Here is a 54473-nt window from a genome sequence, read left to right as displayed (position 1 = left end):
CCGCGGCGCGCGATGAGCGCGGTGCGGGCGAGCTCGATGGGACCCATGTCGCCGGACCTGATCCGGTGCTGGTAGAACGCCCCGGCCGAGTACCCGGAGATGAGCGTCCCGTCGTAATCGAAGGCGGCCGCGACGTGCGGGCCGCGCTCGGCGGCGTGGATGCGCGCGAGGAGCGCATCGAGAGACTCAGAGGGCGGCATGGAGGACCTCGTTCGGGGCGCGGTCGCCGGCGACGGGCGGCGGCGGTTCGTGACCGGCGGGCGGGCGGGCTGAGGGGACGGTGGCGGTGGCCATGGGCGTGACGGGACGGACGGCTGGTGCCCTACATGAGCAGGTTCGCACCGGTGTTGTCCACGGGCCAGGCCCGAACGGGGGGCGCCGCTCCCCTGGCGGAGGGGTAAATCGGGTTCAGGCCGCCTGTTCAGGGCACGAATCCGGCCGCGCGGCCGCGCTCCAGGACCCCGGGCGGCGGGGCCGTCCGCTCGACCGGGCCGTTCTGCAGGCCGGGCGGGTTCCCGATCGCGAGGCCCTTCGCGAAGGGCTCGTTGCCGGCCTCGCACTCGGCGTCGTTCTCGTGCGGGACCGGGTTCACGTGGAGCCGCTCGGCGACGTGCGCGCTCGGGTGGTCCTGCCCGGCCTCCCCGACGATGATCGTCCCGTTCAGCTCCGTCGCGTCCGGCCCTCCGCCGATGAGCGCCGACGTCGTGTTGCCGAAGCTCACCCCCATGAGGTTGCAGTGGCGCTGGGCGGGCAGCCACGCCGAGAGGATCCCGCCGACCGCGCGCACGGTCGCGGTGAGCAGCCGCAGCGACCCGGCGGCGGCCGGGTCACGGGCCGCGGCGCGGAGGGCGTCGAGCGCGCGGCCGAAGCCGTCCGCGAGCGACGGCACCCGCCGCAGGACCGGGGTGCCCGCGACGAGCGCGTCGCGGCCCCGGGCGAGCACGGGGCGCAGCAGCGGCGTCGCGGTGCGCAGGCCGCGGGCGATCGCCGCCGCGTCGGCGAGGACGGGCCGGGCGCGGGTGAGCGCCACGCGGAGGGCGTCCTCCGTCGGCGCGAGCGCGTCGAGCGTCTGCGCCGTCGCCGGGGCGGCGGCGTCCACGGCGCCGAGGGTGCGCCCGCCCGCGGCGAGCAGGCCGGGCAGGAGCGGCGCCGCCGGGGCGAGCGCCGCCGTCGCGGACGCGACGCCCCCGACCAGCCGGCGCAGCGGCGCGGCGGGGACGACCGCGGCGCGGGCGACGCGCTCCAGCGGCGCCGTGGCCCGGCGGGCCGCCGCGAGCGTCGCGTTGACGTCCGCCCCGCGCCCCGCGAGGCCGTCCCCGAGGTCGGTGACGACGCTCCGCACGCGGCGGCTCGTCGCGTCGTCGAACACGTCGAACGCCTCGTCGAGCTCGACGACCGGTCGCGCGTCCGACAGCGGCAGCAGCCCGCCAGGGGGAACGCCGGACCGCGCGTGGCCGCGGCGCAGGTCGACGTACTTCGCGCCGAGGATCGAGCGCGGCCGGACCGTCACCCGGGTGTCGACCGGGAGCCGCTCCTCGCGGGTCTCGAGCGCCATCGTCACGATCGCGTACGCCGGGGTACGGCCGCGCGGCGGCATCGCCTCCACGCCGGTGACGACGCCGACGCGGGCCCCGCCGACCCGCACCTCGCTCCCGTTCACCGTGAGCTCGGCGGCGTCGGGGACGGCGGCCCGGACCTCGTACGACGGGACGAACGGCAGCCCCTGGTTCGCCCGGTAGGAGATGACGATCCCGACGAGCGCGAGCACGAGGATCATCGTCCCGACGATCATCGGGTCCTGGAGCGCGGCGGGCGAACCCCGCCGTCCCGTCGTCGGCTCTCTCCCTCCCACGTGGCCGGCCCTTCGTCGGGGCGGGCGGCTCCTGTGACCGCCCGCAAGCCCCGCCGGAGCGGGGCCATGCGAACGTAACACCGGCGTACGGTGGGTCGCAAACGGCGGGCGTCAGCGGCTGACGGGTTGTACGCTGAGCGGGTGGACGCCAGGACCGATGATCGCGAGGCGGCCGCCGCGGCGCTGGACCTCGCCCGCGAGGCCGGGATCCACTGCCTCCCGATCCAGACGCCGTTCGGGATCGGCGACGTCAACTGCTACCTCATCGAGGACGACCCGCTGACGCTCGTCGACTGCGGGCCGAACACGGCGACGTCCCTGCTCGACCTCGACCGGCAGCTCACCGCCATCGGCCACGGCGTCCAGGACATCGAGCTCCTCGTCGTCACCCATCAGCACGCCGACCACATGGGCCTCGCGCACGTCTTCGCGCAGCGCACGAACGCCGAGATCTCCTGCCTCGACATCTACGCGCCGAAGCTCGCCGACTGGGAGACGCACTCCGCCGAGAACGACGACGACGCGTTGCTGCTCATGCAGCGCCACGGCGTCGAGGACCACGTCGCGGATGCGCTGCGCGCCGTTGGCGACATCCTCCACGGCTACGGCGCCTCCTCGCGGGTGGACCGCCCGCTCGCGCCCGGGGCGACGATCGCGCTCGCCGGCCGTGAGCTCGTCGTGCACCACCGCCCGGGCCACTCGCCCTCGGACATCGTCCTCCACGACGCCGAGCGCCGGATCCTCGTCGCGGGGGACCACCTGCTCGCCGGCATCTCGTCGAACGCGGTCATCTCGCGGCCGCTGACGCCCGGCTGGGACGGCAGCCGGCCGCACACGCTCATCGAGTACCGGGCGTCGCTGCGGGCGACGGCGGAGATGGACGTCGACCTCGTCCTCGGCGGGCACCGCGACCCGGTGACCGACCACCGCGCGCTCGTCGCCACCCGTCTCGCGGAGCACGACCGCCGCGCCGAGCGCTTCTACGACCACCTGTCGGCCGGCCCGATGACGGCCCACGAGATCGCGACGGCGACATGGGGACCGGTCGCCATCACGCAGGTCTTCCTCACGCTCAGCGAGGTGCTCGGCCACCTCGACCTGCTCGTCGCCGACGGCCGCGTGCGCGAGGACCGCAGCGAGCACGTCATCCGCTTCGAGCGGGCCTGAGCGAGACGCCCGCCCCGGCGAGTGACAGCTGACCGCCGCATTGCGCGGGTGAGCTGCCACTCACTGCGGTCGTCCGCCGTTTGATTGTGGTGGTATAACGGTTATATGGCTGTCACCACCGCACCGCCGCAGCCTCCCGGCGCGCACGCCCGGCCGCGGCTCGTGCTCGCCATCTGCTGCCTGAGCCTCCTCATCGTCGGGATGGACACGACGATCGTGAACGTCGCCCTCCCCGCGATCCAAGGCGACCTGCACGCGTCGGTCCCCGCGCTGCAGTGGGCCATCGCCGCCTACACCGTCGTCCTCGCGAGCCTCCTCATGCTCAGCGGCTCGACCGCCGACCGGCTCGGCCGCCGCCGCATCTTCCGCGTCGGCCTCGTGCTGTTCACCGTCGCCTCGCTCGCCTGCAGCCTCGCCCCCGGCATCGGCTGGCTCATCGCCTTCCGCGCGCTGCAGGGCGTCGGCGCCTCGATGCTCAACCCGGTCGCGATGTCGATCATCCGGAACACCTTCGAGGACCCGCGCGAGCGGGCGCAGGCGATCGGCGTCTGGGGCGCCGTCTTCGGGGTGAGCCTCGCGCTCGGGCCGGTGCTCGGCGGCGTGCTCGTCCCGCTCAGCTGGCGGGCGGTGTTCCTCGTGAACCTCCCGATCGGGCTCGCCGCCATCGTGCTCACGACCCGCTTCGTCCCCGAGTCCCGCGCGCCGCGGGCCCGCCGGCCCGACCCGGTCGGCCAGGGCCTCGCCATCGTGCTGCTCGCGAGCCTCACCTCCGCGATCATCGAGGGCCCGGAGCTCGGCTGGGGCTCCGCCGGCATCGTCGGGCTCGGCGCGCTGGCCGCGCTCGCGCTCGCCGCCTTCGTCTCCTACGAGCTGCGCCGCACGGAGCCGCTCGTCGAGCTGCGCTTCTTCGCGAGCCGCCCGTTCGCCGCCGCCACGGTCATCGCCGTCGCGGGCTTCGCCGCCTTCGCCGGGTTCCTCTTCGTCAACACCCTCTACCTCCAGGAGGTCCGCGGCCTCTCGCCCGCCTCCGCCGGGCTCTGCACGCTGCCGATGGCGGCGATGACGATCCTCGTCAGCCCGCTCTCGGGGCGCGTCGTCGGGACGCGGGGCGTGCGCCTGCCGCTCGTCGCCGGCGGCCTCGGCCTCGCCGTCGGCAGCCTCATGCTCACGTCGCTCACCGCGGACACGTCGCTCGTCCGGCTGCTCGCCGCCTACTGCGTCTTCGGCGCCGGCTTCGGGGCGATCAACCCGCCGATCACCGTCACCGCGGTGTCCGGCATGCCGCCCGCGCAGGCAGGGGTGGCGGCCGCGGTGGCGACGACGAGCCGCATGGTCGGCCAGACGCTCGGCGTCGCCATCGTCGGCGCCGTCGCGACCGCGGGGGTGACCCGCTCCCTCCACGCCGACCTCGCCACGTCGAGCCACCCCGCCTGGTGGCTCGGGGCCGGGCTCGCGCTGGCGATCGTCGCGCTCGGCGTCGCCGCGAGCACCGCGGCGGCGCGCGCGAGCGCCGTGCGGACCGCCACCCGCCTCGGCGGCGGCCCGGAGGCGCTGCGATGAGCACGACCGACGCCGAGCGCGCCTGGCGCGCGATGTCCGACCTCGTCCTGAGCCAGGACCGCAAGACCGCGGTCTCCGAGGCGCTCGGCCTAAGCTTCGCGCGGGTGCAGGCCCTGCGCCGGCTCGCCGCCGGGCCGCTGACCCTCCGCGCCCTCGCCGCGAAGCTCCTCGCCGACCCGCCCTACGTGACGCTCATCGTCGACGACCTCGAGCAGCGCGGGCTCGTCCTCCGCGAGCCCCACCCCGAGGACCGCCGCGCGAAGCTCGTGCGCCTGACCCGCGAGGGCGAGGCCGCCGCCGCCCGCGCCGACGCGATCCTCGGCGAGCCGCCGGCGGGCCTGCGCGACCTGCCGCCGGAGGACGCCGCGACGCTCCTGCGCCTGCTGGAGCGGGTCGGCGGGGGCGCCTGACCGCGGCGGCGCCTAGCTAGAGCCCGAAGACGAAGTCCGCGCCGATGTCCGGCGCCTGCCGAACCTGGCCGACCTTCGCGAGCCACGCGGCCCACGCCTCGAGGATCGGGCGGTGGAGCGTCAGCTGCGGGTCGACGATCGGGCGCAGCGCGGCGAACTGCGCGCGGGTGAGCGCGAGGCCGGCGCCGCCCGACTCCTTCGCGATCTCGCGGATCGCCGGGCCCGGGTGCGCGCGGACGTCCTTCGCGCCGTCGCGGATCGCCCCGAGCGCCGCCTCCACCCGGTCGCGGTGGGCCTGCAGGTAGGCGGTCTTCGTCACGAGGACGACCTCGGGGAAGCGGGGCGCGCCGTAGTCGTCGATCCGGAACTCACGGAAGGTCCGGCCGCGCTGCTTGAGGACGATGCCCTCGACGTTCCAGAACGCCGGCACCGCGGCGACCTTCTTCCCGAGCAGCGCGCTCACGGCCGCGAACCCGATCGTCACCTGGTGGATCGAGCCGAAGTCGCCGCCGTCGTGCTGCACGATCGCCTTGACGAACGGCCCGTCGGACGGCAGGCCGGAGACGCCGACGCGCTGCCCGTCGAGGTCACGCGGGCGCCGGACGGACGGCTGCGCGATGAGCGCCCCGAGCGGGCGTTCGACGAGCGCGCCGATCCCCGCGACGGGCACGCCCTTGCCGCGCGCGATCGCGAGGTCCTGGATGTCGAGGACGGCGATGTCGGCGCGGCCGCTGAGCAGCGCCTTGAGCGAGTCGGGCTGGCTTCCGGGACGGACGACCTGCAGCCGGATGTCGTGGCGGGCGTCGGCGCCGTCACGGGCGGCGGCGAAGATCGGCGCATGGACCGCGTTCGGCGTGAAGTCGAGCGCGACGCGGACGGCGGGACGGGCCTTCGCGGACGGGCTCGAGTCACCGCCGCAGCCGCCCAGGAGCGGCGCGGCGAGGGCCGCCGCGGCGAGCAGGACGACGGAGCGGGCAGACCGGGGGCGCCACATGGGCGGGGACGTTATGCGACCGCGAAGCTGCGAGGCTGTGCGGGTGAGCGCGACGGCGGAGGTGCGGGAGGCGTGCCGCCGGCTCGCGGCCGGGGCCCGGCAGGTGCGGATCGTCCCGGAGGCCCTCGACCGGGTGTCCGGCGGGCCCGTCCCGGTGCTCGACCCCACCGACCACTTCGTCGAGGGCAGCCCGGCCGAGGTCGCCGCCTACGTCCTCGCCCTCGACGCCGTCAACTTCGGCTCGGGGTGGTTCGCCGAGCTCCCCGGCCTGGGCTACGAGGCGGTCGCCCGCGCGCTCGCCGAGCGGTGGCGGGCCGGTGAGGCCTGGGACGCCGCCGCCCTGCGCACGGTCGACGCGCCCACCGTCGGGGCGCTCCTGGGCCAGCCGCCGGAGCACGAGCTCATCGGCCTGTTCGCCGCCGCGCTGCGCGAGCTCGGCACCTGGCTCGGGGACCGCACGGCGCTCGACGTCGTCCGCGCCGCCGAGCCGTCGGCCGACCGCCTCGTCGCCGCGCTCGCGGCCCTGCCGATGTGGGCGGACCGCGGCTTCCTCAAGCGCGCGCAGATCGCGGCGAGCGACCTCGTCCTCGCCGGCGTCGCCCGCTTCGACGACGCCCACGCGCTCACCGCGTTCGCCGACAACGTCCTCCCCCAGGTCCTCCGCGCCGCCGGCGTCCTCGAGGTCGTCGACCCGGCGCTCGCCGCCCGCATCGACGCCGGCGAGCTGCTGCCGCACGGCGGGGCCGAGGCCGAGCTGCGGGCCTGCGCCGTCCAGGCCGTCGAGCTCATCGCGCCGCGCGTCGGCCTCACCCCGCGGGAGCTCGACAACATCCTCTGGACGCGGGGGCAGGGGCTCGCGGTGCCGCCGCCGCACCGCACGCGGACGACGTACTACTGACCGGCCTCGCCGGCCGGGACCTCAGCGCGCGTCGGCGAGCGCGGCGGCGTCCTCGGCGGGAGCGGCCTCACCGGTGGCGACGGCACGCCGGGCACGCTTCCAGGAGCCGTGGGTGTCGAGGATCGACGCGAGGCCCGGCATCGTGTCATCGCCATTGGCGACGCGCTGGTAGTCGATCATCCGCAGCCGTCCGACCGGCACCTCGAGCGTCTCCGCGGCGTGGCGGACGGCGACCTCGATGGCCTCCGGCGACGTCACCTCGCCGTCGGTGCGGCGGGCGGCGTTGACGAGCAGGCCGGCGGCCGAGCCGGAGCTGCCCGTGTGGTCGCCGACGTCGAAGCGGGCGCGCCCGGGCGCCACGGTGAGGCGGCAGTGCGGGCAGCGCATGAGGACGGGCGGGAAGCGGTCCCCGCCCTCGTCGGCGATGACGAGCAGGCAGTGTGGGCAGTGGGCGCTGGGCATGGCGGCATCTTTGGATACCCGGAGCAGCGCCCCGCAAACCCGGATCTCAGCGGCCCGGCGGATGCGCGGCCACGACGACCCGCAGCAGGTCGCGGCCGTTGCGGGTGCGACGGATGTCCACGCTCGTCGCGAAGCCCCGGATCGGGCCGCCGCCCGGGAGCGTCGCGTCGCTGCCGAGCAGCCGGGCGCCGCTGCCCGGCTCGAGCGGGCCGACCCGGAGCTCGAGGAGGTCCTCCCGGACGGCGACGGTGAGGTCGAGCTCGCCGTCGGGCGTCAGCTCGACGCAGCGGTCGGCGACGGCGGCGGCGAGCATCCCCGCCTCGTCGACGCGGTCGACGCTCAGCGACGTCTCGGCGCCGAGGGCGGCGACGAAGCGTGAGGCGAGGGAGCGGGCGAGCGGCCCGCACCGCACGGTGAGGCGCGCGCGCTCGAGCGAGTCGGCGGCCGCGGGCCCGTCCCGCGCACCGCCGAGCGTGCTCACCGCCGCACCTTGGGGAACGTGAGCCGCACCTCGTGCGCGCCGTCGTCGGCGTGGCCGGTCTCCATCCGCTCGGTGAGCGCCGCCATGAGCGGCAGTCCCATGCCGAGGCCGCTCGACTGCGGCCGGGGGACGATGCCCGGGCCCGTGTCGCGGATGACGACGACGACGTGACCGTCCTCGGTCCCGCCGCGGACGTCGAGCACACCGGCCGGCGCGTCGGCGTAGGCGTGCAGGACGACGTTCGCGCACGCCTCGCCGACGGCGATGAGGATGTCGTCCTGCAGCTCGGCGTCCACCGGCCACGCGTCTCCCACCCCGCCGAGCACATGCCGCACGACACCGACCGACTCGGAGCGAGCGGGGAGCGAGAGGGTGAAATCGGGTGCGCTGACCATGGACGTAGGAGACCTGTGTCCTCCGGGTTCCCCGAACGAAGGACCCTAAACGCTCGCAGCCTGCGGACCGCGGCGCTTGGCACCGCGGGGCCCGCCCGCCGGGGCGCCGAGCGGGCGCGGTGACGGTGGTCTGACACCGCGGAGTTTGCCCCGCGCGCCCGTGGGGCAGGACCAAAGCATCACCGTCAGCACCGCAAAGGATCGATCCCGATGAGCACGCCGCCTACCCGGAACCCGGTCTCCGAGGAAGAACTCCTCCAGCGTTACCACCGCGACGGCGACTTCGCCGCGCGCGCGGAGTTCGTGGAACGCACCATGCCCATCGTCCACCACGTGGCACGACGCTACGCGCAGCGCGGGCAGAGCTACGACGACCTCGTCCAGGCCGGCTCCATCGGCCTGCTCAAGGCGGTCGATCGCTTCGACCTCGACCAAGGCGTGAAGTTCGCGACCTTCGCGATCCCGAACATCACCGGCGAGATCCGCCGCCACTTCCGCGACCACGGCTGGGGCATGCGCGTCCCGCGCGACGTGCAGGAGCGCGACGCCCTCCTCTCGAAGGTCAAGGAGCGCCTCGTCCGCAAGCTCCAGCGCATGCCGAGCATCGGCGAGCTCGCCGCCGAGTCGGGCCTCACGAAGGAGCAGGTCCTCGACACGATGGAGGCCGCCCGCAACTACACGACGGTCTCCCTCGACGCCCCGATCGACGAGGAGCGGTCCGAGCTCGACCTCCTCGGCGGCCGCGACGCCGGGTACGCCCAGGTCGAGCACCACCTGCAGCTCGTCGCGGGCATGAAGACGCTCCGCGACCGCGAGCGGCGGATCCTCGCGATGCGCTTCGCCGAGGGGCTCACGCAGTCCGAGATCGCCGGGCAGCTCGGGATCTCCCAGATGCACGTCTCGCGGTTGCTGCGCCAGGCCCTCGCCCAGATGGCCGACACGCTCCGCGACGAGGAGGCGTCCGACCGCCCCGCGCTCGCCGACGCCACCGGCTGACCGGCCGAGGATGCTCCGATCGGCCCTGGGGCGGGTATCGTCGGTCCTGGTGCCGGATCAGCCTGTTCGCAGAGACACCAGCTCGGACCCGTCGGCGCCGCCGGAGCGGGACCCGGGCGCCTGGGCCATCGCGCCCGGCTGCGTCCTCCTCTCCTGCGCCGGGGAGCTCGACGCCGCGACGGCCCCCGCCCTCGCCGCGCGCCTGCGCGAGCGCGCGGAGCCCGCGGTCATCGTCGACCTCACCGCCGTCTCCTTCATGGACTCGACCGGGCTCTCGATCCTGCTCAACGCCCGGCTGCGCTACACGCGGGCCGAGCGGAGCCTCGTCGTCCTCTGCCCGGACGGCCCCGCCCGGCGGGTCCTGCGGCTCAGCGGCCTTGAGGAGACGCTCTCGGTCGCCGACTCGCTCGGCGCCGCGCAGGAGACCCTCGCCCGGATGGGCTTCGACGCCGGCTGATCCCGCGCGGCGCCGCGTGGGCGCCGCCCCGGCTCAGGCCGCGGCGCCGCGCCGGCGCCAGAGCGCGACGCCGGTGCCGACGATCGCGACGACGACGAGCGCCTCGACGAGGTGCGTGACCTTGTCGACGTCCTTGTAGCTCGAGCCGAGTGCCCAGCCCGCGCCGGCGAAGCCGAAGCACCAGATGGCCGACGCGAGCACCGTCAGCAGGACGTAGCGGACGAGCGGCTCGCCGAAGAGGCCCGCCGGGATCGAGATGAACGAGCGCACGAGCGGGGTGAGGCGGCCGAAGAGGACGGCGGCGGCGCCGTGCCGGTCGAACCAGCGCTCCGCCTTGTGCATCTGGCCCGGCCCGAGATGGATGTAGCGGCCCCAGCGGTCGATCGCCTCGCGGCCGGCCGACTGCCCGATCCGCCAGCCGGCGAGGGCCCCGACGAGGGACCCGAGCGTTCCGCTGACCGCCAGGACGAGGTAGGTCGCGAGGCCGCGCGACAGCTCGTGCCCGAAGAGCGCCGGATGCCCGGCGAGGGCACCGGCGGCGATCGCGCCGGCGACGACCATGATGAGCTCCCCGCCGATCGGCAGCAGCGCGTCGATCGCCATGAGGACGAAGACGGCCCACACGCCGTGGTTCGCGACGGCGTCGGTGAGCGACTGGGTGACCGACGCGAGGACGGGGACGGGGACGGGGACGGGCATCCGACCGAGGGTGCCGAGGAGCGGGTGACGCGTTCCTGAACGCGACCTGACGAGGACCTGGCCGCGACCGATGAGTTCCGCCGCTCCCGGCCGTCCCTGCCCCGAGGCGTTCGCCGTCGCGTACGGGCGCGCGGTCGCCTCTTGTTCACCAGACCGCCGGAGGCTGCCTCTACCATGCCCGCAGTGACCGTCGTCCCCGATCCCGACGCCTCGCTCGAGCACGAGTTCGAGACCCACCGCCGCGCGCTGACCGGGTACTGCTACCGGATGCTCGGCTCCGGCTCGGAGGCCGAGGACGCGGTGCAGGAGACGATGGTCCGCGCCTGGCGCGCGTCGGACCGCCTCCAGGCCCGCGCCGCGCTGAAGTCCTGGCTCTACCGGATCGCCGCGAACGTCTGCTTCGACATGCTCCAGGGCGCGCAGCGCCGGGCCGTTCCGATGGATCTCGGGCCATCGTCCGCGGCCGACGACGACCTCGGCCACCGGCTCCCCGAGCACGCCTGGGTGCAGCCGATGGCGGACACCCGCCTGCTGCCGCTGGAGGCCGACCCGGCGGACGTCGCCGACTCGCGCGAGACGCTGCGCCTCGCCTTCGTCGCCGCCCTCCAGCACCTGCCTCCGCGCCAGCGCGCCGTCCTCATCCTCCGCGAGGTCCTGCGCTGGCAGGCGACCGAGGTCGGCGAGCTGCTCGACATGAGCGTCGCGTCGGTGAACAGCGCGCTGCAGCGCGCGCGGGCGACGCTCGCGAAGCTCGACCTCGACCGCGACGCGCCGGTGGGCGCCGGCGTCCCCGCCGAGCAGCAGGCGCTCCTCGAGCGCTACGTCGACGCCTTCGAGCGCTACGACATCGCCTCGCTCGTGGCCCTCCTGCACGAAGACGCCGACTTCTCGATGCCGCCGTACCCGCTCTGGGTCCGCGGTCCCGAGCAGGTCGCCGCGTTCATGCGCGGCGCCGGCGCCAAGTGCGAGGGCTCTCGCGTGGTGCCGACGCAGGCGAACGGCGGGCCGGCCGCGGCGATCTACAACGCCGATCCCGACGGCGGCTGGACGCCGTGGGCGATCGTCGTCGTCGAGGCCTCAGACGGGCGGATCACGGGGCTCCACCACTTCCTGTACCCCGAGCTCTTCACGCAGTTCGGGCTCCCCGCCCGCCTCGACGCCTAGGACGCCCGCCAGCCCGACGAGCTGGAGCAGCTCGCGCAGCTGCGGACTGACGTCACGCAGCCGGAGGGTCCATCCCCGGCGCTGCGCGCGGAGCTGCAGCCGGGCAAGCGTGTCGACGAGCGCGAAGCCGGCTCCGGGCGCGTGCACGGGCCCGAGCACCACCTCACGTCCGTCGTCGGCGACCATGACCACGGTCGCCGGGCTGTCGTCTCCTGCGGGCACGCGCTCCTCGTCGTCTCGCCTCTCGGTACGGCAAGGACGGCGCGAGCGGGTGGAACTCATCGGGCGCCGGTGCGCCCGGTACGAGCGGTGGGTCAGCGCGCCTTCATGAGCCGCGGTGCGACCTGCTTCTTGCGGCTCATGACGCCGGGCAGCGGGATGACGCCGCCGTTCGCCGACGCGCCGAACGCGCGCTCGGCGAGCGCGACGTCGCCGGCCACGACGAGATGGGTCGAGCCGATCGCGACGTCGGTGACCATGAGCGCGACGAGGCGGTGGCCGTCGAGGGACAACCGGGCCTCCGTGGCCTCGCGCAGCTCGCCGACGCGCTCGAGCAGCGAGTCGCCGACGGTCTCGACCTGGCCGATGCAGATGGTCTGGCCGCTCGCGAGCTCGTAGGCCTTGAGGTCACGCCCGACGATCGCCTCGGCGCTGAGGCCGGACACGTCGCTCGTGGACTCGAACATCTCGCGGCCGTACTCCTCCGGGACGACGCCGAGCAGCTCGCCGAGATGGCGCACCGCCTTCGCGTCCCGCGCGGTCGTCGTCGGCGAGGTGAGGATGACGGTGTCCGACAGGATCGCCGACAGCAGCATCCCCGCGGCCTCGCGCGACGGCGTGAGGCTCGCCGCGCGGAACTGCTCGGTGACGAGCGTGCTCGTCGAGCCGACCGGGTCGAAGATCGCGCGGACGGGCAGCGTCGTCTCGATCGAGCCGATGTGGTGGTGGTCGAGGATCTCGACGATCTCGGCCTCCTCCACGCCGGGGATCGACTGGGCGCTCTCCGCGTGGTCGACGAGGATGACCTTGCGGGCCGGGGGATCGACGAGGTCGGCGCGGGTGACGAGCCCGATCGGGTGTCCCTCGCGGTTGACGACGACGGCGGCGCGGTAGCTCGCGTCCTTGATGTCCTCGTCGATGTCGTTGAGCAGGTCGCGGGCCCGGACCGTCAGCGGGTCGCAGTCGGCGAGGGCCTGGCAGGGACACGAGAGCGTGATCATCCGGCCGGCGACGTACGAGTCGAGCGGCGTGGAGATGACGGGGGTGCCGCGCTCGCGGGCGAGGGCGAGCGTCGCGTCCGGAACGGCGGTGCCGCTGCTGATGACGAGCACGCCGATGCCGAGCTCCAGGACGCGTAGCTGCGCGTCGTGGCGGTCGCCGACGACGGCGACGTCGGCCGGGCTCGACGGACCGAAGGTCGCGACGTCCCGGGCGAGGACACGGACCCGGCCGTCGACGCGACGGTCGCCCGGCCCGGCGAGGATGTCGCCCTCCAGGACGGTCGCCATCGCCGCGACGGACGTCGGGCCGAGGAGCTGCGGCACCTCGTGCGAGTCGCGGACGTACCGGCGCGCGAGGGAGCGCTCGGTGAGCACGCCGGTGAGGACGCCCTCGGCGTCGACGACCGGCAGCAGGTCGAGGCTCGCGGCGGCCATCTGCTGGCCGGCGGTGCGCAGCGGCGTGTCCATGCTCGCGACCGGGAAGTCCTCCTGCATGACGTCGCCGGCCCGGACGCTGATGTGGACGAGCAGGTGCGGGGACTCGGCGCCCCACCGCTCGAGCGCCCACGTGGTCTGCGCGTTGAGCTCCCCGAGGCGGGCGGGCCGGTACTCGCGCTCGGGGTCGAGCAGGGCCTTCAGCTCGGCGTAGCCGATCGCGGCACCGATCGAATCGGTGTCGGGATTCCGGTGGCCGGAGACGTAGACCCGCTCGGGGCGGTTGTGGCGGGAACGGGGGTCCGAGACGGTCACGTGCGACCGAATCCTATGGATCGTGACCGGATCGGGTACCGCGACCCGGCGTCGAGGGACGGGTCGCGGTATCTTCACGCGCGCGCTACGCGTGGGCGGTCGCCGCGAAGCGCTCGGCCGTCGCGTCGTCGCACGTCGCGAAGAAGCCCCCGACGGTATCGACGAGATGGTCCATCGACGCGGCCGCAAAGAGCACCGGCTGGTAGTGCGTGATGTCGTAGTCGATCGTCGCCATCGCGGCGAGGTCGAGCGGCCGCACGTCGGCCGCGCGGAACTCCTCGATCTCGCCGTAGGACGAGAGCAGCCCGGCCCCGTAGGCCCGCAGCTCACCGTCCTCGAAGAGCACGCCGAACTCGATCGTGAACCAGAAGATGTCGGCGACCATCTGCAGCCCCTCGGGGGTGCGGACACGGCGGGCGGCCTCGCCGGCGAGCCGGTTGACCTCGGCCAGGCGCGGATCGGCGAGCAGGTGGCCGTGCCCGATGACCTCGTGGACGAGATCGGGCTCGGGCGTGTAGAGCGGCGCGGCGTGGTGACGGACGTACTGCGTGGAGTGGAAGCGCCGGTCGGCCAGCGCGCCGTAGAAGTCGCCGAGCGGGACGATCCCCGCGGCCGGGACGTAGCGGAAGCCGCTCAGCGCCTGCAGCCGGGCGGTCACCTCGGCGAGCTGCGGGATGTGGTCCCGCGGCAGGTCGAGCGCGACGAGGGCGTCGCGGAACGCGCGGCACGCGTAGCGCTCGTGCTTGGGCGCGAGCTCGCGGCAGACGGTGCGCCAGACCTCCTGCTCGTCCTCGGTGTAGTCGATGTGCGGGACGGGCGCAGTGGGTGGGCCGGCCTCCCAGGCGAGCGCCGCCGCCGCGATCGCGGCCCGCCGCGCCCGGTAGACCGGGTCCGCGACGCCGGGGTGGTCGTCCGCGAGGTGGACGGTGACCGCGCCGTCCGAGTCCTGCGTCACCGGCGAGTAGAGCTGGGCCTCCTCGAACACCGCTCAGCCCACCGTCTCCGGGTCGCGCGACCACGAGAGCGCGTAGCCGGGCTGGTCGTGCTCGCGCGAGAGCGTCGTCAGCCGCAGCGGCCGGAAGGTGTCCCACATGACCGCGAGCTCCTCCGTGCGGCGGACGCCGAGGGACGCCTCGACGAGCCCGGGCTGCGGGCCGTGCGGCAGGCCGCTCGGGTGCAGCGTGATCATCCCGACGTCGACGCCCCGGCGGGAGCCGAACTGCCCGTCGACGTAGTAGATCGCCTCCTCGGACTGGACGTTCGAGTGGTGGTAGGGCAGCGCGATCGCCTGCGGGTCGTAATCGAGCTCGCGCGGGCAGAACGAGCAGATGACGAAGTTCTGCCCCTGGAAGGTCTGGTGCACGGGCGGCGGCTGGTGGATGCGGCCGGTGATCGGCTCGAAGTCGTCGGTGTTGAAGGTGTACGGGTAGACGTAGCCGTCCCAGCCGACGACGTCGAACGGGTGGTGGTCCAGGACATAGCGCTGGTACCCGTCGCGGACGCGGACGACGAGCTCGTGCTCGCGGCCGTCCTCGGCGGCGTGATCGTGCAGCTCGCGCGGCGCGTGGAAGTCGCGCTGGCAGTACGGGGCGCCCTCCAGCAGCTGGCCGTAGCGGTTGCGGTAGCGCTTGGGGGTCTCGATCTCGCCGGGGGTGGTGAAGCAGAGCCACACCTGGCCGGAGCCGGGGTCCGGCTCGACGCGGTAGGTCGTCCCGCGCGGGATGACGACGTAGTCGTGCGGGCGGTAGGGGACGTCCCCGAAGATCGTCTCGACGACGCCCGTGCCGTGGTGGACGAAGAGGATCTCGTCGCCCTCGCCGTTGCGGTAGAAGCCGTCGCGGCGCTCGGTCGGCTTGCACACGGAGACCTCGATGTCCCCGTTGAACTGCAGCAGGCGGCGGCCGTCGAGCCAGTCCCCGCCCGGCGGGATCGGGGCCGTGTCGGTGAGGCGATGCACGTGGGTGTCCGGCACCCACTCCTCGCGGACGACCGGGGTGAACGTGCCGACCTCCTTGATCCGGCACGGCGAGTGGCGGTGGTAGAGGATCGACTCGTTGCCGCTGAAGCCCTCGAAGCCGAGGACCTCCTCGACGAGCAGCCGGCCGTCGCGGCGGACCTGGACGTGGCGCTTGGCCGGGACCTCGCCGCGAGTCTCGTAGCGCATCAGAGGTTTCCCCGCGCGTCCTGCTCGCGCTCGATCGCCTCGAAGAGCGCCTTGAAGTTGCCCTCGCCGAACCCGCGCGCGCCGTGGCGCTCGATGATCTCGAAGAAGACGGTCGGCCGGTCCCCCACGGGCCTCGTGAAGATCTGCAGGAGGTACCCCTCGTCGTCGTGATCGACGAGGATCCCCTGCGCGCGCAGGTCGGCGAGCTGACCGGCGACGGCGGGGACCCGCTCGGCGACGTCGTCGTAGTACGCGTCCGGGATGGTGAGGAAGCCGACGCCGCGGGCCCGGAGCGCCTCGACGGTGTGGACGATGTCGCGCGTCGCGACGGCGATGTGCTGCGCACCCGCCCCCTCGTAGAAGTCGAGGTACTCGTCGATCTGGGACTTGCGGCGTCCCTCGGCGGGCTCGTTGATCGGGAACTTGATGCGCCCGTTCCCGCTGGCCACGACCTTCGACATGAGCGCCGAGTACTCGGTCGAGATCGCCTCGTCGGAGAAGTGGATCATCTCGACCATCCCGAAGACCCGCTCGTAGTAGCCGACCCACTCCTCCATGTGGCCGAGCTCGACGTTGCCGACGATGTGGTCGATCGTGAGGAGGAGGTCGTCGCCGTCCGGGCCCGGCGCCGCAGTGCCGGGTCCGGCGGTGGTGGCGACGTAGCCCGGGGCGAAGGCGCCGTGGTAGTCGTGGCGGTCGACGAAGGCGTGCAGCGTGTCGCCGTACGCGCAGATGCTCGCGTAGCGCAGACGGCCGCCGGCGTCGGTGCGGTCGACCGGGGCCTGGACGCCGCGGGCCCCGCGGGCGACGGCCTCCGCGTAGGCGTGGTCGACGTCCGGCACGCTCAGGGCGATGACCTTCACCCCGTCGCCGTGGAGGGCGTGGTGGCGCGCGATGTCCGTCTGCGAGGAGAGCGTCCCGGTGAGGACGAGGCGGATGCGCCCCTGCTCGAGGACGTGCGAGGTGCGGTCCCGCACCCCGGTCTCGAGGCCCGCGTAGGCGACGCGCCGGAACCCGAAGGCGTGCTCGTAGAAGTACGCGGCCTGGGCGGCGTTGCCGACGTACAGCTCGACGTGGTCGATGCCGTTCAGCGGCATGAAGTCGTCGGCGGCCGCGGGGGCGGCCGCGGGCGTCGGCAGGGTCTGGGGCGTCATGGGACTCCTCGTGGGTGGACGTGGTTAATGGTTCTCTGATCTGATGGGCCTGACAACCGCGATCCGTTGCGTGGGAGGAGTGTTCGAGGTGGAGATGGACGAGATCGACCAGCAGATCGTTGCGTTGCTCCGGGAGAACGCGCGGCGCTCGTTCCAGGACATCGGCACGCGGGTGTCCCTGAGCCCGCCGGCGGTGAAGCGCCGGGTCGACCGCCTCGAGGCGGCGGGCGTCATCCGCGCCTACACGGCGGTCCTCGACCACGTGGCGCTCGGGTGGACGACGCACGCCGTCGTCTCCCTCTTCTGCGAGGGGAACATGTCCGGCAGCGAGATCCTCGCGACCGCGGGCCGCCACCCCGAGGTGTCGGCGGCCTACACCGTCGCCGGCGAGGCGAGCGCGATCCTCCACCTCCACGCGCGCGACACCGAGCACCTCGAGCAGGCGCTCGAGCGCCTCCGCGACGCACCGGGCATCCGCCGCACCCAGACCCAGATCGTCCTCTCGACGCTGCTGGAGCGCCCGGTGCGGTGAGGTGTGACCGCCCAGGCGGGCTCAGCCGGTCTGAGCGGTCACACCTCGTCGGCAGCCTGGGGTCAGACGATCGGGGTCGAGAGCTCGCCGAGGCCGTCGGCGGCGAGCGTGACCGTGTCCCCGGGCTCGAGCCAGCGACCGCCGGGCAGCGGCCCGAGCTCGAGCAGGCAGCCGCGCTCGAGCGTGCCGGAGCCGAGGACGTCCCCCGGGCGCAGGCGCGTGTCGCGCGCGGCCTGCGCGACGAGCGCGTCCCACGGGAAGTACATGTCGGCCGCCGTCGTCCGCGTCGCCTCGTAGCCGTCGACCGTCACCGTCGCCGCGAGGTCCAGGCGCCCGTCGCGCAGCGGCAACTCGTCCGGTGTGACGAGCCACGGCCCGAGCGCGGTCGCGAAGTCCTTCCCCTTCGCCGGGCCGAGCCCGACGGTCATCTCCGCGCGCTGCACGTCGCGCGCGCTGAGGTCGTTCATGAGCGTGAAGCCCGCGATCTCGCCGCCGGCCCCGATGACCGCGGCGACCTCGAGCTCGAAGTCGAGCTCGCGCGTGGCCGCCGGGCGGGCGACGGGCTCGCCCGGGCCGACGATCGACGCCGGGTTCGAGAAGTAGAAGACCGGCGCGTCGTACCAGGCCGGCGGGATGTCGCCGCCGCGCCGCCGCCAGCCGGTCGCCACGTGCCCCTCGAACGCGTAGAAGTCGCGGACGCTCGGCGGGTCGGGGACGGGCGCGAGCAGCCGGGCGTCCGCCAGCGGGACCGGGGCCTCGCCGGCGTCGGCGCGCCCGTCGCCGCGCAGCCAGTCGAGCATCGTCGGCGCGGCGAGCGGGACGACGGCGTCCCCCTCCAGGCGGCCGGCACGCGGGGCGCCGCCGGCGGTCGTGTAGGTGACGAGGCGCACGCCTCGCGACGCTAGTGCATCCTGCGCCGGCGCCACGGACGGCAGCGTGCGGTCCGGTGGGGGCATATCCCCCACGAGGCCGCACGCCGCCGAGTGGGCGGCTCAGTGGGCGGCTAGCGGGGGCTCCGGCGCGGGCGTGGCGGGCGCGGGTGCGGCGGGCGCGGGTGCGACGGGCGCGGGCGCGGCACCCGGGGCGGCCGCGGGGGCGGCGGGCGCGCCGGCGCTCAGCCGGTCCGCCAGGTGGCGCAGGAGCGCCGGGACGTCGCGCGCGGCGCCTCGCTCGGAGGGCAGCAGCTGCGCGACGAGCCACACCATGACGGCGGCGAGGGCCATGCTCGCGGTCGCGCCGAGGTAGAGCCCCGCCGTCGGCATCGGGTGCGCGTTCGTCACCGCCAGGCCCGGCAGGCCCGCGCCGTACATGACCGTCGCGAAGGCCACCGCGAAGAGCGGCACGGCGAGCAGGACGCGCGGGCCCTTCGCGATGACCGGCGCGAGCACGCCGACGAGGACCGCCCACACGGTGATGTGCGCGCCCTCCATGACCCCGAGCCACGCGGGGTACTCGCCCGCGCGGAACGGGTGGTCGCCGTAGTACGTGTAGGTGCCGGCGTAGATCGCGAGGGACTCCCACGTCGCCACGGCGAGCGAGATGACGCCGAACGCCTTGAAGATCCACTGCCGCGACACGCCGTCCCGCACCTTCTGCATGACGACGAGGCCGGGGATCGCGTAGACGATGATGTACGCGCTCATGACCCAGACCGGCTGCGGGAAGCCGAAGGTGCTGACGAGGGTCCATTGGCCGGGCGCGTACCAGAACAGGTGGTAGCCGCGGTCGAAGAGCGGCTCGCCGAAGCTGTTCAGCGCGGCGGCGAGCGGGAGCGCGAGCGGCAGCCAGGTCCCCTGCCGGCGGGACAGCCGGAAGACGTAGACGATGAGGACGGCGGCGATGCCCCAGCACGCCGCGGTCTCGATCGTCTGCGCGAGGTGGTTCACCGCGCGGGTCGGCGCGTTCGGGTCCACCTGGTCGATGAAGGCCATGCGCCGACGCTACGACCGCCCCGGCTCCGGGTCGTCCTCCCGGCGACGCAGGCGCGTGCACCTTGGGGGGAGACGGCGGCCGCCTCCCCCCAACGCGCAGGAAACTCCCGCGCCGGTGGGTCGTCCCGACGCCCCCGCGCTGCGAGCGTCGCGAGCATGGCCTCGGCTCCGATCCACCACCACCTCAACCAGACGGGTCAGGACGTGTTCACCTACGCGAGCTGGGGGCTGACGTTCGTCCTGCTCGCCGTCGCGATCCAGATGGGGCGCAAGGAGCGGACGCCGTTCTACTTCATGGTCGTCCTCTCCTCGATGGTCGCCGCGTTCGCGGAGCCGCTGTACGACGAGGGCTTCTCGCTCTACTTCTACGCCGACCACGGCCTGCAGACATTCTTCACCGCGTTCGACGTGCCGCAGCCCGTGTGGACGCACAGCGGCTACGCGATCCTCTACGGCGCGCCCGCGATCTACATGGTGTGGAGGATCGGCCAGGGGACGCTCACGCGCTCGGGCCTGCTGAAGGTCGCCGCGGTCGAGTTCCTCATGTCGTGCACGTTCGAGATGATCGGGATCAACGCCGGCACCTACACGTACTGGGGCCCGCACGTCTTCCGCGTCCTCCAGTACCCGATCGTCATCGGCGTCCTCGAGACCGCGCAGGTCATGTGCTTCGGCATCGCGGCGGCGCGGCTCCGCGCCCGGGCCCGCGGCCCCCTCGACCTCATGGGGATCTTCGTCATCTTCCCCGTGACGTTCTTCGGGGCGAACTTCGGCGCCGGCGCGGCGGTCATCGTCGCGATCCACGCGCAGAACACGAACAAGACGATCGTCACCCTCTGCACCCTGGTGAGCATCGCCTGCGCCGGGCTCCTCATCCGGCTCGCCGCGTCCTTCCTCCCGGAGGAGGCACCGGCGGCCGCTCCCGCGGCCACCGCCGAGGGCAGCGCCGAGGAGCGCATGGCGGCGCTCGCCTGAAGGCGCCGGGGCGCGGCGGCGCCGGGACGCCGGGACGCCGGGACGCCGAGGCCGAAGCTGCGGCAGGCCGGGGAGACGCCCCGGCCTACGGGAACGCCGGGATCGGCCCCTGCACCGAGTGCACGACCGGCACCTGCCGGTGCGTCTCCGGCGGGGCGACGTACGGCGGCGCCTTCGGCCGCGGGGACCCGCCCGGGAACGCGAGGCGGAGGATCGTCCGCTGCACCATGAGCCACTGCTGGAGGAACGGGCCGGTGTTGTAGGGCAGCTCGTACTTCTCGCAGATGGCCTTCACCTTCGGCGCGATCTCCTTGTACCGGGAGCTCGGCATGTCCGGGAAGAGGTGGTGCTCCACCTGGTAGCTGAGGTTGCCGCTCATGAGGTGGAAGGTGTCGCTGCCCTCGATGTTGGCGGCGCCGATGAGCTGGCGGATGTACCACGCGCCCTGCGACTCGTCGGCCGCCTCCTCCTCGGTGAACGTGTACGCCTGGTCGGGGAAGTGCCCGCAGAAGATGATCGCGTTGGACCAGATGTTGCGGACGAGGTTCGCGGTGGCGTTCGCGGCGAGGGTCGCCTTGAAGCCCTTGCGGCCGGACAGCAGCGGGAAGGCGATGTAGTCCTTGAGGATCTGGCGGCCGCCCTTCTGCGCGACGCCCTTCAGGTCCTCCTTCAGCGCGCTGATCGGCTTCTCGCCCTTGCGGATCGCCTCGATGTCCATGTCGTGGAAGGCGACCCCCCACTCGAACAGGAGCATGAGCAGGACGTTGATGAGCGGCTGCGCGAGGAAGCGCGGCTCCCACTCCTGCTTGGGGTCCACCCGCATGATCTCGTAGCCGACGTCCTTGTCCTTGCCGACGACGTTTGTGTACGTGTGGTGCAGGTAGTTGTGGGAGTGCTTCCACGAGGCGGACGTCGACGCCGTGTCCCAGTCCCACGTCGAGGAGTGGATGTTCGGGTCGTTCATCCAGTCCCACTGGCCGTGCAGGACGTTGTGGCCGATCTCCATGTTCTCGAGGATCTTCGCGACCGACAGGCCGGTCGTCCCGAGGACCCACGCCGGCGGATAGCGCGAGGCCATGAGGACGATCCGCGAGAGCGCGGCCAGGCGCCGGTGGAACTGGATGATCGAGCGGATGTACTCCGCGTCGCGCTCCCCGAGGTCGGCGCGGACCTCGTCGTGAATCGCCTGGAAGGCCTCGCCGATCTCGTCGATCTGCTCGGGGGTCAGCCGGTGCAGCGGATGCTGCGGGTCGGCGCTCGTGTACGTGGTGGCGGCAGGCATGCGGTGTCGTTCCTAGAGTTCGATCTCGACGTGACCTTCGGGCGCGTTGACGCACGTGCGGACGGTCTGACCCTGCTCTCCGTGGACCTCCCCGGTGCGCAGATCCCTCACCTGCCCGGAGTGCAGCTTCCCCACGCAGGTGTGGCAGATGCCGAGGCGGCAGCCGTACGGCAGCAGCGCCCCGGCCTCCTCCCCGCCGACGAGGATCGACACGCCGACCCCGCACTCGGCGTCGACGTCGGTGACGCGGAAGCGGACGGTCCCGCCCGTCCCGACCTCCTGGTCGCCGGTGCCGATGACCGGCTGGAAGCGCTCGGTGTGGAGGCGGTCGGGATCGCCGTGCGCCTCCCAGTGCTCCTCGAACATGTCCATCATCTCGCGCGGCCCGGAGAGGAAGGTCTCGCGGTCGGCCCAGTCGGGGCAGATCGCGGCGAGGGACTCCGGGGTGATGCGCGGCACCTGACCGGTGAGGTGCTCGTGGAGGGTGTAGCCGTCGTAGGTGCGGTCCATGCGCCGCAGGTCCGGGCCGAAGATGACCTTGTCCGGCTCGCGCGCGCAGTGGACGTGGAGGACGTCGTTCAGCGCGCCGCGCCGCTCGAGCTCGCGGATCATCGCCCAGATCGGCGTCACCCCCGACCCGGCGCTGATGAAGATCGCCCGCTCCGGCAGCGGCTTGGGCAGGCGGAACTCGCCCTCGACCTCGCCGAGGTAGACCATCTGCCCCGGCTCGGCCCGCCGCGTGAAGAAGGGCGACATGCGCCCCTCCGGCACGTGCTTGACGGTGATCGACACGAGCCCCTCGGGGTGGTCGGGATCGGACGTGAGGGAGTACGCGCGCCAGTGGCGGATCCCGTCGAGCTCGACCCCGATGCGCAGGTACTGACCCGGTCGGTGCCCGGGCCACGGGAAGCTCGGCTTGACGACGACGGTCGAGGCGTCCTCGGTCTCCGGCTTGATCCGGACGATCCGCCCGGTGAGCTCCCGCGCCGACCACGCCGGGTTCAGCAGCCCGAGGTAGTCGTCCGGCGCCAGCGGCGTCGTCATCGCGCGCGCAGCCTGCATCAGCCGCCGCCGGAGGACCGAGATCGTGGGTTGCGCGGCGCGTTCGACCATGCCAGCGACCCTAGTCCGGATCGTCGGCGGGACACAAGCGGCGGGCGCCGCGTGCGCGCTGAAATGTACGCGCGTGATCATCTGGGCGTGGACGGGCTCCCGCCGGCCGAAACGCCACCGGAGCATCCACACCGCGATGACACCGCCTGGCGCGCCGGCCGTATCCTGCGTCCGGTCATGACGTCCATGAGCAACGTCCGCGACGTCGGCGGCCTCCGCCTCGCCGACGGCGGCACGATCCGGGCCGGGGTGCTGCTGCGGAGCGACGCCCCGTACGCCGGCGACGCCGCCCCGGGCCTCGGGGCGTGGCCGCCGCGCACGATCGTCGACCTGCGCTCGGCGCGGGAGGGCAACGGCGAGCACCCGCTCGCGATCCCCGGCGCGGCCGTGCACCAGGTGCCCCTCTCGGCCGACGCGAGCCTCGACCACCTGCTCTCCTCCGCGGCCGGCAGCGGCCTCGTCACGCTCTACCTCGCGATGCTCGCCGACGCCGGCCCGAGGTTCGCGACGATCGCCGCGCTCGCCGCCGACGGCCCCGGGCCGGTGCTCGTGCACTGTGCCGCGGGGAAGGACCGCACGGGCGTCGCCATCGCCGTGCTGCTCGCCGCCGTCGGCGTCGCCGAGGAGGAGATCGTCGCCGACTACGCCGTCACCCAGGGCAACATGACCGGCGTCGTCGAGCGCTTCCAGGCCGCGGGGACGTTCCGCGGCCAGGAGGACCTCATGCAGCGGCTGCTCGAGCGCCGCCCCGAGATCCTCGACGCCCCCGCGGCGGCGATCACGGAGGTGCTCGCGACGCTGCGGGCGGCGGGCGGCGCCGAGAGTTGGCTGCGCGCGCAGGGGGCCGGCGAGGAGACGCTCGAGCGGCTGCGCACCCGCCTCGTCGCGCCCTGACCGGCGCGGGGAGCTTCCGGCGACGCGCCCCCGCCCGGGCGCTCGGCGCGCCGGCCGACCCCCGCCCCGGCGCGCCGAATGACAACCTGCGCAGACCTGTCCTGCGTGAACTGTCACTCGGCGGGTGGGCGCCCCGCCCCGGCGCGCCCACTGACAATCTGCGCAGACCTGTCCTGCGTGAAGTGTCACTCGGCGACGGTGGGTGCTGGGAGCCATCGATGTACGTCGGCGTTCGCCGAAGGTAGAGTCCGGCTCGTGGCCGGCGTCGACATCTCAGGCAAGCACGTGCTCATCACGGGAGCCGCGAGCGGGATCGGCCGTGCGACGGCGGTCGCGGCCGGCCGGCGCGGCGCGCGGCTGCACCTCACCGACCTGCGCGCCGAGGCGCTCGACGCGGTCGCCGGCGAGATCCGCGCGGCCGGCGGGACCGTCCTCACCGCCACCGCCGCCGACGTCTCCGACCACGACGCCGTCGTCGCCCTCGCCGCGCAGATCCACGCCGCCCACGGGTCGATGGACGTCGTCATGAACGTCGCCGGCATCTCGACCTGGGGCTCCGTCGACCGCCTCACCCACGAGCACTGGCGGCGGCTGGTCGACGTGAACCTCATGGGCCCGATCCACGTCATCGAGTGCTTCGTCCCGCCGATGATGGCGGCCGGCCGCGGCGGGCACCTCGTGAACGTCTCGTCCGCGGCGGGGCTCTTCGGCCTGCCGTGGCACGCCGCCTACAGCGCGACGAAGTTCGGCCTGCGCGGCGTCTCCGAGGTGCTGCGCTTCGACCTGCGCGAGCACGGCATCGGCGTGAGCCTCGTCTGTCCCGGCGGCGTCGCGACCCCGCTCGTCGGCACGGTCGACATCGTCGGCGTCAACCGCGAGCATCCGCGCATCAAGCGCCTCGTCCACCACTTCGAGCGCCGCGCCGTCACCCCCGAGCACGCCGCGGCGTGCATCCTCGCCGGGGTGCGCAAGGGGCGGTACATGGTCTACACCTCGCCCGACATCCGCTTCGGTCACTTCTGGGCCCAGCGCCTGCCCGTCGCGTACGAGCTCGTCATGCGGACGATGAACCGGACCCTCTCCCGGCAGGTCGCGAAGGCCCGCGCCGAGGGCATGCGATGAGCGGCCCGCGCATCCCGCCCGGCCGCCGCGCCGACATCGGCCTCGTCAACGACGCGATCACCCGCGTCCTCGGCGTCGCCGCCGGCGGCCCGCCGCCGCACGTCTTCACGACGCTCGCGCGCCACCGCGGCCTCTTCCGCCGCTGGCTCGCCTTCGCCGGCGCGCTCATGCCCGGCGGCGTCCTCCCGCGCGCCGACGCCGAGCTCGTCATCCTCCGCGTCGCCCACAACTGCCACTGCGAGTACGAGGCCCGCCACCACCGCCGCCTCGGCGCGCTCGCCGGGCTCACGGCGGAGCAGATCGCGCGCGCCGGCGACGGCCCGGGCGCGGCGGGCTGGACGCCGCGCCAGGCGCTGCTGCTCCGCGCGGCCGACGCGCTGCACGCCGACGCGCGGACGATCGACGACGCGCTCTGGGCGGCGCTCGCCGCGGAGCTCGGCGAGCGCGAGCTCATCGAGCTGCCGCTGCTCATCGGCCACTACGAGATGCTCGCGATGACGCTCAACGCGCTGCAGGTCCAGCCCGACCGCGAGGCGACCGGGCCGCCGTCCCGTGTGGCGCGGGCGCTCCAGCGCCTCGCCGAGCGGCGGTGACGCCGGGGCCTCCGCGGCCTCGGGCCCGGGCGGGCGGACGTGCCGCCGCCGAGGCCGAGGCCAGGCCGCCCGCCGTGGTCAGGCCGGCGGCGCGAAGAGCTGCAGGTCGTTCCCGTCGGGGTCCTTGAACGGGACGATCCGGCCCCACGGGTGGTCGGAGATGCCGCCGGAGAACTCGACGCCCTCGCCCTTGAGGCGCTCGACCTCGGCCTCGATGCTGTCGCCCGCCGAGAACGCGATGAGCGCCCCGCCGTCGCCGCCTGCCGTCTCCTCCGGACGCCCGTTGAGGCCGATGCACTGGCCGTCGAGCTCGAGCTCGCTCCACTCGGGCTGCCGTTCCTTCACGGTGAGGCCGAGCTTCTGCTCGTAGAAGTCGACGGCGCGGTCCATGTCGGAGACGGGCAGCCAGACGGCGGAGATGCCGTTGATCATCGGACGTTCCTCCTGATTCGGGGTGGTGGTCTGCGGACCGGCTACCCGGGGTCCGCGACGGCACACGGCCGGGCGTCATCCGGGCACCGGCGCAGCATGGGCGGCGAACCGCCGGCGGCCGTCGTCCGTATCCCCCGCACGTGACCGAGCTCGCCTCCCTCCCCGGCCGCAAGGCCGACCACCTCCGGATCGCCGCGCAGCCCGGCGTCCTGCACACGCGTGGCGCGGGTCTCGACGCGCTGCGCCTGCGCCATCGCGCGCTTCCCGGGCGAGACCTCGCCGACGTCTCGCTCGCGACGACGCTCTTCGGCCAGACGCTCGCGGCGCCGCTGTTCGTGAGCGCCATGACGGGCGGCACGCCCGAGGCGGGCCGCGTGAACATGCGCCTCGCCGAGGCCGCCGCCGAGCACGGCATCGGGCTGACGCTCGGGTCCGGCCGCGCCCTCCTGCAGGACGCGGGCCTGCTCGGCACCTACCGCTCCGCCGCGCGCCCGCCGCTGCTGCTCGCGAACCTCGGGAGCAGCCAGCTCCAGGATCGCGACGCCGCCCGGCGCATCGTCGACCTCCTCGACGCCGACGGGCTCTCCATCCACCTGAACCCGATCCAGGAGGCGGTCCAGCCCGAGGGCGAGCCCGTCTCCGCGCGCGCGCTCGACGACATCGCCCGCGCCGTCGCCGACCTGCATCCGCTGCCCGTCGTCGTCAAGGAGGTCGGCTTCGGCATGGACCCGGAGGACGTCGCGCTGCTCGCCGCGGCGGGCGTCGCCGCCGTCGACGTCGCGGGCGCGGGCGGCACGAACTGGGCGCTCGTCGAGGGGCAGCGCGACCCGGGGGCCCAGGCCGTCGCCGCCGCCTTCGCCGACTGGGGCGTGCCGACCGCCGACGCCGTGCGCGGCGCGGTCGCCGCCGCCCCCGCACTGCCGGTCATCGCCTCCGGCGGGGTGCGCGACGGCGTCGAGGCGGCCAAGTGCCTGGCCCTCGGCGCCGTCGCCGCCGGTCTCGCCCGCCAGCTCCTGCTCGCCGCGCAGGAGGACCGCGCCGCCGCGGCGGTGGCGACGGTCATCGAGCAGCTGCGGATCGCCGTGTGGGCCGCCGGCGCCCCGAGCGCCGCCGCCCTCGCCCCCGACCACCTCCAGGCGTCGTGAGCCGCGTCGTCGTCATCGGTGCCGGCCTCGGCGGGCTCGGCTGCGCGCTGCGCCTGCAGGGCGCTGGGCACGACGTCGTCGTCCTCGACCAGCGCGACCGGCCCGGCGGCCGCGCGCACCAGATCTCCGACGGCGGCTTCACGTGGGACACCGGCCCGTCGCTCGTGACGATGCCGTGGGTCCTGGAGGAGACGTTCGCCGCCGGTGGCCTGGACCTCCACCGCGAGGTCCGCCTGCGCGAGCTCGACCCCTTCTACCGCATCCACTGGGCCGACCCGGCGACCGAGCACCACCTCGACTTCGTCCGCGACGAGGACGCGATGCGCGAGCAGATCGCCCGCTTCAGCGAGCGCGACGCGCGGGCCTTCCCGCGGTACATGGCGTCGATGGGCGAGATCTACCGCGAGGGCATCCTCGGCGCGGGCCGCCGGGAGTTCTCGAGCCTCGCCGACCTCGTCCGCTTCACGCCGAAGATGGCCCGGCTCGGCGCGGCCCTCCCGCTGTGGACGGCGACGAGCCGCTTCTTCAGGGACGAGCGGATCCGCGAGGCCTTCAGCTTCCACTCGCTCTTCATCGGCGGCGACCCGTTCCGCGTGCCGGCGATCTACGGCGCCCTCGTCTACCTCCAGTTCCTCGACGGCGTCTGGTACACCGACGGCGGCGTCTACTCGCTCGTCGAGGCGATGGCGCGGCCCCTCGACGTGCACAGCGGCGCGAACCACCGCGTCACGCGGATCGAGACCGCGCACGGGCGCGTCACCGGCGTGCGGACCGCGGGCGGCGAGCACGTCCCGGCGGACGCCGTCGTCCACAACGGCGACGTCCTGCAGGTCGACGCGCTCCTCGACACCCCGCCGCGGCGGCTGCGGCGCCCGCTGAAGCCGACGATGTCGTGCTTCCTCCTCTACCTCGGGACCGACCGCATCCAGCCCGAGCTCCTGCACCACACGCTCCTCGTCGGGACCGGGTACCGGCGCTTCATCCGCGACGTCACGCGGCGCGGGCGGATCGCGCCGACGTTCTCGACCTACGTCCACGCCCCGGTCCGCACCGAGCCCGGGATGGCGCCCGCGGGCGGCGACTCGCTGTGCTTCCTGCTCCCCGTCCCGAACCTCCGCAGCGGCATCGACTGGTCGGCCGAGTCGGGCCGGCTGCGCGACGCGCTCGTCCGCGACCTCGAGAGCACCTTCGGCCTCACCGGCCTGGACGCGAGCATCCGGGTCGAGCACCGCATGACACCGCAGGACTTCGCCGACGAGCTCGGCGCGACGGACGGCAACGCCTTCGCGCTCGAGCCGACGCTCCACCAGTCCGCCGCGCTGCGACCGCCGAACCGCGACCCGCGCGTGCGCGGCCTGTACCGCGTCGGCGGCGGGACGCACCCCGGCGCCGGCATCCCCGGCGTCCTGCTCGGCGCCGAGATCACCGCCGGCCTCGTCGGGGAGGACCACCGCCCCGCGTCCCGCCCCCGCCCCCAGGTCGCCGATGCTGCTACGCGCTGACGAGGAGCCGGGCCGCGTCGCCGAGGCCCGGACGACGACGCGTCGCGCCGGCCGGACGTTCGCACTCGCCGCCCGGCTGCTGCCGCGCGAGCTGCGCGACGACGTCTACCTCCTCTACCTCGTGCTCCGCACGCTCGACGACCTCGTCGACGACGCGCATCCGCACGCGGCCGCACGCGTGGAGGCGGTCGAGGCGTGGGCGTCGGGCTGGACGGCCCTCGGCCCCGAGGCCGAGATCCTCGCCGACCTCGCGACGCGCCATCCCGTCCCGCGCCAGGCCGTCCTCGACTTCTGCGCGGGCATGCGCGCCGACCTGGACCACCGCCCGCCCGCGACCGAGGCGGACGTCGACCGCTACTGCCATCAGGTCGCGGGGACCGTCGGCCTGCTCATGACCTCGCTGCTCGGGCTGCGGCCGGGCGCCGACGTCGGTGCGGCCGAGCGGGCCGCCGCCGCTCTCGGCATCGCGATGCAGCGGACGAACATCCTCCGCGACCTCGACGAGGACGCGGCCGCCGGGCGCTGCTATGTCTCCGCCGAGGCGGTCGCGGCGCACGGCCCGCCCGTCCCCGGCGCGCGCGCCGCGCTCCTGCGCGACCAGATCGCCCGGGCCGACGCCCGCTACGCGGAGGGCCTCGCCGGGGTCGACGCGCTCGCCGCCGGCCGGCCCGCGATCCGCGCGGCCGCCGTCATGTACCGCGAGATCCTGCGGGGCCTGGAGGCCCAGACGGCCCGCGGGGAGGCGGGCCGGGTCGTCGTCCCCACCCGCCGCAAGCTCGTCGTCGCCGGACGGGCGATGCTCGGCCGCCGCGGGCCGCTCACCGCCTGAGGGCGGCGGCGGCGCCGGCGGCGGCGGTCAGGCCTTCGCGACCGGCGCGCCGCGGAGCATCTCCGCGACGAGGAACGAGAGCTCGAGCGACTGCTGCGTGTTCAGCCGCGGGTCGCACGCCGTCTCGTAGCGGGAGCCGAGCTCGTCGTGGAGGATGTTCTGCGCGCCGCCGATGCACTCGGTGACGTCCTCCCCTGTGTGCTCGACGTGGATGCCGCCCGGGTGCGTGCCGAGCTCGTGGTGGACCTCGAAGAAGCCCTTCACCTCGTCGACGACGCGCTCGAAGTCGCGGGTCTTGTACCCGCTCGGGGACTCCTCGGTGTTGCCGTGCATCGGGTCGCACTGCCACACCGGCAGGTGGCCGCTCTCGCGGACGGCGGCGACGATCGGGGGCAGCTGCTCGCGGACGCGCTCGTTGCCCATGCGCGCGACGAGCGTCACGCGGCCGTCGATGCGATCGGCGTCCAGGCGCTCAAGGAGGGCGACCGCGTCCTCCGGCGTCGTCTTCGGGCCGATCTTCACGCCGACCGGGTTGGCGATGAGCGCGGCGAGCGCGACGTGCGCACCGTCGAGCTGACGCGTGCGGTCGCCGATCCAGAGCTGGTGGGCGGAGAGGTCGTAGAGCCGGTCGCCCTGGAGGCGGAGCATCGCGCGCTCGTAGTCGAGGACGAGCATCTCGTGGCTGCAGTACATCTCGACCGTCCGCAGCGAGGCGTCGTCGACCCCGCAGGCGGTCATGAAGCGCAGGCCGCGGTCGATCTCGCGCGCGACCTGCTCGTAGCGCTCGCCCGCGTTGGACTGCGAGACGAAGTCCATGTTCCACTCGTGGACGTGGTGCAGGTCGGCGAGCCCAGCGCCGGTGATCGCGCGCGTGAGGTTCATCGCGGCGGCGGCGTTCGCGTAGGCGCGCAGGAGGCGGCCCGGGTCGGGGCGGCGGGCCTCCGGCGTCGCCTCGAAGGCGTTGACCATGTCGCCGCGGTAGGAGGGCAGGCCGAGCGCGTCGACGTCGGAGCTGCGCGGCTTCGCGTACTGGCCGGCGATCCGGCCGACCTTCACGACGGGCGTCGCGGCGCCGTAGGTCAGGACGACGGCCATCTGGAGCAGCGTGCGGATCGTCCCGCGCAGGTGCTCCTCGGTGTTGTCGACGAAGGTCTCCGCGCAGTCGCCGCCCTGCAGGAGGAAGGCCTCGCCGCGCGCGACGGCGCCGAGGCGCGTCTGCAGGCGGTCGACCTCGTCGGGGACCGTGATCGGCGGGACGGCCTCGAGCAGGGACCGCACGCGGGTGACGTACTCGGGGTCCGGCCAGTTCGGCTGCTGCACCGCCGGGCGCGACAGCGCGTCGTCGAGGGCGGCCCGCAGGGCGGAGGGCAGAGGCGGCAGCGAGGGCAGGCTGTCCGCGGGGATGTCGACGGTCCAGTTCATCGGACCCCACAGCCTACGGCGAACCGCCCGGACGGGCGTTTCGCACGCTAGGCGCGCGGCCCCTCCGGGAGTAGCATCGGGGGACCACACACCCGCCCTCCGGGGCCGCAACAAAGGACACCAGATGCCTGAGTCCAACCAGCCGACGCGCGTGCTGGTCGTTGCCGAGCACCCTGCGCCCACGCCCCTCCTGCGGGAGGCCATGCGTGAGCGCGCGCAGCGGGGCCCCGTCCGCTTCCTGCTCCTCGTCCCGAACCCCGCCGCGGTGGAATGGCACCTGGACCCGAGCCGCCGGGACCGCGTTCGCACGGCGCGCGAGGAGCTCGACGGGCTGCTTCGCCCTCTCGTCGCGGAGGTCGGGGCGCCGATCGAGGGGACGGTCTCGGTCCGCCACTACGTCATGGACGCCGTCGAGGAGGTCCGCCGGACGTATCCGTTCGACGAGATCATCGTCGAGACCCGCCCACACCCGATCGGGGACCGCCTGCACCTCGACGTGGTCCACCAGCTGCGACACCTCGGCGTGCCGGTGACCCCGGTCTTCGTCGAGACGCGGGCGGCCCAGCCCGCCTGAGGCGGCCTGCCCCGCGCGGCGCGCCGCCTCAGGCCGCCGCGACGGGGTACCCGATGTCGACCGCGCGGTCGCGGCCCTGCCGCTTGGCGCCGTAGAGCGCCTGGTCGGCGCACGCGAGCAGGCGCTCGAGGTCACCGCCGCCGGTCGTCGCCGCCGTCCCCGCGGAGACCGTCACCGTGGGCCCGCCGGCCTGACTGTCACGGCGAACGCGCCGGACGATCTGCTCGGCGACCTCGCGCGTGGACCGCGAACCGGCCGCCACCCACACGGCGAGCTCGTCGCCGCCGAGCCGGCCCGCGAAGCCGACGGTCGCCGCGGCCTGCGCCACCTGGCAGAGGACGACGTCGCCGACCTGATGCCCGTGCGTGTCGTTGATCGTCTTGAAGGCGTCGATGTCCAGGGCGATGATGCCGCCCGCCACCCCGGCCGACAGCTCGGAGCGCACGTGCGCGAGCCAGTGCCGGCGAGAGGCGATCCCCGTGAGGTCGTCGGTCGTCGCGAGCGCCTCGAGCTCCCGCACGCGCGTGACGAGCTCCGACATGGGCGCCGCGCCGGTGGTCGGGAAGCCGGCGGCGAGCGCGAGCTCGTCCATGAGGATGTCGGGCAGGCCGAGGACGCCGAGCGCGACGTGGCACAGCTCGTCGTCGAGCTCGGCCCCGCCGATCGCGGCCGCGACCTGGTCGGCGAGCTGGACGCACGCGGTGACGCGGTCCGGGCAGTCCCGCCCGCTGTCGCCGCCGTGGTGCCAGGCGATCGCCCGGACGATCTCGTCGTCGACCCCGGAGCCGGCGGCGAGCAGCGCGCCCGCGTGCGCATGGTCGGCTCCGAAGCGGTCGAGCTCGGCGCGTGCCCGGGGATGCCCCGCGGACCAGACCGTCGCGATCGCATCGACCGCGGCCTCGCCGAACGCGATCGGCATGACGAGCTTCCCGCAGTCGTGCAGCAGGCCCGCGAGGTGCGGCCCGTCGGTCGGGATGCCCGCCCGCTCGGCGCAGACGATCGCGAGCCGCGAGACCTGCAGCGCGTGGAGGTGGAGGTGCCCGCGCGAGACGCCGCCGTTGCCCTCCGCGCGCTCGAAGAAGCGGTAGGCGACGGAGTCGAGCGCGAGCCGGCGGACGTTCTTGCGGCCGACGCGGGTGACCGCCTGGCGCACGGTCCGGACCGGCATCCGCACGGGGTTGGCCGCGGCGTTCGCGAAGCGCAGCACGTTGGCGGCGAGGCCGGGATCCTGCTCCAGGGCGCCGACGAGGTCGCCGAGCGTCGTCTCCTCGAGATCGGCGAGGGCGAGGACGCGCTGCAGCGCGCGGTCGAGGACCGGAAGCTTCTCGCAGCGGTCGACGCCTGCGGCCAGGAGGCGCGACGCCTCGCGGCTGCGCGGCGCTCGCGCGTTCGACGTCGTGGCCTCCTTGGCAGTGCACTCCACGTCCGACCTCCGTGTCGGGTCGTGCCCCCGTCCGGTGTCGCGGGGCCTGAGTGGATGATCGGCCGCCCACCCCCAGAGGTTGAGGCGGGTGGACGCGAGTTGCCGGCGGCGCAGCGCTCTCAGATGAGGATCTGCGCCCCCATCGTCACGACCCGCTCGGCGGGGAGCCCGAAGTAGTCGGCCGGGCTCGTCGCGTTGCGCGCCATCGCGACGAACAGGCCCTTGCGCCAGCGCGGCATCCGGCCCTTCGGGTTCGTCGGGGTGATCGTGATGTGGGAGAGGACGTACGTCGCGTGGTACGGGTTGAAGTCGGTCGCGAGGCCGGGCTTCCCGCGCCGCGCGCGGGCGAGCGTCGCGGGGACGTCCGGGCGGTCCTGGTAGCCGAAGCGCAGCGTGATGTGGCTGTAGCCGTCGTGCTCGTGCCCGAGCGGGTCGCACGTCACGCGGTCGCCGGGCGGCACGTGCGGCACGTCCGCGGTCTCGATCGTGACGATGACGACCTCGGCCGGGATCCCGTGGATGCGCTCGACACCCACGCGCAGCGCCAGCGGGGTGGTCTCCCGGCTCGGGTTGAGGTAGACCGCGACGCCGGGCAGCCGCGTGACCGGCGGGACGACCCCGTGCAGGTGCTCGACGAACGCGACGAGCGAGCCCTCCGCGGCGACGCGCGCCGCCGTCACCTCCTCGCGCCCGCGGTCCCACGTGCTGAGCACGACGAAGACGAGCAGCCCGACGAGCAGCGGGAACCAGCCGCCGTGGACGATCTTCGTCGTGTTCGCCGCGAGGAAGACGGTGTCGACCGTGACGAAGCCGACGACCCCCGCGGCGATCGCCCAGCGCGGCCGTCCCCACAGCAGCCGGGCCACGACGAGGAAGAGGATCGAGTCGATGAGCAGCGTGCCGGTCACCGCGATGCCATACGCGGTCGCGAGCCGGGCGGACGAGCCGAACCCGACGACGAGCGCGAGCACCGCCCCGAAGAGCGCCCAGTTGACGGCCGGGACGTAGACCTGGCCGATCGCCGAGTCGGACGTGTGGCGGATGGCGACGCGCGGCAGGAAGCCGAGCTGGACGGCCTGCCGCGTCACCGAGAACGCGCCGGAGATGACGGCCTGCGAGGCGATGAGCGTCGCGACCGTCGCGAGGAAGACCATCGGGATCTGCGCCCAGCCGGGCAGCAGGAGGTAGAAGGGGTTCGAGATCGTGCTCGGGTCCTCGAGGATGAGCGACCCCTGCCCCATGTAGTTCAGCGTCAGCGCCGGGAACACGACGAGGAACCACGCGCGGCTGATCGGGCGGCGCCCGAAGTGCCCCATGTCCGCGTACAGCGCCTCGGCGCCGGTGACGGTGAGCACGACCGAGCCGAGCGCGATGAAGGTGATGCGCGGGTGCGCGAGGAAGAAGTCCACCGCGTACGTCGGGGAGAGCGACCGGAGGATCTGCGGGTGGGCGACGAGCCGGCCCACGCCGGCGAGCGCGAGGACGGCGAACCACACGACCATGACCGGGCCGAAGAGCCGCCCGATCGTCTCGGTGCCGAAGCGCTGGATCGTGAACAGGCCGGCGAGGGTCGCGAGGGTGAACGGCAGCACGACGGCCCCGAGGTGGGGCGCGGCGACCTTGACGCCCTCGACGGCCGACAGCACCGAGATCGCCGGGGTGATCATCCCGTCGCCGTAGAACAGCGCCACCCCGACGAGGCCCGTGGCGACGAGGCCGGCCTTCAGCACCGGACGCCGGATGGTCGTGCGGCGCACGAGGGCGACGAGGGCCATGATGCCGCCCTCGCCCTCGTTGTCGGCCCGCATGATGAAGCTCACGAACTTGATCGAGACGATGAGCGTCACCGACCAGACGACGAGCGAAAGGATGCCGTAGACGTCGCCCTGGGTCGGCTTCACCGCCTGGCCGTCGGCGGCGAAGACCGCCTGCAGGGCGTAGAGCGGGCTCGTCCCGATGTCTCCGAAGACGACGCCGAGCGCCCCGAGGACGAGGGCGGCGGCGCCCGGATGGGACCGGGGACTCCCGGATGGCGTGGAGGACATGCGGCGCGCGACGTTAGCGCCGCGACCCGGCCATCCGGACGGTCCGAGGGCCTCCCGGGGCCGATCTTCACAACATCTGCATACCGGGACCCGCGGTGCGGACACGGCCTTCACGGGCGCGGACGGATGGTGGTCCCATGGAGCTCAGCCTTCCCGTCGCCGGCCCGCTGTCGCTGCGCCTCCGCGCCGGTGCCGGACGCCGGCGCCGGGCCGTCGCCGACGGGATCGAGCGGGCGGTGGCGCGGGCCGACGCAGGCCACCGTCCGGCCTGGTCGCCCGTCGTCCCGCCCGCCCCCGAGGCCGCCGGCGAGGCGCGGGCCGCCCTCCTCGAGCTCGCCGACCGCCTCCGGCGTCCCCGGCCGGTGACGACCGAGGGCCTGCAGCGCGCCCGGGCGCTGCTGGCGGACGGCAACGGCCCGCTCTACGCGCCGGCCCGCCCGGGCGCGCTGCGCGCGGCCGCCCTCGAGGTGCTCGACCTCCTCGACGGCGTCACCCCGGCAGCAGGCCCTGCTCCCGGGCATCGCTCCCGCCGCATCCGGCGGCCGCGCTCAGACGGCGGTGACGTGCCGCGCGCCGACGCCGGGGGCGAAGGCGGTCTCGCCGTCGCAGCGCGGGCAGCGCGGGTGCTCGTCGTCGCTGACGACGACGACGGCGCAGCCGGAGCAGACGCTGGCCCGGCGGCCGGGGAACGGCCCCGCGCTGCCGTGCGGCCACACCGGCTGCGGGGCCGGCTGGGTGTCGCCGGCGCCGGCGGCGCGGCCGAGCGCCAGCAGCGCGATCGAGGCGGGCACGCAGAGGGCGAGCCAGCCGGCGGCGACGATGAGGAGGACGGTCAAGGCAGGCAGGGTGGCGTCGGTGGACGGCCCGCACGCGCGAGCCGGCGCGCCGACCGTAGAGCCGCGCCACGCCCGCCGGCAAGGCGTGCGGACGGGTGTCGCAGGGCCGCCCCAGAAGTGGGTAGCCACCTCGCGGGGCATGGCCGGGCGCACGCGCCCCGGACGCGGGCGGGCCCGGCCGCTCAGCCCAGCCGGCGCTCGCCCGCGACGATGAGCCGCGGGGCGAGGCTCGGAAGGAGCCGCACGAGGCCGTCGAGGAGCTTCGCGTCGTTGCCCACCATGACCCGCGGCCGGCCGGCCACGACGCCGTCGACGATCGTCTTCGCCGCCCGGGCCGGGTCCATCTTCAGGAGCTTGTCGTTGTAGAGCTTCACCCGGCGCTCGTCGGCGGGCGTGACCGGGAGGCCGTCGGCCTTCGCCCGCGCGAACGCGGCGGAGGCGATGTTCGTCTTGATGCCGCCCGGGTGCACGACCGTCGTCTTCACGGGGTGACCGTCGCGGTCGAGCTCGGTGCGGAGCGTCTCGGTGAAGCCGCGGACCGCGAACTTCGCGGTGCAGTAGTGGCTCATGTCCGGCTGGGCCATGATGCCGTTGAGGCTCGAGATGTTCACGACGTGGCCGTCGCCGGAGGCGATGAGGTGCGGGAGGAGGGCCTTCGTCCCGTGGATGACGCCCCAGAGGTTGATGCCGAGGACGCGCTCGTAGTCCGCCCAGTCGGACTCGAGCACCGTGCGGCGGAAGGCGATGCCGGCGTTGTTGTAGACCTGGTGCACGACGCCGAAGTGCCCGGCGACCGCCTCGGCGTAGGCGACGAACGCATCGCGGTCGGCGACGTCGAGCCGCGCGGTGTGGGCCCCGGGGCCGACGAGCGCCGCCGTCTGCGCGAGCCCGGCCTCGTCCACGTCGGAGAGCGCGAGGCGCGCGCCCCGGCCGGCGAGGTCGAGCGCGAGCGCGCGGCCGATGCCGGAGCCCGCGCCCGTGATGACGCAGACCTTCCCGCCGAGCGCGCTCATGCCGCGACGGCCAGGTCGCGGGCGGCACGGCGCTCGAAGGCGAGCGCGGTGTGCTCGAGCGGCTGGTTGCGCAGGTGCTCGACGTCCTCGCGGTAGTCCATCGCCAGGTGCCACGGGGCGTCGGCGCCCTGCTTGGGCAGCTGGTCGAGCGCGCGCTGCACGTAGCCGGCCCCGAAGTCCATGAGCGGCCGCGTCGGGGCGCTCGGATCGTCGTGGACGGGCACGACGGTGTCGGTCCGGGCGGCGTCCATGTGCGCGAGCAGGCGGCAGAGGTGCTCGCAGACGAGGTCGACCTTCAGCGTCCACGACGAGTTCGTGTAGCCGATCGCGAACGCGAAGTTCGGCATCCCAGAGAGCATCATGCCGCGGAACGCGAGGCAGTCGGCGGGGTTCACGGCCTCGCCGTCGACGGTCGCCTGCACGCCGCCGAAGAGCTTGAGGTTCAGGCCCGTCGCGGTGACGATGATGTCGGCGGGCAGCTCGGTCCCGCTCTGCAGGCGGACACCGGCCGGCGTGAACGTCTGGATGGCGTCGGTGACGATGTCCGCGGTCCCGGCGCGCAGCGCCCGGAAGAGGTCGCCGTTCGGGACGGCGCACAGGCGCTGGTCCCAGGGGCCGTACTTCGGCTTGAAGTGCGTGTCGACGTCGATGTGCGCCGGCAGCTGCTTCTCGGTGAGCTTGCGGATGATGCGGCGGGCGAGCGTCGGGTGCTTCTGGCAGAAGCTGTAGAGCTTGCGCTGCTGGAAGATGTTCTTCCGGCGCGTGAGCTCGTGGCCGCGCGCGTCCCCGAACCAGGCGCGGAGCTTGTCGGCGATGACGTCGCGGGAGGGCAGCGACATGATGTAGCTCGGCGAGCGCTGGAGCATCGTCACCTGGGCGCCGCGGGCGGCGAGCGCCGGGATGAGCGTCACCGCGGTCGCGCCGGAGCCGATGACGACGATGCGCTTGCCCTCGACCTCGAGGTCCTCGGGCCAGTGCTGCGGGTGGATCGTCTGGCCCGCGAAGTCCTCGGCCCCGGGGAACGACGGCGAAAAGCCCTGGTCGTAGTCGTAGTAGCCGGAGGCGCAGAAGAGCCAGCCGCAGGTGAGCGTCACGGTCTCGCCCGTGTCCGCGCGCTCGGCGGTGACCGTCCAGCGCGCCTCCTCGCTGGACCAGTCCGCGGCGACGACCTTGTGGCCGTAGCGGATGTGCTCGTCGATGCCGTTCTCCGACGCCGTCCGGCGGATGTACTCGAGGATCTCCGGGCCGTCGGCGATCGCCTTCTCGCCCGTCCACGGCTTGAACGCGTAGGCGAAGGTCGAGAGGTCCGAGTCGCTGCGGATCCCGGGGTAGCGGAAGAGGTCCCACGTCCCGCCGCTCGCGCCGCGCGCCTCGAGGATCGCGTAGCTCCGGCCGGGCTGCTTGTCCTGCAGGTGCCAGGCGGCACCGATGCCGGACAGGCCGGCGCCGACGATCAGCACGTCGACGTGGGTGGAAGCGGTCTCGGGGAGCACGGTCATCGTAGGTTCGATGGTGCCCGACCCTCCGCCCCGGCGAAAGGACGATCTGCCCCGTATGTGACGGTGCAATTGTGCACTTCGCCCGTTAGGCTCGGGCGGTGAGCACCCGAGCCGCCTGGGAGCCCCCGTCGCCGGGCGTCGCCGCCCTCATCCGCACCGCCGCGGAGCTCCTCGCCGAGGCCCCCGACGAGGTCTTCGCGGAGGTCGACGCGGCGACGCTCAGCGGGGCCGAGCCGGCGATCCTCGCCGACCCCGCCCTCGTCGCCGCGATCAAGCGGACGAACCGGCTGAACCTCCTGCACTGGGCCCGGGCGAACATCGTCGCCCCCGGTGCGCCGGTCGCGCCCGACCTCGGCCCCGAGGTGCTCGGCATCGCCCGCGACCTCGTCCGCCGCGGCCTCGACTGGTCCTCGCTCGACGCCTACCGGACCGGGCAGAACGTCGCCTGGCGGCAGTGGATGCAGCTCGCCTTCGGGATGACCGCGGACCCGGCCGAGCTCGCCGAGCTCCTCGACATCACCGCGCGGTCGATCTTCACGTACGTCGACGAGATCCTCGCGGGCCTCAAGACGCAGATCGACCGCGAGCGCGAGCGCCTCACCCGCGGCACGCACGCCGAGCGCTTCGAAGTCGTCACGCTCATCCTCGAGGGCGCCCCCATCTCGGCGGAGCGGGCGAGCACCCGGCTCGGCTACGCCCTCGACCGCCCGCACACCGCCGCGATCGTGGCCGTCGACACCGCGGCCGCCGACCCGGGCGCCCTCGAGCAGGTGGCCGAGGCGCTCGCCCGCGCGGTCGGGCAGCGGCGGCCGTTCACCGTGTCCGGGAGCGTGACGTCGCTGTGGGTCTGGGTGCCCGGGGGCGAGACGCCGTCCGCCGACGCGGTCGCCGCCGCGGCCGCGCCGTTCCCCGAGGTCCGCATCGCCCTCGGCCCGACGGCGCACGGCCTCGACGGCTTCCGCCGCTCGCACCTCGACGCCCTCGCGACGCTCCGGCTCCTGCACCGCGCGCCCGGGCGGGTGCGGTCGGCGTCCTTCGACGACGTCGAGGTCGTCGCGCTCGCCACGCAGGACGAGGAGCGCGCCCGGGAGTTCGTCACGCGCACGCTCGGCCCGCTGTCGACCGCGGACGCCGACCTGCGCGAGACCGTGCGCGTCTACCTCCGCGAGGAGCACAACGCGACCCGCGCCGCCACCGCGCTGTTCGCCCACCGCAACACGGTCCTCAACCGGCTCGCCCGCGCCGAGCAGCTGCTGCCCGCCCCCATCGGCGACCGCGGCCTGCAGGTCGGCCTCGCGCTCGAGATCGTCCGCTGGCTCGGGCCGGCCGCGTGAGGCCCGCGGGGCGCCGCGGTGGCCGTGTCAGCGCTGCGCGCGGCGGCAGCGCTCGCTGCAGTACCGGACCTGCGCCCAGTCGCGCGCCCACTTGCGCCGCCACACCATCGGCCGGCCGCACACGACGCACGGCTTCGACGGCAGATCCCCCTTGCGTCGCATGCGTCCCATCACGAGGCCTACGGGCGAGGCCCGGCGGCGGGCCATCCACGCGCGTGACCCACCGTTCACGCGCTGGGGTGCGGTCGGGCCGTCAGACGACCGGCCGGCCGGTCCGCAGCCGGCGGCGGACGTCCCAGAGGTAGGCGTTCATCGGGAGCTGCCGGACCACGCGGGGCGTCCGGCGGTTCATCGCGGCGAGGATGCGGATCAGCCGCGTGAAGCGGCGCTCGTCGGCGGCCGTCCACGGGAGGCCGAGCTCGTCCCGGAACGGCTGCGGGAGGAACCCGAGCGTGAGCGTGGTGAGCACGCGCCCGGCGGTCGCCCGCAGCGGCGCCGGGTAGCCGGCGAGCACGGTGAGGCGCTGGAGGTAGCGGCGGCTCACGTCGTCCATCCTGATCTGCGCGAGCCCCTGGTCCCAGTACGTCTCGAAGGCGCGCCGGTCCGCCGGCCACATCCCCTCGCGGACCTGCAGGGTCGTCCCGAAGCGCTCGGCCCACCGGTAGCACGCGTCGAGCTCCGCCTCGTCGAACTCGGGGTACAGCCAGCGGAGCGTGTCCTCCGTCCCCCGCCACAGGCAGGCGGCGACCCACAGCTGCAGGTCGGCGTCGAAGGCGTTGTAGGCGACCTCGGCGCCCGGCGCGGAGCGGACCTGCCGGTGCTGCCGGTTGATCTCGGCCCGGAGCCCCCGCCGCTCCTCGTCGGTGCCGTGGGTGGCGACGACGAGGAACTGCATCGTCGTCCGCAGGCGCTTGACCGGATGCCGGTCGACCCGGCCGCTGTCGACGGTGCTCTCGGCCACCCCCCGCCCCACGGGCAGCCGGGCGAGCTGCATGATGACGTTGGCGTTGCCGAGGGCGAGCGGCGCGACGGCGTCGAGCGCGGCGCGCATGCCCGCGGGCGGGGTCGGCCGGGCGGCGGAGGCGGGCACGGCCCTCAGAGCCCGTAGGTCTTCGCGATGATCTCGCGCTGGATCTCGCTCGTGCCGCCGTAGATCGTCGAGACGAGGTTCTGGCGGACGTGGCGCTCCATGTCGTACTCCGTCGCGTAGCCGTAGCCGCCCATCATCTGCATGCCCTCGAGGGCGGCCTTCTTGCCGGTCTCCGTCACCTTGAGCTTCGCCATCGACGCCTCGCGCGGGAGGAGCACGCCGGGGTTCGCGTCGACCTTCTGCGCCACGTCGTAGACGAGGAGCCTGCAGACCTCGACCTCGGTGCCGAGGTCGGCGATGCGGTGGGCCAGCGCCTGGAAGGACCCGATCGGGCGGCCGAACTGCCTGCGCTCCTTCACGTAGGCGAGCAGGTCGTCGAAGGCGCGGCGCGCGAAGCCGAGCGACTGGGCGGCGATGATGAGCCGCTCGGTGTTCAGGCCGGCCATCAGCTGCATCCAGGCCCCGCCCTCGGCGCCGATGAGGTTCTCGGCGGGGACCCGGACGTCGGTGAAGAAGACGTCGTTGACGACCCGCCCGCCCATCGTCTCGATGCTGCGGATCTCCATGCCCTCGGCGTCCTTGGGCACCATGAGCATCGTCATCCCCTCGTGCTTCTTCTCCGTCGCGTCGGTGCGGCAGACGAGCAGGATGTGCTCGGCGTAGTGCGCCTCGCTGATCCACGTCTTCTGGCCGTTGATCACGTAGTGACCGTTCTCGCGGACCGCCTGGCAGCGGAGCGCCCCGACGTCCGAGCCGGCCTCCGGCTCGGACATCGCGATCGCCTCGACGTTGCCCGCGACGATGCCGCCGAGCACCTCCTCCTTCTGGGCGTCGCTCCCGAACTTCTCGTACGGGCCGGCGCTGATCTGCGTCACCGCGTACCCGCCGATCGGCAGCTGCCCGTAGGAGATCTCCTCGAGGAACAGGCACATGTCGACCGCGCCCCCGCCCGCGCCGCCGTACGCCTCCGGGATCGCGATGCCGGTCCAGCCGAGGTCGGCGACCTTCTGGTAGAGCGCGACGTTGTGGGGCTCGGCGAACGAGTCGGTGAGCTTGTCCCGCTGCTCGCGGGTCCCGGCCTCCCGCTGGCAGAAGTCGCGGACGGCGGCGACGAAGTCCTGCTGTTCGTCGGTGAGGATCAGGGACACGTGGACTCGCTTTCGTGAAGGACCGGGCCGGCTCCCAGACCACCTGGGACGAGTAGAGATATCATAACGACTGTTTCGTAACAAATGTTTTGGAAAGCCCTTGCCACGGCCCCGCCCGTCTCGTACCGTGGGCCGCGGTTTGGCACGCTCGATCCGGGACCCCAAGGCGCGCACGCGCATCATCGACGCCGGTGCGCGGGCCGTCGCCGAGCGCGGGGTCCACGCGGCGAGCATGCGCGTGATCGCCGCCGAGGCCGGCGTGTCGACCGGCTACATCACGCATTACTTCGCCGACAAGGACGAGCTCATGGAGGCGGTGCTCGACGCCACGAACCGCCACGCCGCCGCCCGCGTCCTGCGCGTCGCGCGCGGCGACGGACCCGCGCTCGAGCGGCTCGCGGGCGCGGTCGACGTCATGCTCCCGATCGACCCGGTCCGCCGGAGGGAGTGGCAGATCTGGGTCGCCGCCTGGGGCGAGGCGGCCAAGGGCGACCCCCTCTCCGTCGGCTACCGCGCGGGCTGGACGGGGCTGCGGGACATCTTCGCCGACCTGCTCGGCGAGGCCCAGCGCGCGGGGGACCTCGCTCCCGGCGTGGACGTCCGGCACCGCGCCGACCGGCTCGTCACACTGCTCGCCGGCATCGGGCTGCTGGCCGGCGTGGAGCGGCCCGGCCGCGTCCGCGCCACCGCCGAGCAGATGCTCGCCGAGGAGCTCGCCTGGCTCGGCGAGCCGCAGCCGTCCTGACGGCGGGCGGCGCGGGTCAGCGGGCCTCCGGCGTCCACGTCGCCGGCAGGTGCTTGATGCCGTTGATGAAGTTCGCGACGAGGAAGTCGGGCTCGGGCGCCGAGATGTCCGGGATGCGGGTGTAGATCTCCGACAGCAGCGACTTCAGCGTCGTGCGGGCGACAGCGTTGCCGAGGCAGAAGTGCGGGCCACCCCCGCCGAACGCCTGGTGGCGCCGGTTGTCCCGGAGGATGTCCAGGTCGTACGGGTGGTCGAAGACCTCCTCGTCCCGGTTGCCCGAGCAGTACCAGAGGACGACCTTGTCGCCGGCCTTGATCTGCTGCCCGCGGACCTCGACGTCCTGGATGGCGGTGCGGCGCATGTGCAGCAGCGGCGAGACGTAGCGCAGCACCTCCTCGACGGCGCCCTCCCCGCGGCCCTCGACGTCCTCGACGAGGAGCGCGCGCTGGTCGGCGAAGCGGGTGAAGGCGTGGACCGCGCCGGCGGAGGCGTGACGGGTCGTGTCGTTGGCGGCGACGGCGAGCAGGACGAAGAACGCGCCGATCTCGTCGTCGGTCATCCGCTCGCCCTCCCACTCGGCCTCCACGAGCCAGGTCATGAGGTCCTCGCCCGGGTCCGCGCGGCGCTCCTCCGCGAGCTCCGCCGCGGTGAGGCGCAGCGTCATCACGCAGTTGGCAAAGTGCTCGAGCGGCTCGACGCCGCCGGTGACGTCGGGGTCGGTCCAGGAGAGGAGGTCCTGCGCGGCCCGGATCGTCTCCTGGTGGTGCTCGGGCTTGAGGCCGAAGAAGGAGCCGAAGATCCGGCCGGGCATGGGCTCGGCGACGAGCTCGACGAAGTCGCCGCTGCCGAGGTGCGCCATCTCGTCGATGAGGTCACGGGCGTGGCCGCGGACCCAGCTTTCGAGCTTGCGCATGTTGCCGGGCTTGAAGGCGTCCATCGTGATCCCGCGCAGCTGCGTGTGGCGCGGCGCGTCCATCGCGATGAACGACTGCGCGATCTCGGTCATCTCCGGGGAGAAGTCCTCCATCGTGATGCCCTGGGCCGAGGAGAAGATCTTCGGGTTGCGGCTCGCGAACTGGATGTCCGCGTGCTTCGTCAGCGACCAGAAGCCGTTGACGTTCTCCTCCGGCGGCAGCAGGTCGGACTCGGCGGGGCCGCTCCAGAAGACGGGCTTCTCGGCGCGCATCCGCGCGAACGCCTCGTCGCGCACGTCGGGGTGCTGGGCCCAGAAGGCCTTGGCGGCGAGGTCGAGGGGATCGGCGAGCGTGCTCATCGGCCGATGATCTCCGCACGCCGGACCGCCGTGGTGAGTCCGTCCACGAAGAGCCGCGGACGGACTGGTGGATTCCCCAACATCCGGCGCTCAGGGGTGCTCCGGCCTCAGCAGCGGCGCGAGCTGCACCGCGACCCAGAGGGCGTCCGTGTCCGCGGCGCCGGCGGTCTCCAGCGCGCGGCGGACGCGGTAGGAGACCGTGTTCTCGTGAACGCCGAGCCGGCGCGCGGTGCGGGCGTAGCTGCGCCCCTCCTGGAGGAACGCCTGCAGCGTGGAGAGCAGCCGGCGGGCGTGGGCGTCGTCCCCGGCGAGCGGGCCGAGCGTCGTGCGGGCGAGGGCCCGCGCCGCGTCGATGTCCTGGGTGAGCAGGTCGGCGACCGCGACCTCCGGGTAGGCGACGACGGGGGCCTCGAGGTGCAGCAGGCGCGCGACCCGCCGCGCCCGGCGGGCCTGGTCGTGGCTCGACCGGAAGCCGTCGGGGCCGTCCCCGGCCGCTCCGAGGCAGACGCGGACCCCGGTCCCCTCCAGCCGCGCGGTCATGCGCGCGGCGGCGTCCGCCACCGTCGTGTCGGGGACCACCCAGGCGAAGGCGATCCGCGGGGCCTCGCGCAGGAGCAGGGGGCGGGTCCCCGGCCTGGCCAGCGCCGACGTCGCCGCTCCGACGTGCTCGTCGAGGGCGTCGAGCGCCTCGGCCGGCGCGTCGGGCTCGAGCCAGGCGATCAGGGCGACGTGCGCCCGCGCCAGGCGGTAGCCGAGCCGGGCCTCGGCGGTCACGACGTCGATCGGCGCGCCGGCGAGAAGCGCCTGGACCGTCTCCGAGCGGATCGCGTCGGCGCTGCGCAGGCGCCGCACGCGCTCGTCCTCGTGGGCGCGCACGAGCGGCAGCGAGATCGCGTCCACCCACGTGAAGGTGAACGCCGCCATCGCCGCCATCGCCTCGAGCAGCAGCGCCGGGTCCTCGCCGCTCGCGAGCAGCTCGCGGTGCCACACCTCGTGGTAGCCGGACTGGCCGATCCGGTACACCCGCAGGAGCGCGTCGATCGCGAGGCCGCGGGCGACGAGCCCGCGGGCCCACACGAGCGCGTCGTGGGGCACCGGGACCACGCGCGGGTCCGTCCACGTCCGCGCCATCGCGGTGATGAGCGCGACGCTGCCCCGCGCCGCCGCGAGCAGATCCTCGTGCAGGTCCTCGTCCTCGGTGCCGAGGTCCATCTCGGCCATGACCCGCTCGATCATCCGGTCCGCGATCGGGTCCACCCGGTTCTCGATCCGGCCGGCGATCCTCGTGATGAGCGCCTCGCACGCGGGCGAGCGCCGGGGGACGGTCCCCAGCATCGGCTCGCCCACGCGCTTCATCCCCCGAGCCTCCCACACACGCGCACGCGGGTCGGGGAAGCCCCGAGGTCAGGCGGTCGCGGCCAGCGCCGCGGGCGGTCCGGACGCGAGCCGCTCTCCGCGGATGAACGCCGCGCACCGCTCGCCGATCATGATCGTCGGCGCGTGCGTGTTGCCGCGGGTGATCGTCGGCATCGCCGAGGCGTCGCCGATGCGGAGGTTCAGGATCCCGTGCACGCGGAGCTCGGGGTCGCAGGCGCCGGTCTCCGGCGTGCCGATGCGCGCGGTGCTCGTCGGGTGGTAGGTGTGCTCGACGGTGCTGCGCACCCACTGGGCGAGGGCGTAGTCGTCGCCGACCCAGACCCCCGGGTTGATCTCCGCCCCGCGGAGCCCGTCGAGCGCCGGCATCGACACGATCTCGCGGGCCTTGTGGACGCCGCGGACGATCGCGTCGACCTCCGCCTGCGTGCTGAGCATGTTCAGCCGGATCTTCGCCTTCGCGCGCGGGTCGGGCGAGTCGATCATCACGCTGCCGCGGCTCGTCGGGGCGACGTAGGAGAGGCCGAGGCTGAACGCGGGCCGCGGGTGCTCGCGCTTGCCGTGCTCCCAGAAGAACAGCGGCGCGATGACGAGCTCCATGTCGGGGGCGGGGAGCGACGGGTCGGTGCGGAAGAAGCCGAGCGCCTCGCCGACGTTGCTCGTCAGCTTGCCGTCGCGCCGCGCGAGCCAGCGGGCGAGGTGCTTGGGATGGGCGACGTCGAAGAGCCCCTGGTCCGCGCCGGTGAGCTCGTAGTTCACGAACTGGAACGGGTGCTCCATGAGGTGGCGGCCGACGGCGGGCAGGTCGAGGACCGGGGTCACGCCGACCGATCGCAGGTGGTCGGCGGGCCCGACGCCCGAGCGCTGGAGGATCTCGGGCGTGCCGAACGCGCCCGCGCTGAGCACGACCTCGTCGGTGGCGTTCAGCCGGATGCTCTCGCGGCCGCGGAGGATCTCGACGCCCTCCGCGCGACCGCCCCGGACGACGACGCGCTGGACGACCGCGCCCTTGAGGATCGTGAGGTTCGGGCGCTTGCGGGCGCCGGAGAGGAAGGCGGTCGCGGTGTCGTGCCGCATGCCGTGCCTGTGGTTGACCTGGGTGAAGGCGACGCCGTCCTGCCGGGCCCCGTTGAGGTCGTCGAGGCGGTCGAAGCCCGCCTCGACGCAGGCGTCGACGATCTTGCGCGTGACCGGGTCGGGGGTGTTCGTCTCGACGTGCATCGGGCCGCCGCGGCCGTGGTAGGGGCCGCCGAGGTCGGCGTTGTCCTCGCTGCGCGTGAAGTAGGGCAGGCACTCGTCGGCCGTCCAGCCCGTGGCGCCGTCCGCCGCCCACGAGTCGTAGTCGTAGCGGTTGCCGCGCACGTACATCATCGCGTTCATCGAGGAGCAGCCGCCCATCAGGCGCCCGCGCGGCTCGTGGAGGCTGCGGCCGAAGAGGTTCTCCTCGGGCTCGGTCCAGTAGTTCCAGTCGAGCTTCGTGCCGAACTGGCTCGAGAACGCGGCCGGGGCGACGACCGACAGGCGGCGGTTGTGCGGACCGGCCTCGATGAGGAGCACCCGGCGGCCCGGGTCCTCGCTGAGGCGGGCCGCGATCACGCAGCCGGCGGCGCCGGCGCCGCACACGATGACGTCATAGGTGCTGTCCATGGGCCGAGTCTCGCCCGGGCACTCGCGGCGCGGGGTGTGGATCACCACAGGCGTCCGGCGGGGATGATGTGGATGTGCACACCATGTCCGACGCGGCCCGCGCGGCCGTCCGGGTCGCGGCCCGCGACCTCGCCGTCGAGGCGCCCGCCGTCGCGTCGGCAACCGACGCCGTCATCTGCGAGCGGCTCGACATCACCGACGAGGAGATGCGCGCGAGCCTCGCCGCCTCCACCCTCGCCCACGTGACGCTCATCGCGGGCATGCTCGGCGCGAGCACGGACCCGCGCACCGCCGTCCCGCCGCCGGAGACGCTGCGGTGGGCCGCCGACCTCGTCCGGGACGGCCGCAGCCCGGCCGAGCTGCTCCGCGCCTACCGGATCGGCCACGGCGAGGTGTGGGCCGGGTGGCAGCGGCTGCTGCGCCCCCACTGCCCCGACACCGCGACGCTCGACGAGGCGACGGCGCACACGTCGGCGTTCCTCTTCGACTACGTCGACACCGTCCTGCAGCCGCTGCTGGACCGTCACGCCGAGGAGGTCGGGCGCGCGAGCGCGCAGCGCGAGACGATGCGCGCCGAGACCCTCCGCGACCTGCTCGCCGGCGAGCGGCCGGACGTGCAGGCCGCCGGCGCGCGGCTGCGGTACGCGATCGACCGGACCCACGTCGGGCTCGCGCTCTGGGCGCTGCCGAGCGGGACGCCGGAGGATCGCCTGGAGCGCCTGCAGGCGGCCGCCGCGCGCCTCGATCCGCGTGCGCTCACGGCCCCCGGCGCCGGCGACGTGCTCCACGCCTGGGTCGCCTCGGCGCGCCCGCCGGCGCTCGCGGCGGTGCCGGGCGTCGTCATCGCCGCGGGACGACCCGGCCGCGGGCTCGACGGGTTCCGCACCACCCACGCCGAGGCGCGCCGCGCCCTCGAGGTCGCCCGCGCCGGCGGCGTCCGGGGCGCGGTCGTCGTCCACTACGCCGCCGTCGAGGTCGTCGCGCTGCTGCAGTCCGACCCGGTCGAGGCCCGCGCCTTCGCGCAGCGGACGCTCGCCCCGCTCGGCGCGGACCTCGTCGAGACCCTCCGCGCCCTCCACGACGAGGGCATGAACGTCAGCCTCACCGCCCGCCGTCTCGGCGTCCACCCCAACACCGTCGGCGCCCGCGTCCGGCGCATCCTCGCGCTCACCGGGGAGACGGACCCCGGCTCGCTCCGGCTGCGGGCGGCGGTGGCGCTGGCCCCGGGCGCGTTCGGGGGGTGAGGGGCGGGCCGGGCGCCGTCCGGCCCCGCGCTGCCCGGCACCGCACCGGTCCGCGAGATCGAGCGCCCCGCGCGCGCGGCCTCACTCCGCGAACGGGAGCAGCTCCAGCAGCCCGCAGATCTCGAAGACCCGCCGGACGGCGGGCGGCCCCGGGAGGATCACCAGGGCGCGGCCGGCGCAGCGCTCGAGCCGCCGGTTCGCGCCGAGGAGCGTGGCGATCCCCCGCGAGTCGATGAAGGTGCAGAACCCGAGGTCGACGACGATCTCCGGCGCATCGCTCGCGATCGCGCGGTCGAGGGCGGCGCCCACCTGCTCGACGGTCGCGACGTCGACCTCGCCGTGGATCGCGACGACGTAGGACCCGTCGTCCTCCGCCGCGTCGATGCGCAGCGGGGCGGTGCTCCGACGAGCTCGGCGTATCGCCTCAGGCGGCTGCATCCTCGTTCCTCACGTCGCGCGGGCCGGTCATCACCGCGGGCCCCCCGGCCGCGTACCGGCCGTCACGCAGTACGGGGCCGCCACGTCGCGCCGGAAGGTCAGGCCGTTGCCCGGCCGGTCTCCCGAGGGGCGCAGGACGCCGTCGCGCCGGGGCGCGACGCCCTCGAACAGCATCGCCTCCAGGCGCGCGTGGTCGTGGAAGTCCTCCAGGTGCCGCAGGGCGAGCAGCGCGCACGCGGGATGCGCGTGGACGGCCGGGGCGCAGTGCAGCGACAGCGGGATGCCGGCCGCGTGGCACAGCCCGTCGACGGCCAGCAGCTCGGTGATCCCGCCGCAGCGGGTGACGTCGGCCTGGGCGACGTCGACGGCGCCGGCGCCGAGCATCCGGGCGAAGTACGCCGCGTCGTACCCGTATTCCCCGGCGGCGACGTGCACCCCCGCGGGCGCGCGGTCGCGCACGAGGCGCAGGCCGTCCACGTCGTCGGAGCTCACCGGCTCCTCGAACCAGCAGATGTCCGCGTCCGCGGCGAACCGCTCGCCGAGCCGCAGGGCCTGCTTGCGGTCGTACGCGCCGTTGGCGTCGACCATGAGCTCGACGTCGGGGCCGATGGCCTCGCGGGCGAGCCGGACCCGGCGGGGGTCGTCGGCCGGGTCGTGGCCGACCTTCATCTTCACGCGCGGGATGCCGGCGTCCACCCAGCCGCGGAGCTGACCGGTGAGCTCCTCGTCGTCGTACGTCGTGAAGCCGCCCGAGCCGTAGATCGGCACCGTGTCCCGCACGCGGCCGAGGAGCGCTGCGAGCGGCAGCCCGGCGAGGCGCGCGTGCAGATCCCACAGGGCCAGGTCGACGGCGGCGATCGCCATCGACGTGATCCCCGGGCGGCCGAGGTTGCGCGTCGCGGCGACCATCGCCGCCCAGGCCGCGCGGGGGGCGGAGGCGCTGCGCCCGCGCACGACGCCGGCGAGGGAGGTGGCGATGAGCTTGGCGGTCGCCTGGTCGGCGTACGTGTACCCGAGGCCGACCTCGAGCCCCGCGTGCGCGTGGACGACGACGATCGTCGTGGCGTCCCACGTCAGCGTGCCGTCGCCCTCCGGCCGGTCGGTGGGGACCCGGTAGGCGTTGACCTCGATGTGATCGATGCGCGCGGTCATGCGGCCGCCGTCCTGGCCGGGGCGGGGCGCACGCGCCCGGCCGCCAGCCGCTCGGCGAGACGCGAGCTCAGCGCCATGATCGTCAGCGCCGGGTTCGCCGCGCCCTGGGTCGGCAGCACGCTGCCGTCCGCGATGAGGAGGTTCGCCATCCCCCAGACGGCGTGGTCGGCGTCGACGACGCTCGTGGCGGCGTCGGTCCCCATCCGACAGCCCCCGACGAGGTGGGCGTAGCGATCGATCGTCAGCGTGTCCTGCGCCCCGGCGGCCTCCCAGATGCACTCCAGCGTGGCCTTCGCCGCCGCGATGTTCGCGCGGTCGTTCTCGCCCTGCGTGTAATCCATCCGGGCGACCGGCAGGCCGTGGTCGTCGAGCTCGTCGGCGAGCGTCACGCGGTTGCCGGGCCGCGGCAGCAGCTCGGCCAGCGCGCCGAGGGTGGTCCAGTGGTTGTAGTCGCGCATGTACTCCCGCAGCGCGTGCCCCCAGTGGCCGTCGGCGAGGACGTGCTCGGCCCAGGCGATCGGCAGGGGCCCGACGGTCTGGATCGAGAACCCGCGGGCGAAGCCGCGCGCCGGATCGGTCTCGTAGAACTGCTCGGAGCAGATCTCCGGCGGCGGCGCCTTGTACTGCCGCAGCGGCTCCGGGAAGCGCCCGGCGACCTGCGGCGCCCCCTGGACCATGACGTTGCGCCCGACCTGGTCCTCGCGGTTGCCGAGCCCCTCCGGCCACGCCGGGCCGGCCGAGTTCAGCAGCAGGCGCGGCGTCTCGATCGCGTACCCGCAGACGGCGACGAGCGCGGCGCGCTGCGTATGGAGGGTCCCGCCGGAGGCGTAGGTGACGCCCGTGCAGCGCGTGCCGGTCCCGTCGACCTCGACGCGGACCGCGTGGGAGTCCGCGCGGACCTCCACGCCGTGCGCGATCGCGTCGGGGAGGTGGGTCACGAGCGGCGACGCCTTCGCGTTGACCTTGCAGCCCTGCAGGCAGAAGCCGCGGTAGATGCAGTGCGGCCGGTTGCCGAACGTGCCGTTGGGGATCGCGACCGGGCCGACGCGCGTCTGGATGCCGGCCGCCAGCGCGCCGCGGCGGGCACGGTCGGCCGCCGCGGAGATCGGGTGCGGCGCGTGCGGGTAGCTGTGCGGGTCGCCCCACGGCCAGTCCTGTCCCGCCACCGGGAGCTCGGCCTCGACGCGGCGGTAGTGGTCGCGGAGGTCCTCGTAGGCGATCGGCCAGTCCGCGCCGACCCCGTCGAGCGTCCGCGTGCGGAAGTCAGAGGGGTGCAGCCGCGGCGCGTAGCCGGCGTAGTGGACCATCGACCCGCCCACGCCGTGCCCGGAGTTGTTCTTCCCGAGCTCCACCGGATCGCCGCCGCCGATGACGCGCGGCGCGGTCCAGTACAGCTTGTGCTGGCCGGCCTCGTCCGAGACCCAGTCGCGATCCGGGTCCCAGAACGGGCCGGACTCCAGGATGACGATGCGCCAGCCGCGCCGGGCCAGCCGCTGCGCGAGGACCGAGCCGCCGGCGCCCGCCCCGACGATGCAGAGGTCGACCTCGTCGGCGTCCGCGTAGCGGCGCATCGTGTCGCGCCCCGGGACGGCCCGGCGGTGCACGTCCAGGAGGTAGGCGGAGTCGTTGTCGCGGGGCGGCCCGCTGCCCTTGCGCAGGCTCATTCGAGGCCCCTCGCCGGCACGTCGCGCACCGGGTCGCGCGAGAACGCCTCCGCGCCCTCGTGCGGGTCGGCGCCCGCGGGACCGGCGCCGAGGCGCATGTAGCCGCGCGGGTAGGCCGGCCCCCCGAAGCCGATCTCGTTCCACGCCCACGGATGGCTGTAGAAGGCGCTGAGCGCACCGCGCATGACGACCGACCAGGCCCGCGCGCTGTTGAGCTCGCTCCACGGACCGTCGTCGAGCCGGCCGTGCGCGAGGTCGTCCACGATGCCCACCCGCGTCGGGTGATCGGCGGCGAGGAGGCTCGCGGCGCCCCGCTCGCGCGCCGTCGCGTCGACGGCGGCCGCGACCGCGCGCCAGGTCTGTCCGTCGTCGGGCATGTCCTCGTAGCGGAAGCCGTCGCGCCGGCCCTCGTGCAGCCGGCTGTCCACGATCTCGAGGACCGGGATGCGGGGCTCGGCGTCCTGGGCGAGCGCGAGGTCGAGCAGCGTCCGCAGCGCCGCGGCCTCCTCCGCCGTGAAGAAGCGCAGCACCGGCACCCTCCCGGCCCGGCCGACGACGCGCTCCCGCGTCACCTCGTCCCACGCGTCGGCGTGGGCGAGCACGTCGTAGTCCGGGTAGCGCCCGTGCATCTGCGGGGTGATGCCCTGCCGCTGCCGGGGCAGGCCGCTCGGATCGGCCGGCTGCCCGTCCTCGCGCAGGTTGGGCAGGTGCTCGGCGCGGGCGAAGTCCATGGCGTCGCCGCTCATCGCCCCTCCTCCCGGCGGGAGATCGCGGCGGCGACGCCGATCGCGCCGACCATCGCGAGCGAGCCGGGGGCGAGCGCGGGCGGTCCCATGACGAGGTTGTAGGTCGCCTGGCGCAGGCCGCCGGGCTTGCGGGCGGCGCCGCGCAGGTGGAAGTAGACCCCAGCCAAGCCGTCGAGGAGGTACACGCTCGCCACGGCGGGCAGGACCGTCCGGGCGGCCCGCTCGGAGCAGACGCCGGCGACGCCGGCCGCCGCCAGCGCCGGCGAGAGCGCGACGGGCGTCCACATCCAGCGGTTGCCGAAGGAGCCCGAGTAGTGGTTGAGGTAGATCTCGGCGCCGAGGGGGACCGCGGCGGCGGCGGTCGCCGCGCTCAGCAATCGCTGCGCGCGGCCGGCCCGGAAGTCGCTCACGGCGCGGGAGAACGGAGGTCTCATCGCGTCGTGAACTCCGCGAGCTTGCCCTTGAAGGACTCGACGAGGATCCGCCGCGCCGCCGGGTCGCCGTGCCGCAGCGTCGAGGCGATGCCCTTGACCTGGTCCAGGCGGATGTGCGGCGGCAGCGGCGGGACCTCGGGATCCGTCACGACGTCGAGCAGGACGGGCCCGCCGGCGCCGAGCGCCTCGTCCCACGCGGGTCCGACGTCCTCCGGCCGGTCGACCCGGATCCCGCCCAGGCCGAGCAGGCGGGCGTAGCCGGCGAGGTCGACGTCGGGCAGCACCTGCGAGGCGTCGAGCTTCGGGTTGCCGGACATGACCCGCTGCTCCCACGTGACCTGGTTGAGGTCGTTGTTGTGCAGGACGCAGACGACGAGCTGCCGGTTGCTCCACTCCTCGTGGTAGCGGGCGATGTCGATGAGCGCGTTGATGCCGAGCATCTGCATCGCGCCGTCCCCGATGACCGCGATGACCGGGCGGTCGGGGTAGGCGAACTTCGCGGCCAGCGCGTAGGGCACCGACGGGCACATCGTCGCGAGGGTCCCCGAGAGCGCAGCCTGCATCCCGGAGCGCATGCGCAGGTGGCGGGCCCACCAGTTCGTCGCGGAGCCCGAGTCGGCGGTCAGGATCGCGCGGTCGGGCAGCCGCGCGCTGAGCTCGTGGAAGACGAGCTGCGGGTTGATCGGGTCGGCCGACTGGTGCGCGCGCTCGTCCAGGATGCGCCACCAGCGCTCGACGTCGTCGGCGATGGTCTCCTGCCAGCGGCGGTCGCGCTGCTCCTCCAGGAGCGGGAGCAGCGCCTGCAGGGTCGCCGCGCTGTCGCCGGTCAGGCCGACCTCCGTGGGGTAGCGCATGCCGAGGCGCCGGGGGTCGATGTCGATCTGCACCGCGCGGGCCTGGCCCTCCGGGGGCAGCCATTCGGCGTAGGGGAAGCCGGTGCCGATGAGGATGAGCGTGTCGCAGCCCTCCATCATCGAGAACGACGGCTTCGTGCCCAGCAGGCCGATCGAGCCCGTGACGAACGGCAGGTCGTCGGGCAGCGCGGCGCGGCCGTTGAGGGCCTTGGCCACCCCCGCGCCGATGCGCTCGGCGAGCTCGATGACCTCCGCCTCCGCGCCGATGGCCCCCTGCCCGATGAGGATCGCCGGCCGCTCGCCGGCGTTGATGAGGTCGGCGGCGGCGGCGAGCTGCGTGGCGTCCGGGACCGGGCGCGGGCGGTGGAACCCGGGCGAGGTGAAGACGGATCCATGGGCGCGCGCCGGCTCCTCGTACGGCGACTCCTGCACGTCGTTCGGCACGATGATGCACGTCGGGGACCGGGTGGCCGCCGCGATGCGCATCGCGCGGTCGACGAGCTGGCGGGCCTGGGCCGGCACCATGCACACCTCGACGAACTCGTGCGCGACGTCCTTGTAGAGCGTGGTGAGGTCGACCTCCTGCTGGTAGTCGGCGCCCAGCGCGGTCCGCGCCTGCTGGCCGACGATCGCGACGACCGGCTGGTGGTCGAGCTTGGCGTCGTAGAGCCCGTTGAGCAGGTGGATCGCCCCGGGGCCGGACGTCGCCATGCAGACGCCGACCTCGCCCGTGAGCTTCGCGTGGGCGCAGGCGGCGAAGCTCGCGATCTCCTCGTGGCGGGTCTGCACGAAGCGCACGCGGTCACCGACCTCGTGGAAGGCGCCGAGCAGCCCGTTGATCCCGTCCCCGGGGTAGCCGTAGATCCGCCCGACGCCCCATTCGTGGAGGCGCTCGAGGATGAACTCGGCGACGGTCGGCCCGCTCATGACGTCGCTCCGGTGCGGGTGTTCGCCAGGGTCGCCACGCCGAAGCCGGCGGCGACCCCCGCGCTCGCGAGCGTCGCCCGGCGCCGGCGCGCATCGATCAGGGCCAGCCCGACCATCGTGTGCACGTGGATCGCGTCGATGACGACGAGCAGCCGCCGGGCGCGACGGGGCAGCACCCCCTCCGCGAGTTGGCGGCCACCGAGCACGAGCGTCGCCGCGTGCAGGCGCCGGTCGGGATCGCGGATCCCGACGACGCGACGCAGGACGGTGTCGGGGGCGAGGACGAGCACCGTCCCGTAGGCGGCGCGGACGTGGCGGAGATTGACCATGTCCTATGGGTGCTCGGCGTGCCGGGGGGCGTCACGCCGGCGGTCCGGCGACGGACCCCGGGCCGCGGAGAGGTGCGCCGACGGACCTG

The 54473-nt window shown here is 74.3% G+C and carries 56 protein-coding genes (1 of these 56 only partly in view); 19 read left to right on the top strand and 37 right to left on the bottom strand.

Annotation, left to right across the window (positions count from 1 at the left end; translation table 11 throughout):
• Both NBH00_RS04100 and NBH00_RS04095 read right to left on the bottom strand, forming a co-directional pair.
• On the bottom strand, window positions 1-200 hold the 5' end (the start) of the coding sequence (locus NBH00_RS04100; protein WP_254572080.1) for an HAD-IB family hydrolase. Its footprint begins 1273 nt before the window's first position; only the first 200 of its 1473 coding nucleotides appear in the window; it begins with the start codon at window positions 198-200; its stop codon lies off the left edge, out of view.
• 221 nt (window positions 201-421) lie between these two features.
• Window positions 422-1852, bottom strand: a complete 1431-nt coding sequence (locus tag NBH00_RS04095; protein ID WP_254572079.1) for an MlaD family protein — start codon at window positions 1850-1852, stop codon at window positions 422-424.
• Window positions 1853-1993: 141 nt separating this feature from the next.
• Here NBH00_RS04095 and NBH00_RS04090 point away from each other — a divergent pair, with 141 nt between their 5' ends.
• The 3 genes from NBH00_RS04090 to NBH00_RS04080 all read left to right on the top strand — a co-directional run bounded on the left by NBH00_RS04090 (window position 1994) and on the right by NBH00_RS04080 (window position 4989).
• Complete coding sequence (locus tag NBH00_RS04090) at window positions 1994-3019, top strand: MBL fold metallo-hydrolase (protein ID WP_254572078.1); 1026 nt, start codon at window positions 1994-1996, stop codon at window positions 3017-3019.
• A 105-nt stretch (window positions 3020-3124) separates the two neighbouring features.
• Entirely contained in the window at window positions 3125-4579 is a 1455-nt protein-coding gene (locus tag NBH00_RS04085) for an MFS transporter (protein ID WP_254572077.1), read from the top strand.
• Window positions 4576-4989, top strand: a complete 414-nt coding sequence (locus tag NBH00_RS04080) for a MarR family winged helix-turn-helix transcriptional regulator (RefSeq protein ID WP_254572076.1) — start codon at window positions 4576-4578, stop codon at window positions 4987-4989. The genes NBH00_RS04085 and NBH00_RS04080 overlap by 4 nt, the downstream gene beginning before the upstream one ends.
• 16 nt (window positions 4990-5005) lie before the next feature.
• On the opposite strand, the gene NBH00_RS04075 is transcribed toward NBH00_RS04080, so the two are convergent.
• Entirely contained in the window at window positions 5006-5983 is a 978-nt protein-coding gene (locus NBH00_RS04075) for an ABC transporter substrate-binding protein (protein ID WP_254572075.1), read from the bottom strand.
• 43 nt (window positions 5984-6026) lie between these two features.
• Here NBH00_RS04075 and NBH00_RS04070 point away from each other — a divergent pair, with 43 nt between their 5' ends.
• Window positions 6027-6881: a queuosine salvage family protein gene (locus NBH00_RS04070; RefSeq protein WP_254572074.1), complete on the top strand. Its 855-nt coding sequence runs from the start codon at window positions 6027-6029 to the stop codon at window positions 6879-6881.
• A gap of 21 nt (window positions 6882-6902) precedes the next feature.
• Here NBH00_RS04070 and NBH00_RS04065 read toward each other — a convergent pair whose 3' ends face one another.
• Genes NBH00_RS04065 through NBH00_RS04055 form a run of 3 tightly spaced genes read right to left on the bottom strand, consistent with a single transcriptional unit; the run spans window position 6903 to window position 8219 of the window.
• The gene (locus NBH00_RS04065; protein WP_254572073.1) at window positions 6903-7343 is read right to left on the bottom strand and encodes a hypothetical protein; all 441 of its coding nucleotides are present in this window, start codon (window positions 7341-7343) and stop codon (window positions 6903-6905) included.
• Between the two features lie 46 nt (window positions 7344-7389).
• Window positions 7390-7824 carry a hypothetical protein gene (locus NBH00_RS04060; RefSeq protein ID WP_254572072.1) on the bottom strand — a complete coding sequence of 145 codons (435 nt, stop codon included), beginning with the start codon at window positions 7822-7824 and terminating at the stop codon, window positions 7390-7392.
• Window positions 7821-8219 carry an ATP-binding protein gene (locus tag NBH00_RS04055; protein WP_254572071.1) on the bottom strand — a complete coding sequence of 133 codons (399 nt, stop codon included), beginning with the start codon at window positions 8217-8219 and terminating at the stop codon, window positions 7821-7823. Before NBH00_RS04055 ends, NBH00_RS04060 begins: the two co-directional genes overlap by 4 nt.
• A 210-nt stretch (window positions 8220-8429) precedes the next feature.
• Between NBH00_RS04055 and NBH00_RS04050 the strand changes: the two genes are divergently transcribed.
• Complete coding sequence (locus NBH00_RS04050) at window positions 8430-9215, top strand: SigB/SigF/SigG family RNA polymerase sigma factor (protein WP_254572070.1); 786 nt, start codon at window positions 8430-8432, stop codon at window positions 9213-9215.
• A 49-nt stretch (window positions 9216-9264) separates the two neighbouring features.
• A complete protein-coding gene (locus NBH00_RS04045) occupies window positions 9265-9672 on the top strand; it encodes an STAS domain-containing protein (RefSeq protein WP_254572069.1) in 408 nt (135 codons plus the stop codon).
• A gap of 33 nt (window positions 9673-9705) precedes the next feature.
• Here the strand turns inward: NBH00_RS04045 and NBH00_RS04040 are convergent, their stop codons facing one another.
• Complete coding sequence (locus tag NBH00_RS04040) at window positions 9706-10371, bottom strand: DedA family protein (protein WP_254572068.1); 666 nt, start codon at window positions 10369-10371, stop codon at window positions 9706-9708.
• A gap of 174 nt (window positions 10372-10545) precedes the next feature.
• Between NBH00_RS04040 and NBH00_RS04035 the strand changes: the two genes are divergently transcribed.
• The gene (locus tag NBH00_RS04035) at window positions 10546-11535 is read left to right on the top strand and encodes a sigma-70 family RNA polymerase sigma factor (protein ID WP_254572067.1); all 990 of its coding nucleotides are present in this window, start codon (window positions 10546-10548) and stop codon (window positions 11533-11535) included.
• On the opposite strand, the gene NBH00_RS04030 is transcribed toward NBH00_RS04035, so the two are convergent.
• The 5 genes from NBH00_RS04030 to hppD all read right to left on the bottom strand — a co-directional run bounded on the left by NBH00_RS04030 (window position 11449) and on the right by hppD (window position 16823).
• Window positions 11449-11757 carry an STAS domain-containing protein gene (locus NBH00_RS04030; RefSeq protein WP_254572066.1) on the bottom strand — a complete coding sequence of 103 codons (309 nt, stop codon included), beginning with the start codon at window positions 11755-11757 and terminating at the stop codon, window positions 11449-11451. The two genes, NBH00_RS04035 and NBH00_RS04030, sit on opposite strands and share 87 nt — an antisense overlap.
• 92 nt (window positions 11758-11849) lie before the next feature.
• On the bottom strand, window positions 11850-13505 hold the full coding sequence (locus tag NBH00_RS04025) for a putative manganese-dependent inorganic diphosphatase (RefSeq protein ID WP_254572065.1): 1656 nt from the start codon (window positions 13503-13505) through the stop codon (window positions 11850-11852).
• An 85-nt stretch (window positions 13506-13590) separates the two neighbouring features.
• Window positions 13591-14490 (bottom strand): phenylalanine 4-monooxygenase, encoded by a 900-nt coding sequence (locus NBH00_RS04020; protein ID WP_254572064.1) that lies wholly within the window; start codon window positions 14488-14490, stop codon window positions 13591-13593.
• Window positions 14491-14493: 3 nt separating this feature from the next.
• Window positions 14494-15669 (bottom strand): homogentisate 1,2-dioxygenase, encoded by a 1176-nt coding sequence (locus tag NBH00_RS04015; RefSeq protein WP_254572063.1) that lies wholly within the window; start codon window positions 15667-15669, stop codon window positions 14494-14496.
• Window positions 15669-16823 carry a 4-hydroxyphenylpyruvate dioxygenase gene (hppD, locus tag NBH00_RS04010; protein ID WP_254572062.1) on the bottom strand — a complete coding sequence of 385 codons (1155 nt, stop codon included), beginning with the start codon at window positions 16821-16823 and terminating at the stop codon, window positions 15669-15671. The genes NBH00_RS04015 and hppD overlap by 1 nt, the downstream gene beginning before the upstream one ends.
• Before the next feature lie 88 nt (window positions 16824-16911).
• Between hppD and NBH00_RS04005 the strand changes: the two genes are divergently transcribed.
• Window positions 16912-17355 carry an Lrp/AsnC family transcriptional regulator gene (locus NBH00_RS04005; protein ID WP_367401282.1) on the top strand — a complete coding sequence of 148 codons (444 nt, stop codon included), beginning with the start codon at window positions 16912-16914 and terminating at the stop codon, window positions 17353-17355.
• A gap of 62 nt (window positions 17356-17417) precedes the next feature.
• On the opposite strand, the gene NBH00_RS04000 is transcribed toward NBH00_RS04005, so the two are convergent.
• Entirely contained in the window at window positions 17418-18245 is an 828-nt protein-coding gene (locus tag NBH00_RS04000) for a fumarylacetoacetate hydrolase family protein (RefSeq protein WP_254572061.1), read from the bottom strand.
• 102 nt (window positions 18246-18347) lie between these two features.
• Entirely contained in the window at window positions 18348-19286 is a 939-nt protein-coding gene (locus NBH00_RS03995) for a hypothetical protein (RefSeq protein ID WP_254572060.1), read from the bottom strand.
• Window positions 19287-19442: 156 nt separating this feature from the next.
• On the opposite strand from NBH00_RS03995, the gene NBH00_RS03990 reads away from it, so the two are divergent.
• Window positions 19443-20261 carry a hypothetical protein gene (locus tag NBH00_RS03990; protein ID WP_254572059.1) on the top strand — a complete coding sequence of 273 codons (819 nt, stop codon included), beginning with the start codon at window positions 19443-19445 and terminating at the stop codon, window positions 20259-20261.
• 85 nt (window positions 20262-20346) lie between these two features.
• On the opposite strand, the gene NBH00_RS03985 is transcribed toward NBH00_RS03990, so the two are convergent.
• Together NBH00_RS03985 and NBH00_RS03980 are read right to left on the bottom strand one after the other, a co-directional pair.
• Window positions 20347-21543 (bottom strand): fatty acid desaturase family protein, encoded by a 1197-nt coding sequence (locus tag NBH00_RS03985; protein ID WP_254572058.1) that lies wholly within the window; start codon window positions 21541-21543, stop codon window positions 20347-20349.
• A gap of 12 nt (window positions 21544-21555) precedes the next feature.
• Entirely contained in the window at window positions 21556-22656 is a 1101-nt protein-coding gene (locus NBH00_RS03980; protein WP_254572057.1) for a ferredoxin reductase, read from the bottom strand.
• Window positions 22657-22833: 177 nt separating this feature from the next.
• Here NBH00_RS03980 and NBH00_RS03975 point away from each other — a divergent pair, with 177 nt between their 5' ends.
• The 3 genes from NBH00_RS03975 (at window position 22834) to NBH00_RS03965 (ending at window position 25265) form a co-directional block, all read left to right on the top strand.
• A complete protein-coding gene (locus tag NBH00_RS03975) occupies window positions 22834-23550 on the top strand; it encodes a tyrosine-protein phosphatase (RefSeq protein ID WP_254572056.1) in 717 nt (238 codons plus the stop codon).
• Between the two features lie 255 nt (window positions 23551-23805).
• Complete coding sequence (locus NBH00_RS03970; protein ID WP_254572055.1) at window positions 23806-24672, top strand: SDR family oxidoreductase; 867 nt, start codon at window positions 23806-23808, stop codon at window positions 24670-24672.
• Complete coding sequence (locus NBH00_RS03965; RefSeq protein ID WP_254572054.1) at window positions 24669-25265, top strand: carboxymuconolactone decarboxylase family protein; 597 nt, start codon at window positions 24669-24671, stop codon at window positions 25263-25265. Before NBH00_RS03970 ends, NBH00_RS03965 begins: the two co-directional genes overlap by 4 nt.
• Before the next feature lie 78 nt (window positions 25266-25343).
• Here NBH00_RS03965 and NBH00_RS03960 read toward each other — a convergent pair whose 3' ends face one another.
• Window positions 25344-25697 (bottom strand): VOC family protein, encoded by a 354-nt coding sequence (locus tag NBH00_RS03960; protein ID WP_254572053.1) that lies wholly within the window; start codon window positions 25695-25697, stop codon window positions 25344-25346.
• A 140-nt stretch (window positions 25698-25837) separates the two neighbouring features.
• On the opposite strand from NBH00_RS03960, the gene fni reads away from it, so the two are divergent.
• The 3 genes from fni to NBH00_RS03945 are packed head-to-tail and all read left to right on the top strand — an operon-like array spanning window position 25838 to window position 29173.
• On the top strand, window positions 25838-26842 hold the full coding sequence (gene fni / locus NBH00_RS03955; protein WP_254572052.1) for a type 2 isopentenyl-diphosphate Delta-isomerase: 1005 nt from the start codon (window positions 25838-25840) through the stop codon (window positions 26840-26842).
• Complete coding sequence (crtI, locus tag NBH00_RS03950) at window positions 26839-28344, top strand: phytoene desaturase family protein (protein WP_254572051.1); 1506 nt, start codon at window positions 26839-26841, stop codon at window positions 28342-28344. The genes fni and crtI overlap by 4 nt, the downstream gene beginning before the upstream one ends.
• Entirely contained in the window at window positions 28328-29173 is an 846-nt protein-coding gene (locus NBH00_RS03945; RefSeq protein ID WP_254572050.1) for a phytoene/squalene synthase family protein, read from the top strand. The genes crtI and NBH00_RS03945 overlap by 17 nt, the downstream gene beginning before the upstream one ends.
• 27 nt (window positions 29174-29200) lie before the next feature.
• Here the strand turns inward: NBH00_RS03945 and NBH00_RS03940 are convergent, their stop codons facing one another.
• Window positions 29201-30595 (bottom strand): class II 3-deoxy-7-phosphoheptulonate synthase, encoded by a 1395-nt coding sequence (locus NBH00_RS03940; RefSeq protein WP_254572049.1) that lies wholly within the window; start codon window positions 30593-30595, stop codon window positions 29201-29203.
• Window positions 30596-30719: 124 nt separating this feature from the next.
• Between NBH00_RS03940 and NBH00_RS03935 the strand changes: the two genes are divergently transcribed.
• Window positions 30720-31169, top strand: coding sequence for a hypothetical protein (locus tag NBH00_RS03935; RefSeq protein WP_254572048.1), 450 nt, complete (start codon window positions 30720-30722; stop codon window positions 31167-31169).
• Window positions 31170-31197: 28 nt separating this feature from the next.
• On the opposite strand, the gene NBH00_RS03930 is transcribed toward NBH00_RS03935, so the two are convergent.
• The 6 genes from NBH00_RS03930 to NBH00_RS03905 form a co-directional block, all read right to left on the bottom strand.
• Window positions 31198-32592, bottom strand: coding sequence for a sensor domain-containing diguanylate cyclase (locus tag NBH00_RS03930; protein WP_254572047.1), 1395 nt, complete (start codon window positions 32590-32592; stop codon window positions 31198-31200).
• 119 nt (window positions 32593-32711) lie between these two features.
• Window positions 32712-34637: a potassium transporter Kup gene (locus tag NBH00_RS03925; protein WP_254572046.1), complete on the bottom strand. Its 1926-nt coding sequence runs from the start codon at window positions 34635-34637 to the stop codon at window positions 32712-32714.
• Between the two features lie 110 nt (window positions 34638-34747).
• Window positions 34748-35158, bottom strand: a complete 411-nt coding sequence (locus NBH00_RS03920; RefSeq protein WP_254572045.1) for a hypothetical protein — start codon at window positions 35156-35158, stop codon at window positions 34748-34750.
• Window positions 35159-35185: 27 nt separating this feature from the next.
• Window positions 35186-35473 carry a hypothetical protein gene (locus tag NBH00_RS03915; RefSeq protein ID WP_254572044.1) on the bottom strand — a complete coding sequence of 96 codons (288 nt, stop codon included), beginning with the start codon at window positions 35471-35473 and terminating at the stop codon, window positions 35186-35188.
• 182 nt (window positions 35474-35655) lie between these two features.
• Window positions 35656-36486, bottom strand: coding sequence for an SDR family NAD(P)-dependent oxidoreductase (locus NBH00_RS03910; protein WP_254572043.1), 831 nt, complete (start codon window positions 36484-36486; stop codon window positions 35656-35658).
• Window positions 36483-37985 carry a flavin-containing monooxygenase gene (locus NBH00_RS03905; protein WP_254572042.1) on the bottom strand — a complete coding sequence of 501 codons (1503 nt, stop codon included), beginning with the start codon at window positions 37983-37985 and terminating at the stop codon, window positions 36483-36485. Before NBH00_RS03905 ends, NBH00_RS03910 begins: the two co-directional genes overlap by 4 nt.
• A 98-nt stretch (window positions 37986-38083) precedes the next feature.
• Between NBH00_RS03905 and NBH00_RS03900 the strand changes: the two genes are divergently transcribed.
• Entirely contained in the window at window positions 38084-39319 is a 1236-nt protein-coding gene (locus NBH00_RS03900) for a PucR family transcriptional regulator (protein ID WP_254572041.1), read from the top strand.
• A gap of 27 nt (window positions 39320-39346) precedes the next feature.
• Here NBH00_RS03900 and NBH00_RS03895 read toward each other — a convergent pair whose 3' ends face one another.
• The 3 genes from NBH00_RS03895 to NBH00_RS03885 all read right to left on the bottom strand — a co-directional run bounded on the left by NBH00_RS03895 (window position 39347) and on the right by NBH00_RS03885 (window position 41557).
• Window positions 39347-39490, bottom strand: coding sequence for a DUF2256 domain-containing protein (locus NBH00_RS03895; RefSeq protein WP_254572040.1), 144 nt, complete (start codon window positions 39488-39490; stop codon window positions 39347-39349).
• A gap of 82 nt (window positions 39491-39572) precedes the next feature.
• Window positions 39573-40409, bottom strand: coding sequence for an oxygenase MpaB family protein (locus NBH00_RS03890; protein WP_254572039.1), 837 nt, complete (start codon window positions 40407-40409; stop codon window positions 39573-39575).
• A gap of 5 nt (window positions 40410-40414) precedes the next feature.
• Window positions 40415-41557 carry an acyl-CoA dehydrogenase family protein gene (locus NBH00_RS03885; RefSeq protein WP_254572038.1) on the bottom strand — a complete coding sequence of 381 codons (1143 nt, stop codon included), beginning with the start codon at window positions 41555-41557 and terminating at the stop codon, window positions 40415-40417.
• Window positions 41558-41696: 139 nt separating this feature from the next.
• Between NBH00_RS03885 and NBH00_RS03880 the strand changes: the two genes are divergently transcribed.
• Window positions 41697-42302, top strand: coding sequence for a TetR/AcrR family transcriptional regulator (locus NBH00_RS03880; protein ID WP_254572037.1), 606 nt, complete (start codon window positions 41697-41699; stop codon window positions 42300-42302).
• A gap of 16 nt (window positions 42303-42318) precedes the next feature.
• Here the strand turns inward: NBH00_RS03880 and NBH00_RS03875 are convergent, their stop codons facing one another.
• From NBH00_RS03875 to NBH00_RS03865, 3 genes are all read right to left on the bottom strand, one after another.
• Window positions 42319-43575, bottom strand: coding sequence for a cytochrome P450 (locus tag NBH00_RS03875; RefSeq protein ID WP_254572036.1), 1257 nt, complete (start codon window positions 43573-43575; stop codon window positions 42319-42321).
• 90 nt (window positions 43576-43665) lie between these two features.
• On the bottom strand, window positions 43666-44931 hold the full coding sequence (locus NBH00_RS03870; RefSeq protein ID WP_254572035.1) for a PucR family transcriptional regulator: 1266 nt from the start codon (window positions 44929-44931) through the stop codon (window positions 43666-43668).
• Window positions 44932-44979: 48 nt separating this feature from the next.
• Window positions 44980-46596 carry a GMC family oxidoreductase gene (locus NBH00_RS03865; protein WP_254572034.1) on the bottom strand — a complete coding sequence of 539 codons (1617 nt, stop codon included), beginning with the start codon at window positions 46594-46596 and terminating at the stop codon, window positions 44980-44982.
• Window positions 46597-46679: 83 nt separating this feature from the next.
• On the opposite strand from NBH00_RS03865, the gene NBH00_RS03860 reads away from it, so the two are divergent.
• Complete coding sequence (locus NBH00_RS03860) at window positions 46680-47840, top strand: PucR family transcriptional regulator (RefSeq protein ID WP_254572033.1); 1161 nt, start codon at window positions 46680-46682, stop codon at window positions 47838-47840.
• A gap of 81 nt (window positions 47841-47921) precedes the next feature.
• Here NBH00_RS03860 and NBH00_RS03855 read toward each other — a convergent pair whose 3' ends face one another.
• The 7 genes from NBH00_RS03855 to NBH00_RS03825 are packed head-to-tail and all read right to left on the bottom strand — an operon-like array spanning window position 47922 to window position 54384.
• Entirely contained in the window at window positions 47922-48278 is a 357-nt protein-coding gene (locus NBH00_RS03855; protein ID WP_254572032.1) for an STAS domain-containing protein, read from the bottom strand.
• A gap of 30 nt (window positions 48279-48308) precedes the next feature.
• Window positions 48309-49430, bottom strand: coding sequence for an enolase C-terminal domain-like protein (locus tag NBH00_RS03850; RefSeq protein ID WP_254572031.1), 1122 nt, complete (start codon window positions 49428-49430; stop codon window positions 48309-48311).
• Complete coding sequence (locus NBH00_RS03845; RefSeq protein ID WP_254572030.1) at window positions 49427-51094, bottom strand: GMC family oxidoreductase; 1668 nt, start codon at window positions 51092-51094, stop codon at window positions 49427-49429. Before NBH00_RS03845 ends, NBH00_RS03850 begins: the two co-directional genes overlap by 4 nt.
• Window positions 51091-51840, bottom strand: a complete 750-nt coding sequence (locus NBH00_RS03840; protein ID WP_254572029.1) for a gluconate 2-dehydrogenase subunit 3 family protein — start codon at window positions 51838-51840, stop codon at window positions 51091-51093. Before NBH00_RS03840 ends, NBH00_RS03845 begins: the two co-directional genes overlap by 4 nt.
• Window positions 51837-52250 carry a hypothetical protein gene (locus NBH00_RS03835; RefSeq protein ID WP_254572028.1) on the bottom strand — a complete coding sequence of 138 codons (414 nt, stop codon included), beginning with the start codon at window positions 52248-52250 and terminating at the stop codon, window positions 51837-51839. The genes NBH00_RS03840 and NBH00_RS03835 overlap by 4 nt, the downstream gene beginning before the upstream one ends.
• A gap of 20 nt (window positions 52251-52270) precedes the next feature.
• On the bottom strand, window positions 52271-54055 hold the full coding sequence (locus NBH00_RS03830) for a thiamine pyrophosphate-requiring protein (protein WP_254572027.1): 1785 nt from the start codon (window positions 54053-54055) through the stop codon (window positions 52271-52273).
• Window positions 54052-54384: a hypothetical protein gene (locus tag NBH00_RS03825; RefSeq protein WP_254572026.1), complete on the bottom strand. Its 333-nt coding sequence runs from the start codon at window positions 54382-54384 to the stop codon at window positions 54052-54054. The genes NBH00_RS03830 and NBH00_RS03825 overlap by 4 nt, the downstream gene beginning before the upstream one ends.
• Window positions 54385-54473: the final 89 nt, after the last annotated feature.

Source organism: Paraconexibacter antarcticus (genome assembly GCF_024220175.1).
Lineage (GTDB): Bacteria > Actinomycetota > Thermoleophilia > Solirubrobacterales > Solirubrobacteraceae > Paraconexibacter > Paraconexibacter antarcticus.
Note: the sequence above shows the minus strand (reverse complement) of the source record. Positions and strands in the feature narration are given on the sequence as shown.

What these genes read in the sequence shown, in the direction of transcription:
- NBH00_RS04085 (WP_254572077.1), top strand. Translation starts at nt 3,125, where the DNA reads ATGGCTGTCACCACCGCACCGCCGCAGCCTCCCGGCGCGCACGCCCGG.
- NBH00_RS04080 (WP_254572076.1), top strand. Translation starts at nt 4,576, where the DNA reads ATGAGCACGACCGACGCCGAGCGCGCCTGGCGCGCGATGTCCGACCTC.
- NBH00_RS04075 (WP_254572075.1), bottom strand. Translation starts at nt 5,983, where the DNA reads ATGTGGCGCCCCCGGTCTGCCCGCTCCGTCGTCCTGCTCGCCGCGGCG.
- NBH00_RS04065 (WP_254572073.1), bottom strand. Translation starts at nt 7,343, where the DNA reads ATGCCCAGCGCCCACTGCCCACACTGCCTGCTCGTCATCGCCGACGAG.
- NBH00_RS04055 (WP_254572071.1), bottom strand. Translation starts at nt 8,219, where the DNA reads ATGGTCAGCGCACCCGATTTCACCCTCTCGCTCCCCGCTCGCTCCGAG.
- NBH00_RS04050 (WP_254572070.1), top strand. Translation starts at nt 8,430, where the DNA reads ATGAGCACGCCGCCTACCCGGAACCCGGTCTCCGAGGAAGAACTCCTC.
- NBH00_RS04040 (WP_254572068.1), bottom strand. Translation starts at nt 10,371, where the DNA reads ATGCCCGTCCCCGTCCCCGTCCCCGTCCTCGCGTCGGTCACCCAGTCG.
- NBH00_RS04035 (WP_254572067.1), top strand. Translation starts at nt 10,546, where the DNA reads ATGCCCGCAGTGACCGTCGTCCCCGATCCCGACGCCTCGCTCGAGCAC.
- NBH00_RS04015 (WP_254572063.1), bottom strand. Translation starts at nt 15,669, where the DNA reads ATGCGCTACGAGACTCGCGGCGAGGTCCCGGCCAAGCGCCACGTCCAG.
- hppD (WP_254572062.1), bottom strand. Translation starts at nt 16,823, where the DNA reads ATGACGCCCCAGACCCTGCCGACGCCCGCGGCCGCCCCCGCGGCCGCC.
- NBH00_RS03995 (WP_254572060.1), bottom strand. Translation starts at nt 19,286, where the DNA reads ATGGCCTTCATCGACCAGGTGGACCCGAACGCGCCGACCCGCGCGGTG.
- NBH00_RS03990 (WP_254572059.1), top strand. Translation starts at nt 19,443, where the DNA reads ATGGCCTCGGCTCCGATCCACCACCACCTCAACCAGACGGGTCAGGAC.
- NBH00_RS03985 (WP_254572058.1), bottom strand. Translation starts at nt 21,543, where the DNA reads ATGCCTGCCGCCACCACGTACACGAGCGCCGACCCGCAGCATCCGCTG.
- NBH00_RS03980 (WP_254572057.1), bottom strand. Translation starts at nt 22,656, where the DNA reads ATGGTCGAACGCGCCGCGCAACCCACGATCTCGGTCCTCCGGCGGCGG.
- NBH00_RS03975 (WP_254572056.1), top strand. Translation starts at nt 22,834, where the DNA reads ATGACGTCCATGAGCAACGTCCGCGACGTCGGCGGCCTCCGCCTCGCC.
- NBH00_RS03965 (WP_254572054.1), top strand. Translation starts at nt 24,669, where the DNA reads ATGAGCGGCCCGCGCATCCCGCCCGGCCGCCGCGCCGACATCGGCCTC.
- NBH00_RS03960 (WP_254572053.1), bottom strand. Translation starts at nt 25,697, where the DNA reads ATGATCAACGGCATCTCCGCCGTCTGGCTGCCCGTCTCCGACATGGAC.
- NBH00_RS03945 (WP_254572050.1), top strand. Translation starts at nt 28,328, where the DNA reads ATGCTGCTACGCGCTGACGAGGAGCCGGGCCGCGTCGCCGAGGCCCGG.
- NBH00_RS03940 (WP_254572049.1), bottom strand. Translation starts at nt 30,595, where the DNA reads ATGAACTGGACCGTCGACATCCCCGCGGACAGCCTGCCCTCGCTGCCG.
- NBH00_RS03935 (WP_254572048.1), top strand. Translation starts at nt 30,720, where the DNA reads ATGCCTGAGTCCAACCAGCCGACGCGCGTGCTGGTCGTTGCCGAGCAC.
- NBH00_RS03925 (WP_254572046.1), bottom strand. Translation starts at nt 34,637, where the DNA reads ATGTCCTCCACGCCATCCGGGAGTCCCCGGTCCCATCCGGGCGCCGCC.
- NBH00_RS03920 (WP_254572045.1), bottom strand. Translation starts at nt 35,158, where the DNA reads ATGCCCGGGAGCAGGGCCTGCTGCCGGGGTGACGCCGTCGAGGAGGTC.
- NBH00_RS03910 (WP_254572043.1), bottom strand. Translation starts at nt 36,486, where the DNA reads ATGAGCGCGCTCGGCGGGAAGGTCTGCGTCATCACGGGCGCGGGCTCC.
- NBH00_RS03905 (WP_254572042.1), bottom strand. Translation starts at nt 37,985, where the DNA reads ATGACCGTGCTCCCCGAGACCGCTTCCACCCACGTCGACGTGCTGATC.
- NBH00_RS03895 (WP_254572040.1), bottom strand. Translation starts at nt 39,490, where the DNA reads ATGGGACGCATGCGACGCAAGGGGGATCTGCCGTCGAAGCCGTGCGTC.
- NBH00_RS03875 (WP_254572036.1), bottom strand. Translation starts at nt 43,575, where the DNA reads ATGAGCACGCTCGCCGATCCCCTCGACCTCGCCGCCAAGGCCTTCTGG.
- NBH00_RS03870 (WP_254572035.1), bottom strand. Translation starts at nt 44,931, where the DNA reads ATGAAGCGCGTGGGCGAGCCGATGCTGGGGACCGTCCCCCGGCGCTCG.
- NBH00_RS03865 (WP_254572034.1), bottom strand. Translation starts at nt 46,596, where the DNA reads ATGGACAGCACCTATGACGTCATCGTGTGCGGCGCCGGCGCCGCCGGC.
- NBH00_RS03860 (WP_254572033.1), top strand. Translation starts at nt 46,680, where the DNA reads ATGTCCGACGCGGCCCGCGCGGCCGTCCGGGTCGCGGCCCGCGACCTC.
- NBH00_RS03855 (WP_254572032.1), bottom strand. Translation starts at nt 48,278, where the DNA reads ATGCAGCCGCCTGAGGCGATACGCCGAGCTCGTCGGAGCACCGCCCCG.
- NBH00_RS03850 (WP_254572031.1), bottom strand. Translation starts at nt 49,430, where the DNA reads ATGACCGCGCGCATCGATCACATCGAGGTCAACGCCTACCGGGTCCCC.
- NBH00_RS03845 (WP_254572030.1), bottom strand. Translation starts at nt 51,094, where the DNA reads ATGAGCCTGCGCAAGGGCAGCGGGCCGCCCCGCGACAACGACTCCGCC.
- NBH00_RS03840 (WP_254572029.1), bottom strand. Translation starts at nt 51,840, where the DNA reads ATGAGCGGCGACGCCATGGACTTCGCCCGCGCCGAGCACCTGCCCAAC.
- NBH00_RS03830 (WP_254572027.1), bottom strand. Translation starts at nt 54,055, where the DNA reads ATGAGCGGGCCGACCGTCGCCGAGTTCATCCTCGAGCGCCTCCACGAA.
- NBH00_RS03825 (WP_254572026.1), bottom strand. Translation starts at nt 54,384, where the DNA reads ATGGTCAATCTCCGCCACGTCCGCGCCGCCTACGGGACGGTGCTCGTC.